At 31.5% G+C, this 57671-nt stretch carries 42 protein-coding genes and 4 tRNA genes (1 of these 46 running past the window's edge); 25 read left to right on the top strand and 21 right to left on the bottom strand.

All coding sequences use genetic code 11. The features are described 5' to 3' along the window. On the bottom strand, positions 1–799 hold the 5' portion of the coding sequence (locus tag GQS57_RS10285; protein WP_165732775.1) for a heparan-alpha-glucosaminide N-acetyltransferase domain-containing protein. 290 nt of this gene lie to the left of the window's left edge; 799 of the gene's 1089 nt are visible here — the first part of the coding sequence; it begins with the start codon at positions 797–799; its stop codon lies beyond the left edge, outside the window. A 75-nt stretch (positions 800–874) separates the two neighbouring features. Then, positions 875–1939 (bottom strand): chorismate synthase, encoded by a 1065-nt coding sequence (gene aroC, locus GQS57_RS10280; protein WP_165732774.1) that lies wholly within the window; start codon positions 1937–1939, stop codon positions 875–877. Between the two features lie 247 nt (positions 1940–2186). Here aroC and GQS57_RS10275 point away from each other — a divergent pair. From GQS57_RS10275 to GQS57_RS10240, 8 genes are all read left to right on the top strand, one after another. Continuing rightward, positions 2187–2274 (top strand) — tRNA-Ser (locus GQS57_RS10275). Between the two features lie 776 nt (positions 2275–3050). After that, positions 3051–3464: a hypothetical protein gene (locus GQS57_RS10270; RefSeq protein ID WP_240915463.1), complete on the top strand. Its 414-nt coding sequence runs from the start codon at positions 3051–3053 to the stop codon at positions 3462–3464. 108 nt (positions 3465–3572) lie between these two features. After that, entirely contained in the window at positions 3573–7391 is a 3819-nt protein-coding gene (locus GQS57_RS10265) for an efflux RND transporter permease subunit (protein WP_165732773.1), read from the top strand. A gap of 15 nt (positions 7392–7406) precedes the next feature. Further along, positions 7407–8648, top strand: coding sequence for a TolC family protein (locus GQS57_RS10260; protein WP_165732772.1), 1242 nt, complete (start codon positions 7407–7409; stop codon positions 8646–8648). Positions 8649–8650: 2 nt separating this feature from the next. Continuing rightward, positions 8651–9208: an AraC family transcriptional regulator gene (locus GQS57_RS10255; RefSeq protein WP_165732771.1), complete on the top strand. Its 558-nt coding sequence runs from the start codon at positions 8651–8653 to the stop codon at positions 9206–9208. A gap of 76 nt (positions 9209–9284) precedes the next feature. Then, entirely contained in the window at positions 9285–11783 is a 2499-nt protein-coding gene (locus GQS57_RS10250; RefSeq protein ID WP_165732770.1) for a heavy metal translocating P-type ATPase, read from the top strand. A 3-nt stretch (positions 11784–11786) separates the two neighbouring features. Beyond that, the gene (locus GQS57_RS10245) at positions 11787–13562 is read left to right on the top strand and encodes an efflux RND transporter periplasmic adaptor subunit (RefSeq protein WP_165732769.1); all 1776 of its coding nucleotides are present in this window, start codon (positions 11787–11789) and stop codon (positions 13560–13562) included. A 251-nt stretch (positions 13563–13813) separates the two neighbouring features. Continuing rightward, entirely contained in the window at positions 13814–14227 is a 414-nt protein-coding gene (locus GQS57_RS10240) for a heavy-metal-associated domain-containing protein (protein WP_165732768.1), read from the top strand. Positions 14228–14661: 434 nt separating this feature from the next. On the opposite strand, the gene GQS57_RS10235 is transcribed toward GQS57_RS10240, so the two are convergent. From GQS57_RS10235 to GQS57_RS10200, 8 genes are all read right to left on the bottom strand, one after another. Then, positions 14662–15252: an LUD domain-containing protein gene (locus GQS57_RS10235; RefSeq protein WP_165732767.1), complete on the bottom strand. Its 591-nt coding sequence runs from the start codon at positions 15250–15252 to the stop codon at positions 14662–14664. A gap of 3 nt (positions 15253–15255) precedes the next feature. Further along, a complete protein-coding gene (locus GQS57_RS10230; protein ID WP_165732766.1) occupies positions 15256–16629 on the bottom strand; it encodes a lactate utilization protein B in 1374 nt (457 codons plus the stop codon). An 11-nt stretch (positions 16630–16640) separates the two neighbouring features. Further along, positions 16641–17378, bottom strand: a complete 738-nt coding sequence (locus GQS57_RS10225) for a (Fe-S)-binding protein (protein WP_165732765.1) — start codon at positions 17376–17378, stop codon at positions 16641–16643. Positions 17379–17631: 253 nt separating this feature from the next. After that, positions 17632–18510, bottom strand: a complete 879-nt coding sequence (locus GQS57_RS10220) for an AraC family transcriptional regulator (protein WP_165732764.1) — start codon at positions 18508–18510, stop codon at positions 17632–17634. 121 nt (positions 18511–18631) lie between these two features. Further along, positions 18632–19780 (bottom strand): alpha-hydroxy acid oxidase, encoded by a 1149-nt coding sequence (locus GQS57_RS10215; RefSeq protein ID WP_165732763.1) that lies wholly within the window; start codon positions 19778–19780, stop codon positions 18632–18634. 4 nt (positions 19781–19784) lie between these two features. Further along, entirely contained in the window at positions 19785–21083 is a 1299-nt protein-coding gene (gene fucP, locus GQS57_RS10210; protein ID WP_165732762.1) for an L-fucose:H+ symporter permease, read from the bottom strand. A gap of 98 nt (positions 21084–21181) precedes the next feature. Next, complete coding sequence (aldA, locus tag GQS57_RS10205; protein ID WP_165732761.1) at positions 21182–22621, bottom strand: aldehyde dehydrogenase; 1440 nt, start codon at positions 22619–22621, stop codon at positions 21182–21184. A gap of 402 nt (positions 22622–23023) precedes the next feature. Beyond that, a complete protein-coding gene (locus tag GQS57_RS10200) occupies positions 23024–23902 on the bottom strand; it encodes a sugar phosphate nucleotidyltransferase (RefSeq protein ID WP_165732760.1) in 879 nt (292 codons plus the stop codon). 67 nt (positions 23903–23969) lie between these two features. Here GQS57_RS10200 and GQS57_RS10195 point away from each other — a divergent pair, with 67 nt between their 5' ends. Further along, on the top strand, positions 23970–24572 hold the full coding sequence (locus GQS57_RS10195) for an alpha-ketoglutarate-dependent dioxygenase AlkB (protein ID WP_165732759.1): 603 nt from the start codon (positions 23970–23972) through the stop codon (positions 24570–24572). Positions 24573–24574: 2 nt separating this feature from the next. Here the strand turns inward: GQS57_RS10195 and GQS57_RS10190 are convergent, their stop codons facing one another. From GQS57_RS10190 to GQS57_RS10180, 3 genes are all read right to left on the bottom strand, one after another. Further along, positions 24575–25282: a LytTR family DNA-binding domain-containing protein gene (locus GQS57_RS10190; RefSeq protein ID WP_165732758.1), complete on the bottom strand. Its 708-nt coding sequence runs from the start codon at positions 25280–25282 to the stop codon at positions 24575–24577. Positions 25283–25285: 3 nt separating this feature from the next. Then, a complete protein-coding gene (locus tag GQS57_RS10185; RefSeq protein ID WP_165732757.1) occupies positions 25286–26329 on the bottom strand; it encodes a sensor histidine kinase in 1044 nt (347 codons plus the stop codon). 149 nt (positions 26330–26478) lie between these two features. Then, the gene (locus GQS57_RS10180; RefSeq protein ID WP_165732756.1) at positions 26479–27492 is read right to left on the bottom strand and encodes a kelch repeat-containing protein; all 1014 of its coding nucleotides are present in this window, start codon (positions 27490–27492) and stop codon (positions 26479–26481) included. A 248-nt stretch (positions 27493–27740) separates the two neighbouring features. On the opposite strand from GQS57_RS10180, the gene GQS57_RS10175 reads away from it, so the two are divergent. From GQS57_RS10175 to GQS57_RS10145, 7 genes are all read left to right on the top strand, one after another. Further along, positions 27741–29060, top strand: coding sequence for a DUF4270 family protein (locus GQS57_RS10175; protein ID WP_165732755.1), 1320 nt, complete (start codon positions 27741–27743; stop codon positions 29058–29060). A gap of 1 nt (position 29061) precedes the next feature. Further along, the gene (locus GQS57_RS10170) at positions 29062–30306 is read left to right on the top strand and encodes a hypothetical protein (RefSeq protein WP_165732754.1); all 1245 of its coding nucleotides are present in this window, start codon (positions 29062–29064) and stop codon (positions 30304–30306) included. A gap of 77 nt (positions 30307–30383) precedes the next feature. Beyond that, positions 30384–31274 (top strand): 23S rRNA pseudouridine(2604) synthase RluF, encoded by an 891-nt coding sequence (gene rluF, locus GQS57_RS10165; RefSeq protein WP_165732753.1) that lies wholly within the window; start codon positions 30384–30386, stop codon positions 31272–31274. 319 nt (positions 31275–31593) lie between these two features. Beyond that, complete coding sequence (gene tgt, locus GQS57_RS10160) at positions 31594–32724, top strand: tRNA guanosine(34) transglycosylase Tgt (RefSeq protein WP_165732752.1); 1131 nt, start codon at positions 31594–31596, stop codon at positions 32722–32724. A 139-nt stretch (positions 32725–32863) separates the two neighbouring features. Then, positions 32864–33961, top strand: coding sequence for an LptF/LptG family permease (locus GQS57_RS10155; protein WP_165732751.1), 1098 nt, complete (start codon positions 32864–32866; stop codon positions 33959–33961). Continuing rightward, positions 33948–34862, top strand: coding sequence for a DMT family transporter (locus tag GQS57_RS10150; RefSeq protein ID WP_165732750.1), 915 nt, complete (start codon positions 33948–33950; stop codon positions 34860–34862). Before GQS57_RS10155 ends, GQS57_RS10150 begins: the two co-directional genes overlap by 14 nt. Before the next feature lie 74 nt (positions 34863–34936). After that, positions 34937–35890, top strand: coding sequence for an acetyl-CoA carboxylase carboxyltransferase subunit alpha (locus GQS57_RS10145; RefSeq protein WP_165732749.1), 954 nt, complete (start codon positions 34937–34939; stop codon positions 35888–35890). Between the two features lie 75 nt (positions 35891–35965). On the opposite strand, the gene GQS57_RS10140 is transcribed toward GQS57_RS10145, so the two are convergent. From GQS57_RS10140 to GQS57_RS10115, 6 genes are all read right to left on the bottom strand, one after another. Continuing rightward, positions 35966–36994, bottom strand: coding sequence for a TlpA disulfide reductase family protein (locus GQS57_RS10140; protein WP_165732748.1), 1029 nt, complete (start codon positions 36992–36994; stop codon positions 35966–35968). A gap of 340 nt (positions 36995–37334) precedes the next feature. Next, positions 37335–38072: an NYN domain-containing protein gene (locus tag GQS57_RS10135; protein WP_165732747.1), complete on the bottom strand. Its 738-nt coding sequence runs from the start codon at positions 38070–38072 to the stop codon at positions 37335–37337. A 147-nt stretch (positions 38073–38219) separates the two neighbouring features. Continuing rightward, entirely contained in the window at positions 38220–39380 is a 1161-nt protein-coding gene (locus GQS57_RS10130; protein WP_165732746.1) for a DUF3095 family protein, read from the bottom strand. A gap of 185 nt (positions 39381–39565) precedes the next feature. After that, a complete protein-coding gene (locus GQS57_RS10125) occupies positions 39566–40948 on the bottom strand; it encodes a M64 family metallopeptidase (protein ID WP_165732745.1) in 1383 nt (460 codons plus the stop codon). After that, positions 40945–41415, bottom strand: a complete 471-nt coding sequence (locus GQS57_RS10120) for a hypothetical protein (protein WP_165732744.1) — start codon at positions 41413–41415, stop codon at positions 40945–40947. The genes GQS57_RS10125 and GQS57_RS10120 overlap by 4 nt, the downstream gene beginning before the upstream one ends. A gap of 113 nt (positions 41416–41528) precedes the next feature. Then, positions 41529–44093: an ATP-dependent Clp protease ATP-binding subunit gene (locus tag GQS57_RS10115; RefSeq protein WP_165732743.1), complete on the bottom strand. Its 2565-nt coding sequence runs from the start codon at positions 44091–44093 to the stop codon at positions 41529–41531. A gap of 274 nt (positions 44094–44367) precedes the next feature. On the opposite strand from GQS57_RS10115, the gene gyrA reads away from it, so the two are divergent. After that, positions 44368–46899 (top strand): DNA gyrase subunit A, encoded by a 2532-nt coding sequence (gene gyrA / locus GQS57_RS10110; RefSeq protein WP_165732742.1) that lies wholly within the window; start codon positions 44368–44370, stop codon positions 46897–46899. Between the two features lie 22 nt (positions 46900–46921). Next, positions 46922–48166 carry a tetratricopeptide repeat protein gene (locus tag GQS57_RS10105; RefSeq protein WP_165732741.1) on the top strand — a complete coding sequence of 415 codons (1245 nt, stop codon included), beginning with the start codon at positions 46922–46924 and terminating at the stop codon, positions 48164–48166. Between the two features lie 54 nt (positions 48167–48220). Here GQS57_RS10105 and GQS57_RS10100 read toward each other — a convergent pair whose 3' ends face one another. After that, entirely contained in the window at positions 48221–48991 is a 771-nt protein-coding gene (locus tag GQS57_RS10100; protein WP_165732740.1) for a C40 family peptidase, read from the bottom strand. A 31-nt stretch (positions 48992–49022) separates the two neighbouring features. Then, entirely contained in the window at positions 49023–50201 is a 1179-nt protein-coding gene (locus GQS57_RS10095; RefSeq protein ID WP_165732739.1) for an acetyl-CoA C-acyltransferase, read from the bottom strand. A gap of 134 nt (positions 50202–50335) precedes the next feature. Between GQS57_RS10095 and GQS57_RS10090 the strand changes: the two genes are divergently transcribed. The 7 genes from GQS57_RS10090 (at position 50336) to GQS57_RS19135 (ending at position 57331) form a co-directional block, all read left to right on the top strand. After that, the gene (locus GQS57_RS10090; RefSeq protein ID WP_165732738.1) at positions 50336–52399 is read left to right on the top strand and encodes an HD family phosphohydrolase; all 2064 of its coding nucleotides are present in this window, start codon (positions 50336–50338) and stop codon (positions 52397–52399) included. 104 nt (positions 52400–52503) lie between these two features. Further along, positions 52504–52585: transfer RNA gene (locus GQS57_RS10085), tRNA-Ser, on the top strand. A gap of 15 nt (positions 52586–52600) precedes the next feature. Then, positions 52601–52675: transfer RNA gene (locus tag GQS57_RS10080), tRNA-Pro, on the top strand. 30 nt (positions 52676–52705) lie between these two features. Next, positions 52706–52779, top strand: a tRNA-Arg gene (locus tag GQS57_RS10075). A 203-nt stretch (positions 52780–52982) separates the two neighbouring features. Beyond that, positions 52983–55958: an ATP-binding protein gene (locus GQS57_RS10070; RefSeq protein WP_165732737.1), complete on the top strand. Its 2976-nt coding sequence runs from the start codon at positions 52983–52985 to the stop codon at positions 55956–55958. Between the two features lie 82 nt (positions 55959–56040). Then, positions 56041–56670, top strand: coding sequence for a porin family protein (locus GQS57_RS10065; protein WP_165732736.1), 630 nt, complete (start codon positions 56041–56043; stop codon positions 56668–56670). A gap of 526 nt (positions 56671–57196) precedes the next feature. After that, positions 57197–57331, top strand: a complete 135-nt coding sequence (locus GQS57_RS19135) for a hypothetical protein (RefSeq protein WP_262887628.1) — start codon at positions 57197–57199, stop codon at positions 57329–57331. The last annotated feature ends 340 nt before the right edge of the window (positions 57332–57671 follow it).

Raw genomic sequence — 57671 nt, 5'->3', positions numbered from 1 at the left:
ATAATACATTTCCAAATCTAGTAAATAGATAATTATAGCTTGCCGCATCCATTAATAGTTGAGATTGTAATAGTTTTGAGAAGAAAACGAGAATATTTGAAGAATAAAAAATTAGAATGAATCCAAAAAGGATAAATGAAGTAATTATTATTTTTTTAAAGCTTTTTTTGAATACGTTTTTATGAAATATTGTTGCTAAAAACGCACCAAAACAGACATAACCAGACCAAGGAATAATTGTAAATATAGATCCATTACTTTTAGAAATATAGTTGTTTAAAAAAAGAGGAATAGAGGCTAAGTTTAAATCTCTATACAGCGGTTCTATTATAAATATACTGGTACCAAAGAGTAATGTAATTATAGAAAAAAGGATTGTTTTTTTGCCACAGATAAAATAAAAACTAATAATTAATATTAAGCTTAAACCTATTATTTGAAGTACATCAATTACTAGAAAATAGGGGCTAAATATTCCTGCTAACCAACTAAAAACAGGAATTCTTAACGAATAACCAATACCTATTAAAAAGAAACCTCTTGTGATCCCTTTTGTCATTCTTTGGTTTTCTAATCCTTTCTCTTTTGCCTTTAGCAAAAGATAAGTAAAAATTAATCCCGAAATAGTAAAGAAAGTTGGGGCAGTTATACCTCTAAAATAATACCATAGACTAAAAGTAGGATCATTTAAATCTCTATACGAGTCAGCTAGTAATGTATCTATAAAGTGCCCTTGTAGCATCATTAAGATAGCAAAAGCCCTAATAATATCAATAAAATATAGTCGTTTAATATCCACAGAAAAAAAAGTTTTTCCGTTAAAGGTAAATAAATTTACAAGTATTCTATTTCAATCTTTTAAATAGTATGTAAATTATATCTGTCTCGTTTTATTTAGCAACCAAAAATCTGCTAATACTAAAGCAGTCATAGCCTCTACAATTGGTACAGCTCTTGGTACAACACAAGGATCATGTCTTCCTTTACCTGTAATTTCTGTAACTTCATATTCTGAGTTAATAGTTTGTTGAGAGCTCATAATGGTTGCAACAGGTTTGAAAGCAACTCTAAAGTAAATATCCATACCATTACTTATTCCACCTTGTATTCCTCCAGATAAATTAGATTGTGTAGAGCCGTCTGCATTAAAAACATCGTTATGATCTGAACCTTTCATTTTTGCACCACAAAAACCACTTCCAAATTCAAAACCTTTTACGGCATTTATAGATAACATTGCGCTACCTAATTGTGCGTGTAATTTCTGAAATATAGGCTCTCCTAATCCTACAGGTACATTTTGAGCAACACAAGTAACAGTTCCGCCAATAGTATCACCAGCTTTTCTAATTTCTTGTATTCTGTTGATCATTTTCTCAGCAGAAGCTTCATCCGGACAACGAACAATATTGCTTTCTGTTTTAGAAAAATCTAAATCTTGGTATGGTTTGTCTATAAAAATATCTCCTACAGAAGATGTAAATGCATTTATATTCATGCTTGCAATAAGCTGTTTTGCTAAAGCACCAGCAACTACCCAATTGGCAGTTTCACGGGCAGAACTTCTTCCGCCGCCTCTATAATCTCTGTTTCCAAATTTCTTATCATACGTAAAATCTGCATGAGAAGGTCTATATACATTGGTATTGTGGTTGTAGTCTTTAGATTTTTGATTGGTGTTTCTAATAACAAAACCAATAGAAGTTCCTGTTGTTTTTCCTTCAAAAATACCTGAAAGAAACTCTACAGTATCTGGTTCTTTACGCTGAGTAACAATTTTAGATTGCCCAGGTTTACGTCTATCTAACTCATTTTGAATGGCTTCAAAATCTACCTCTAATCCTGCAGGGAATCCATCTATGACGCCACCAATAGCAGTTCCATGAGATTCTCCATACGTTGTTACTTTTAATAAATTTCCAAAGGAATTAAATGACATAATTTTATAATTAAAATAATAAAGGCAAATATAATGAACTACTATACAAGAATTCTTTATTTAGACTTTTTTGTGACGATTTCTAAAAAAATAATAATAATTTAAAATACTTGATTTATAGATAGATATGTGGTTTCATGTATGATATTCAAAAAAAAAATAAAAATAAATCGTTTTTTGTTTTTGTAAACTAAAAAACCTTTCTATATTTGCAGCCGCAATCAGGGAATACTTGATGAGACGCACTGGAGAAATGGCAGAGCGGTCGAATGCGGCAGTCTTGAAAACTGTTGACTGTAACAGGTCCGGGGGTTCGAATCCCTCTTTCTCCGCCAAAAGCCTCACATATTATGTGAGGCTTTTTTTATACATTACATTCTAGGATGGTAAAATCTCTTAAACCTTTATAAACACTGAGTTCACCTGATAATTTATTAGAGTTAAGAATTTTTAGATCAAATAGATAATATCTTAATCTCCTTAAAAAGCATGTGACAGTTACCCTATGGGGTACCCTAGTTATTTTGAAACATAATGGAATAACGGAAATATTGTTAAAGCAAAAGATTGTGGAGTAAGCTTAAAACAAACAACTTTAAATATAGATAAACTTATTAGTAAGTAAAAATGGACGTTTATCAATAAATAAAGAAGTACATTTCGTTATAATTCTGAAATGAATTTTAAAAATGCAATTGATATAATTATCGAGGTGCTACTTTATAGGATTAAAGAAAAACAGGTTAAATATAAAAATTATTGTTTATCCCTGTCAAAAATACTTTTATCCGTTTAGAAGGACGTAAAATAATTTGAACTGTTTTTGTGCTAAATTTCAATTTTACGAAATTTACATTATTTCTTCAATCTATTTTTATTAAAGACATTTCGATTTAAATATACTGTCGCTGATTTTTTAACCTAGGTTGTGTGAGTTTTTTATGTTTGTAAATATATGGCTTGCTTTTTTACGCTAAACTCTCTAAATGAATGATGTCTGATTTTAAATAAAATATAGGGATACATTTATGAAAGTCAGTTGTCTTGTTTTCAGTTAAATTTTTCTTAACTAATATTTTGTTCTTTAATTTTGTATACCTTTGCGGCCAATATGAAGAAAGTTTCACATAAAATAATGTCAATTGCAATGGCTGTTGTAGTCCTATTCTCTACAATGTCATTGACTTTTAGTATGCATTATTGTGGTGATACTTTGGTAGAAACAGCTATGTTTCAAAAAGCAGAAGGTTGTGGTATGGAAATGCAAAAACCTTTATCTGAAGATTGTAATATTTCAAAAAAGAACTGCTGTAATGACGAACAAGTTGTTGTGGAAGGTCAAAATGAATTACAACATCATATTGATAGCATTTCTTTTGAGCAACAAGTATTCATTACTTCATTTATTTATTCTTACATCAACCTTTTTGAAGGTTTAGAAAATAATGTACCTTCATCTGGAGAGTACGAACCTCTGCTCGCTAACAGGCAAATATTTAAGTTAGACGAGACTTATTTAATTTAATTTTTAAACAAAAAGACTGTGTTATCCTGTGATTAATCTCATTGGGATAATTTCTTGTATTCGGTGTTTTTTTTAACACCAATGTCTAACTGTTTAATAATTAAACCAATGCTAAATAAAAGCATCAAATTCTTAATAGAGAATAAAATCGTAGCGGTTTTATTACTTGTCCTTTTTGTAGGATGGGGAACTGTAAACGCACCTTTTAATTGGAATACGGGTTTTTTACCAAGTGATCCTGTGGCTGTAGATGCCATACCAGATATTGGTGAAAATCAACAAATTGTATTCACAAAGTGGGATGGTCGCTCGCCACAAGATATAGAAGACCAAATTACCTATCCATTAACAACCTCTTTATTAGGTATTCCAGGAGTAAAAACCATTCGTAGTTCTTCTATGTTTGGCTTCTCTAGTATTTATATCATTTTTGAAGAAGACATCGAGTTTTATTGGAGCCGTAGTCGAATTTTAGAAAAATTAAATTCACTACCAAGCGGATTATTACCAGAAGGTGTTAATCCTGCTTTAGGACCAGATGCTACAGGATTAGGTCAGATTTATTGGTATACTCTAGAGGGTAGAGATAAAGACGGAAATGTTACTGGTGGATGGGATTTACAAGAATTACGAAGCATACAAGATTACTATGTAAAGTACGCGTTGTCTTCTGCAAGTGGCGTTTCAGAAGTAGCTTCTATTGGTGGTTATGTTCAGGAATATCAGGTAGATGTGAATCCAGAATTGATGCGTCAATACAATATTGGTTTAAGTGAAGTTGTTAAGGCTGTAAAAAGTAGTAATCAAGATATTGGTGCACAAACTTTAGAAATCAATCAAGCAGAATATTTAGTTCGTGGTTTAGGGTATATAAAATCGGTTGCAGATATTGAAAATGCTGTGGTAACTTCAAAAGATTTTACATCCATTAAAATTAAAGATATTGGTAAAGTTTCTTTAGGTCCTGCAGCACGACGTGGATTATTAGATAAAGAAGGCGCAGAAGTAGTTGGTGGTGTTGTAGTTGCTAGATATGGAGCAAATCCTATGGAAGTAATTACCAACGTAAAAGAAAAAATAGCGGAACTAAAAGGTGGTTTGCCTACGAAGGTATTAGCAGACGGACGAACATCTCAACTAACAGTGGTTCCTTTTTACGATCGTTCTGAATTAATTGTAGAAACCTTAGACACACTTACCGAAGCATTAACTTTAGAGATATTAATTACCATTTTGGTGATTATTATAATGGTTTTTAATTTAAGAGCTTCTATTTTAATTTCTGGTTTGTTACCTGTTGCTATTTTAATGGTTTTTGTGGCGATGAAACTATTTAATGTTGATGCAAATATTGTAGCACTTTCGGGTATTGCAATTGCCATTGGAACCATGGTAGATGTAGGCGTCATACTCGCCGAAAATATGATTCGTCATCTTGATGAGGAGAAAGTGAAGAGTGAAAATGTCCTTCCGACAGCGCAAGGCACGAGCGACGAGGAATCTCATCAAAACAACAAACTTTCCATAAACGAAATTATTTATAACGCTACCGCGGAAGTTTCCGGAGCCATATTAACTGCAGTTTTAACTACCATAATTAGTTTTGTACCTGTATTCACGATGGTGGGTGCAGAGGGAAAATTGTTTAGACCTTTAGCTTTTACAAAAACAATGGCATTATCTGCCTCTTTAGTAATTGCTTTGTTTATCATTCCGCCTTTAGCAGCTTTCTTATTCCGTAAAACAACGCTAAAAAAATCGTTTAAATACATTGTAAGTGGTGTTTTAATTCTTGCCGGACTTGTAATTGTAATAAGTGGATTTTGGTTAGGTTTTATAGTAGTTGCTTTCGGAATTTCGGGCGTATTAGGCATTTTAGGAAAACTAGATAGTAAAAAAGTAAACCTTGTTAATATCATTATATCGTCGGCAGCAATTGTGTTTCTATTGGCAGAATATTGGAGACCTTTAGGTTTTAATCGCAGTATTTTTATCAACTTGGTTTTTGTGGCTATTATTTGCTTCGGAATCTTAGGTTTGTTCTCTATTTTTAGAAAATATTACGGACAAATTTTACAATGGGCTTTAGCGAATAAGATGTTGTTTTTAATGGTTCCAATCACCGTTCTTGTTTCTGGATTTTGGATTATGAACAACACCGGAAAAGAATTTATGCCTTCATTAAATGAAGGATCTTTTCTACTGATGCCTACTTCCCTTCCGCATTCAGGAGTTGAAGAAAACAAACGTGTTTTGCAGCAATTAGATATGGCAGTTGCTACCATTCCAGAAATTGAAACTGTGGTAGGAAAAGCTGGTAGAACAGAGTCTGCTTTAGATCCTGCTCCTTTATCGATGTACGAAAACATGATTCAGTATAAATCAGAATACATGCGTAATTCCGAAGGAAAAAGACAACGTTATAAGGTAGATGCCGATGGTTTATTTAAATTGAAAACGAATGTCATTCCGACAGAACGAGGAACGAGCGACGAGGAATCTCATATAGACCATAATAACAACGCAAAACGTTTTGTTGCCGCAGGAACATCTGTAAAAGCAAACCAACTTATCGAAGACAACGATGGTGAGTTTTACCGCAACTGGCGACCAGAAATTAAGAATCCAGATGATATTTGGAAAGAAATTATCAAAGTCACCAAGTTACCAGGAGTTACTTCTGCACCTAAATTGCAACCTATAGAAACACGCTTAGTCATGCTTCAAACGGGTATGCGAGCACCAATGGGAATTAAAGTAAAAGGGCAAGATTTAAAGCAAATTGAGGCTTTTGGATTAGAGCTAGAAAGTCTTTTAAAACAAGCGGAAGGTGTTAAAGTAGAAGCTGTTTTTGCCGATAGAATTGTGGGTAAACCGTATTTATTGATTGATATTGATAGAGAAAAAATAGCACGATATGGAATTTCAATCGAAGATGTACAGAGTGTGCTAAAAGTCGCTATTGGAGGTATGTCCTTAACGCAAACTGTGGAAGGGCGAGAACGATATGGAGTTCGTGTGCGTTACCCAAGAGAATTACGTGGCAATCCAGAAGACATTAAAGACATTTATATTCCTGTAGAAAAAGGGAGTCCTGTGCCTTTAAGTGAATTGGCAACGATTCGTTACGAGCAAGGTCCGCAGGTAATAAAAAGTGAAGACACCTTTTTAGTCGGTTATGTATTGTTTGATAAAATAGACGGTTTTGCAGAAGTTGCTGTGGTAGAAAATGCGCAAGCGTTATTTCAGCAGAAAATAGATTCAGGAGAATTAATTGTTCCTAAAGGAATCAGTTACCAATTTACAGGAACGTATGAAAATCAATTACGTGCAGAAAAAACATTGGCTGTTGTGGTTCCTTTGGCGTTGGCAATTATCTTTTTAATTCTGTATTTTCAGTTTAAATCGATCACAACTTCATTAATGGTCTTTACAGGAATTGCCGTTGCATTTGCGGGTGGTTTTATTATGATTTGGTTATACGGTCAAGATTGGTTTTTTAATTTTAGTTTCTTTGGAGAGAATATGCGAGACCTTTTTAACATGAAAACCATAAATTTAAGTGTGGCTGTTTGGGTTGGTTTTATTGCCTTATTCGGAATTGCAACAGATGACGGTGTTGTAATGGCAACCTATCTTACACAAACTTTTGATCGTGAAAAACCTGCGGATAAAATGAGTATTAGAGCTTCGGCGTTAGAAGCTGCTAAAAAACGAATTCGTCCGTGTTTAATGACGACAGTTACTACCATTTTAGCGTTGTTACCCGTTTTAACATCCACAGGAAAAGGAAGCGATATTATGATTCCGATGGCAATTCCAATTTTTGGAGGAATGGTGATTGATATTACGTCTTACTTTATTGTTCCGGTTTTGTATAGTTGGAGAGAAGAGATAAAATTGAAGAGAATAGAGCTTAGAAAATAGACTAAAAAAGATACCATGAAAAAAAATAATAAACATATCGTACAGAAAGTAATCTTGCTTCTTGGTTCTTTATTCTTTGTTCTAAATATTCAAAGTCAAGAACTAGAACCCTATATTAAGGAAGCTTTAGAAAATAGTCCTGAAATTCAGAAATTTGAGTTGCAGTATCGTATTGCTACGGAAAAAGTAAACGAAGTAAACACATTACCAAATACCGAATTTAGTGCAGGTTATTTTGTGTTAGAACCAGAAACTAGAACAGGAACACAACGTTTTAAAGTATCAGCAAAACAAATGTTGCCTTGGTTTGGAACCATTACTTCTCGCGAAAATTATGCAAGTTCTTTGGCAGACACCAAATATGAAGACATTGTAATTGCCAAACGAAAATTAATGGTTTCCGTTTCTCAGTCTTATTACAAATTATACGTAAACAAAGCAAAACAAGCAATTTTAATTGAAAATAGCAAACTGCTTAAAACCTATGAAACGTTGGCTTTAAAATCGATTGAAATTGGTAAAGCTTCTGCAGTTGATGTTTTTAAATTGCAAATGCGTCAGAATGAATTAGAGCAATTAAGACAGGTTTTAGAGCAACAATATTTATCAGAACAAACGGTTTTTAATAATCTGTTGAATAGAGAAAAGGATATTCAAATTGAGGTTATTGATGCTTTGCTAATGCCCTCTAAAGATTTTGAAATTACTTCTAGTAATTTAGGATTGCATCCTGAATTATTAAAATATGACAAACTATTTCAATCCGTAGAACAATCCGAATTTCTGAATCAGAAAGAAAGTAACCCATCATTTGGTTTTGGGATCGATTATATTAATATTCAAGCAGGACCCGACATCACTTTTAGTGAAAAAGGAAAAGATATTTTTATGCCAACCGTATCGTTATCTATTCCTATATTCAATAAAAAATATAAATCGAAAACTAAACAAAACGAGTTGCAACAACAAGAAATTGAAGCTCAAAAACAAGAACGTTACAATACTTTAGAAACGCTTTTAGATAAGGCAATAAACGATCGGTCTTCTGCAAGAATTAGTTATAATACACAGGTTAAGAATCTACAACAAGCAAAAGATGCGGAAGATATTTTAATTAGAAGTTACGAAACTGGAACGATCGATTTTAATGATGTTTTAGACATTCAAGAACTACAATTAAAGTTTCAAATGAATCAAGTTGAAGCCATTTATAATTATTATATTCAAACAACGAGTATTCACTATTTAATTCAATAAAAATGGGACAAACATTAATTATAAAAAATATGGTTTGTGCTAGATGCAAATCGACAATTATAGAATTATTGACACGTAATGGTTTAGATATTGAATCGATAGAATTAGGAAAAGTTGTTGTAAAACAAAATTTAAACAGCAATTATGATACTATAAAAACAGCTCTTAAAGACCTGGGATTTGAGTTGATTGAAGATGAATCTAAAGTGTTGGTAGAACAAATTAAAGTACTTGTTATTCAGAGTATTTCAGAAAATGACTCAGAACCTATTATTTCGAAAATCACAAAAGAGATTGGTAAAAACGATTCGGCAATAAGTAAGCTTTTTAGTAAATCTGAAGGGATTACACTAGAGAAGTATATCATCAATTTAAAAATTGAAAAAGTAAAAGAATACATACAATTAAATCAATTAAACTTTTCTGAAATAGCATACAATCTCAATTATAACAATAGTAGTCATTTAGCAAAACAGTTTAAATCTGTAACAGGAATGTCTATGTCTGAGTATCGAAAATTACAAGATTGGGATCGGAAAGAATTAGACCAAATTGTATAAATTATAATCAGAATTAGAAAAACTTATTTTTTAAAACAGCGATACATTTGTTTGTAAATTATAAAGAACTAACAAAATGAAACATACATATCACATACACGGAATGACTTGTAACGGTTGTCGTGGACACGTAGAAGAAACACTTTCTAAAGTTAAAGGTGTTTCTAAAGCTACAGTTAATTTAGAAAAAGCAGAAGCTATTATAGAAATGGAATCTCATATTTCATTAGAAACTTTCCAAGAAGTCTTAAAAAATGATGGTGACCGATATAGTATTCATAAACCGGGAGAAAAGCATCATATTAAAGAAGTAAAAAAAGAACTTCCGAAAGGAAAAGGAACGGGTACCTTTTATTGTCCGATGCATTGTGAAGGCGATAAAACGTATGACAAAGCGGGAGATTGTCCTGTCTGTGGAATGGATTTAGTAGAAGAGCAAAACATATCTATTAACACCGCAGAACAGTGGACTTGCCCAATGCATCCTGAAGTTGTAAAAGGTGAAGCTGGCGACTGCCCTATTTGCGGAATGGATTTAGTACCTATGAAACCCGATCTTTCATCAGAAGAAAAAACATACAAAAAGATTGTAAAAAAGTTTTGGATTGCAGTAGCTTTTACCTTGCCAATATTTTTAATTGCCATGAGTGAAATGATTCCAAACAATCCATTATATACAATTTTGGAACAAAAAAAATGGAATTGGATTCAGTTTGCACTGTCTATTCCTGTGGTCTTTTATGCCACTTGGATGTTCTTTGAGCGTGCCTATAGAAGTATAAAAACATGGAATCTAAATATGTTTACACTTATAGGGATTGGTGCAGGTGTTTCTTGGCTATTTTCTGTTTTCGGGCTATTTTTTCCAGATGTTTTTCCTGCTCAGTTTAAAACGGAATCGGGTGCTGTACATGTTTATTTTGAAGCCGCAACCGTTATTTTAACATTGGTGCTTTTAGGTCAATTATTAGAAGCGCGTGCACATGGAAAAACGAATTCAGCCGTAAAAGAACTCTTAAAATTAGCACCTAATAAAGCTATAAAAATAGTAGATGGCGAGGATGTTGAGGTTTCTATTGATAAAATTGAATTACATGATATTTTAAAAGTAAAACCTGGTGATAAAATTCCTGTAGATGGTATTATAACTGAAGGAAATACAACGATTGATGAATCGATGATTTCTGGAGAACCGCTTCCGGTAGATCGATCTAAAGGCGATAAAGTAAGTGGCGGTACTATTAATGGCAATCAAGTTTTTTTAATGAAAGCAGAGAAAATTGGTAGCGATACACTACTCTCTCAAATTATTAAAATGGTAAATGATGCTAGTAGAAGTCGCGCTCCAATTCAGAATTTAGCAGACAAAGTTTCTGGTTATTTTGTGCCTGTTGTGGTGCTTATTTCTTTAATAACATTCGGTATTTGGGCAATTTATGGACCAGAACCTGTGTATGTGTATGCTTTTGTAAATGCTATAGCCGTATTAATTATTGCTTGTCCCTGTGCATTAGGTTTAGCAACGCCAATGTCTATAATGGTTGGTGTTGGTAAAGGAGCACAAAATGGTGTCTTGGTTAAAAATGCAGAAGCTTTAGAAAGAATGGCTAAAGTAGATACTTTAATTATTGATAAAACAGGAACTATTACCGAAGGAAAACCAACCGTAGAAAAAGCTGCTGCGTTTAATGCTATTTTAAGTGATGCAGAAGTGTTGCAATATATTGTGTCGTTAAATAGTAATAGTGAACATCCTTTAGCTGAGGCTACAGTGAAATATGGTAAAGAGCAAAACACGGAAGTTTTAAAATCGGAAGGATTTAGTGCAGTTACAGGAAAAGGTGTGGAAGCTAGAATTAACGGTAAAAAAGTAGCTTTAGGAAATCCTAAAATGATGAATTATGCCAATGCTGAAATCACTCCTAAAATGGAAGAAGAAGCTAAAACGTATCAGAAACAAGGGAAAACAGTTTCCTTTTTATCAGTAGATAAAAAAGTTGTTGGTTATGTTGTTATTGGTGATAAAATTAAAGCAACGAGTGCAAAAGCAATAAAAGCACTTCAAGATAGAGGCGTTTCGGTAATAATGTTGACTGGTGATAATTATGATACAGCGCAGGCTGTGGCTACCGAATTGAATCTTGCCGATTTTAAAGCAAGTATGTTACCCGAAAATAAATTGCAAGAAGTAACCAAATTACAAGAGCAAGGAAAAGTAGTTGCGATGGCAGGAGACGGAATTAATGACGCACCTGCATTGGCTAAAAGTGATGTTGGTATTGCTATGGGAACGGGTACAGATGTAGCAATTGAAAGTGCAATGATTACTTTGGTAAAAGGAGATTTACATGGTATTGTAAAAGCACAACATTTAAGTGAAGCTGTTATGAAAAACATTAAACAAAACTTGTTTTTCGCACTGTTTTATAACACATTAGGCATACCAATTGCAGCAGGAGTTTTGTTTCCTTTTTTCGGAATTTTGTTATCTCCTATGATTGCTGCTTTGGCAATGAGTTTTAGTTCGGTTACAGTAATTTCTAATGCATTGCGATTAAGAAGAGTTAAAATATAAATAATGAAAAAATATATAATTTACATAGCAATATTAGCTGTTGGACTACTTTTAGGCTGGGTGCTTTTTGGAGGGAATTCGAATACAGAAGAAATGCACAAGCACGATGCTGTAGCAGAAACAAACCAAATGTGGACCTGCTCTATGCACCCACAAATTATGCAACCAGAAGCGGGTGATTGTCCTATTTGCGGAATGGATTTAATTCCTGCAGCAAGCAGTGCAGAAGGATTGTCTGCCGATCAATTTAAGCTTTCAGAAAACGCGATGGCATTGGCCAACATACAAACATCAATTGTAGGAGAACATATTTCTGAAGCTGATACAGGTTTTGTTTTATCAGGAAAAATTACAGAAAATGAAGATGAAACCGCAACCATGCCCGCTCATTTTAATGGTAGGGTAGAAAAACTATTTGTAAATTCTTTGGGAGAACGTGTTGCAAAAGGGCAAGCAGTTGCTCAAATATATTCGCCAGAATTAATTGCCGCTCAACAAGAATTAATAACGGCTTATAAATTAAAGGCTTCTCAGCCACAACTATATAATGCTGTTAAAAATAAGTTTAAAAATTGGATGATTCATGGTGCGCAATTAGATGAGGTAGAGCAAACAGGAAAAGTGATAAATAGTTTTACCATTTACTCGCATGTATCTGGTGTAGTTACGGAAATTGCGATAAATGTAGGTTCGCATATTATGGACGGAAAACCGATTTTTAAAGTATCTAACTTAAACACTGTTTGGGCAAATTTTGATGTGTATGAAAATAAAATTAGTCAATTTAAAAAAGGTCAGGATGTTGTGGTAACCACAAATGCATATCCTAATAAAACGTTTAAAGGAAAGGTCAATTTTATAGATCCTATTTTAGATACGCAAACAAGAACTGTAAATTTAAGAGTAGTTTTAAATAATAAAAATGAGCTGTTTAAACCAGGTATGTTTGTAGAAGGAAAGATGAAAGGTATTGTTTCTGTGGATAAAAAACAAGTAATTACAATACCTGCTTCGGCTGTTTTATGGACAGGGAAACGATCTGTTGTGTATGTAAAAACGAATCCGAAAGAACCTGTTTTCGAAATGCGCGAAATTACTTTAGGCAATCAAATAAATAGTAATTACCAAGTTTTAGAAGGCCTAAATAATGGTAATGAAATTGTAACCAACGGAACTTTTACGGTAGATGCAGCAGCACAATTACAAGGCAAAAAATCGATGATGAATAAAGGTGGAGGTAAAGTAATGACGGGGCATGAAGGACACCTTGGTATGGAAATGAGTGGTTCTGTTGAAGGAAAAACTATAAATAAAAATGAAAGAATTAAAGTGTCTAAGGAATTTCAAAATCAATTAAAAGTGGTGTTTAATGATTATATAGATTTAAAAGATGCTTTGGTTTTAGAGAATTCTACAGAAGTGCTTACAGTTTCTAAAAATTTCTTAAGTAATTTAGAAAAAGTAGATATGAAGCAATTAAAAGCAGCAGAAGCCCATAAACATTGGATGGATATAGAAAAGCAGCTAAAAACAGCCACTACCTTAATTTTAGAGAATTCTGCTATTAAAGAACAGCGAAATCATTTTAAAATAGTTTCTACACAATTAACAAATGCCATTGAAGTATTTGGAGTCAATGAAAAAGTGTACCATCAATTTTGTCCGATGGCAAATAGTAATAAAGGTGCCTATTGGTTAAGTAGAGAAGAAAAAGTAGTGAATCCTTATTTTGGAGATGCAATGCTTACTTGTGGAGAAGTAAAACAAGTAATAAATTAAATAATTAATGTTCGATAAAAAACAAAAGAACGCTTCGCTTTTAGAACTAAGAGCCAAGACTTGATTGTTACGAACTAGAAAACAGATGTAATTAAAAATAGCTTTAAAAGCTGTTTAAGAATGATTCTGAAAAGTGAGGTTTCATTAAAAATAAAAACTGTGAAAATCTTTTTTTTAAAGGTTATATCAAACTCAACTATTTTTAATGGGACACCTAAAAAATTAAATAGTAACAATTAAATAGAAAAACAATGAAAAAAGTAATTTTAAGTCTAGCTATTATAGCTTCAGTAGGTTTTACAAGTTGTAAAAATGACGCCAAACAAAAAACAGAAACTACAGAAGTTTCTAATGAAATAGCAAATGCGTCTCTGTCTTTTGGAGTTAGAGGAAACTGTGGTATGTGCAAGCAGACGATAGAAAAAGCAGCAAATGCCGTAGAAGGCGTTGCAACCGCAACTTGGGATGTAAATAAAAAGAAAATAGATGTGTCTTTTAATGATGCTAAGACAGATGTTATGGCAATTCATACTGCAATTGCAGCTTCTGGATATGATACTGAAGAGGTTTCTAGTAGCAAAGATGCATACAGTGGTTTACCTGGTTGTTGTAAATATGATCATACAATGGCAATGAATCAGTCTGGTGAAACAGTAGCAGATTAATATTCTAATAGTTATTAATCTAAAAGATTTCTTTTAGGTTTTACTTCTAATATGGTCAGTTGTATATTAGAAAAATTGCACGCACTTTACTGTGCAATTTAAAACTACAGGATTAGACTTTTATCGTTTAATCCTGTTTTAGTTTTAAAAAAGAGTGTTACTTCTTTCTCTTTTTTGATAATTGTAAGCTTGATTTTTGATACTGGTTTTCGTTTTCTTTATAATATTGCTTCGTACTTCGCAATGACGAAGCGGATTTTCTGTATAATTAATTGTAAATGAATTAGTTTAAATTGTTCTTTTGCGTGAAGGGTAGAAGGTTTTCTACTTCGCTCAAGATAAACTCCAAGCCCACAGTGAGGTACTAACGAGGACTTGAAACGGATAGCCTGACCACGCTTTTTTTTGCGTGGGCACACTAAATAAATAATAAATTAATCTTTTAAAAATACGGTAAGGCTTAAGGCACCGTGAGCGCCAATAACCAATGATTGCTCTATATCTGCGGTTTTAGAAGGGCCTGCAATAAATACTCCAAAACCAGCATCTTTATTGGTTAGTTTCTCGTATGCTTGGTGCATATATGGTACAATGTCTTTTGCTGATATAACCAATATTAAGTGTTTGGTAATAAACGGTAATACGCGTACAGGTATCTCTATATCTGACACCCAAACGGATCCATTCTCTGCAACACCTAAGTTGCTTTCTAAAATTAAAATATCTAGATCTTCTAAATCGTGCGGATTCTGTAAAGTGGCTAATTCTATAGTGTTAAAAGAAGCGGTGTTGGGCAAATTAGAAAACTTGACTTTGGCATCTGTAAATGTGTTATTTATATGCTGAATAATTTCTTCATTAGAGCTTGCGGTAACAACGTTACCACCAACAACTTCTACTTTTTTAGTAAATTCTTTAAGAAGGTCTAAACCTTCATCAAAAAGAGAAATATTGATGTTCGGTAAATCTAAAAGTTCCGGTTTATTGGCTTTAATTCTGTCTAATATTTGATTTCTGCTTCCCATAATTTAACTTTTTTTCTCGTTCTCTCTGTCTTTAAACCATTGGTCGAAACTTTTTTCTGGTCCTAAGGGTAAATCTCTTGCTTTTCCCCAAGCATTTGGTTTGGTGTTAATCATTGCTTGTGGTAAGTTTCTTAAAGACCAACGTGCAATTTTACCAACAGTTTCAAAACGATTAGGATGTGCAAAAATGCTTCCCATAGCTTTCATGGCTTGTTTTTTAACAAACGGCTGAGGTGTTTCTTTAGTAATTATTTGTCGCCATTTGTACAACTGCGTGTGAATGTCAATTTTTACAGGACACACATCAGAACAAGAGCCACATAATGTGGATGCAAATGGTAGTGTACTGTGTTTATTTAAGTCTTTTCCTGGTGATAAAATAGAACCAATTGGTCCTGGAATGGTAGCATCGTAACTATGACCGCCACTTCTTCTGTAAATAGGGCAGGTGTTCATACAAGCGCCACAGCGAATACAGTGTAAAGAGGCTCTAAAATCGGGTCTACTTAATTGTTCAGATCGTCCGTTGTCTACAATTACAATGTGCATTTTTGCACCTTTTCTAGGTTTTTTAAAGTGCGATGAATAGGTGGTTATTGGTTGTCCGGTTGCAGATCTTGCCAATAGTCTTAAAAATACACCTAAGTGTTCTTGTTTTGGAATTATTTTTTCTACACCCATACAGGCAATATGAACAGGAGCTAAATGTGCGCCCATATCGGCATTTCCTTCGTTGGTACAAACTACAAATCCACCAGTTTCTGCAACGGCAAAATTTACGCCTGTAAGAGCTGCATCTGCTTGAATAAATTTGGTTCGTAAGTGTTTTCTTGCTTCACCAGTTAAATATTGTGGATCTCCATCACAAGGTTTTGTACCTAAATGTTCTTGAAACAATTCGTCTACTTCATGTCTGTTTTTATGAATGGCAGGCAATACAATATGACTTGGTGTTTCTTTTGCTAATTGAACGATGCGTTCTCCTAAATCGGTGTCTATTACCTCAATTCCATCTGCTTCCAAAGCTGGGTTTAGATGACATTCTTCGGTTAACATCGATTTACTTTTTACTATTTTTTTAGCGTTATTATCTTTAAGAATTTGAAGTACTATTTTATTGTGTTCTTCTGCATCTGCAGCCCAATGAACTTCTATACCGTTGCTTTTGGCATTTTCTTCAAACTGAATTAAATAGTTGTCTAAGTTAGACAACATGTGAGCTTTAATTCCGTGACCAAGGTTTCTTAGTTCTTCCCAACCTTTTACGTTGTGTACAGATAGATCTCTTTTATGACGGACAAACCATAGGGCTTTGTCGTGCCAATCAACCCTTTTTTCGTCTTTATTAAAAATACTTGCTAGTTTAGAATGACTCATGTTTTAGTATTTTATAGGTTGCTATTTAAAATTTCTGCGATATGCAAAACTTTTAAAGGCTGTTTGTTTCTATTAATTAATCCTTCTAAATGCATTAAGCAAGAAGTGTCTGTAGCAGTAATTACTTCTGCACCACTTTCTAAATGATCTTGAATTTTGTCTTTTCCCATTTTAACAGAAACGGCTTCTTCTGTAACAGCAAACGTACCTCCAAAACCACAACATTCGTCACTTCTTTTTAAAGTGACTAATTCTGCTCCTCTTACCTCTTGCAGCAATTCTTCTATATAAGAATATTTTGGGCCAACAACTTCTGAGCAAGAACCTAAACGTAGTCCTCTTAGTCCGTGGCAACTTTTATGAACTCCAATTTTGTGAGAAAAAGTAGCACCCACATCTTTTATTTTTAAGATGTTTAAAATAAAATCGCACAATTCATATACATTATCTCTCACTTTTGTTACTTCAGTTGTCTGTGGAATAATGTTGTAATGTTTTTTTACATGATACGCGCAACTTCCAGAAGGAGTAACAATATAATCGAACTCCTTAAAATTGTCTACAAAGTTATTACAAGCACCAACAGATTCATATTCATAACCCGAGTTTGCCATGGGTTGACCACAACAGGTTTGCCCTGACGGATACCCAACATCAACATTTAATTTTTCTAAAAGTTCTAAGGTAGCAATACCAACTTGTGGGTATAACTGATTGATGTAACAGGGTATAAATAGACCTACTTTCATGCGGAAATGATATTAATATTTATAGATACAATAGTACAAAAACTGATTATTGGAGTCTTCCTAAATTTTGACCATTAGTAATACTTATTTTGCCTTATTATTTAGATTGATATTAAATAAAGCAAATAAAAGCATAAATATTTAAGTTTTTATCTAGAGTTAACTAGTTAAAAAGAGGGTGTTTTACTTTTTAAATTAAATGTATAGCAGAATACATTGTAAAAGCTAATAAAATAACGTTAGCACTAATTAATTACTGCTCGGAAATTTTGGTTTTATATTTTTTTAAATAGTTAGAAGGAGTAGAGTTCATCACTATTTTAAATTGACGATTAAAATTAGATATATTTTTAAAGCCAGATTCATAACAAATTCCGGCAATATTAAATTTGTCTTCCATTAACATTTTACAAGCATATCCTATTCTTATTTCAGTAACGTATCTAGAGAACGTTTTTTTATTTACACGTTTAAAATAGCGACTAAAAGCAGCGGTATTCATGTTAGCAATAGAGGCAGCGGTTTCTAAATTAATTTCTTTATTAAAGTTTTTAAATATGTAAGCTTGTACTTTGTCTTGTATATCACTTTTGTTAGATTTAAAGGAATTAACAAATCCATCACTCGCTAATTTTTTTGTAGATGTGTGTTTTGCGAGTTTATTTAATATAATTAAAAATGAGATTGTTTTATTAAATCCTTCTAAATCTAGCATTTTTTTAATCTCATTGATAAGGCTAGTATCTACGTTTAAGAATTTTACACCATATTTAGCTCTTTCAAAAAGTGCTAATATATGTTTCATTTCTGAAGCTTCAAAAAACGAATCTCCTAAATAGTTTTGCTTAAAATGAATCGCAATTGCCTTTACTAATTCGGTAGCATTTTGATTAAAATAATCTTCACTATTCACCCACATGTGAGGTAGGTTTTTACCAATTAGGATTACATCTCCAACATTAAATTTTTCAATACTATCGCCAATGAAACAAGTGCCTTCACTTTTTAAGATCACCACTAATTCTAACTCAGCATGATAATGCCATATTTTTAAAAAATAAGGGTATTCATTTACCTTTGTAGTTAAAGAGCTATTACTAATACTGCTTCTATCTAAGCGGTGTAATTTCATGAAAAATAATATTTTGTAAAAAAAAAAACAGAAATTTAATACCATAATAAAGGTACTAAATTTCTGTTATAATTAAAAAATTAAAATATTAGTCTAAGAAAAATATAGTAATTATTGTTTGCTATTTTATCAAATGGTTCGGCAAGTCTTTAACATGCTCGCAGCATAATTGCTCCATAACTTGCTGAAATTCTCGTTTCATTAAAGAAATGGTATGGTTACCACCTTCTTTACCTAATGCGCCAACACCGTACATAAAACTACGTCCCATAAATGTAAATTCTGCTCCGTTAGCCATTGCTCTAGCAATATCTGGCCCACCACGTAAACCAGAGTCTACCATGATTTTTATGTCATTCTTAAACTTTTTAGCCAAATGAGTCATAGGTACAATAGAAGATTGACCTGCGTCTAATTGTCTTCCTCCATGATTAGATACAATTAATCCATCTACACCTAAATTAATGGCTTTTTGTGCATCCATTTCATTTACAACACCTTTTATGACTAATTTACCTTTCCATTGGTCTCTTATAGAAGCAATTCTATCTTCATTTAATCGACCTGAAAAAGTTACATCCATAAATTCACCTAATTTTTTTAGATTCAATCCTTTAGGCATATACTTTTCCATTGTTTTAAAAGCAGGTTGCCCATGAATTAAAGTTTGGATAGCCCAATCTGGCTTTTTAAATACTTCAAGAATATTTTTTACACTCATAGATGGAGGCATTGCTAAGCCGTTTCTAACATCTCTTGGTCTATAACCAAATGTAGGTACATCTGCTAAAATAACTAAGACATCTGTTCCTGCATTTGCAGCTCTATCTAACAAATCTCTTTTAACACTTTCTTCTGCAGGATGATATAATTGAAACCATGATTTTCCTTCTGTTAATTCTGCTACACGTTCTATACTAGAAGTAGTAACAGTACTTAAGATAAAAGGCACATTATGATCAAAGGCTGCTTTCGCTAAAATTTCTGGAGAATTTGGCCACATAAGCCCTTGAAGTCCAACTGGTGAAATTCCAAAAGGAGCATCGTATTCATGACCAAATAATTCTGTTTTTAAATTAGATTTATCAAACTTTGATAAATATTGAGGCATTAACTCTATTTTCTGAAGGTCAGTACGATTTTTATCTAAATTAATATCTTCGTTACATCCACCATCTAAATACTCAAAAGCAAATTTTGGCATTTTAACCATTGCTCTTTTTCTTAAATCTGTTACAGAGGGATATTTAGGGTTTATTTTTATTTCCATTTTTTTATTTATAAATTTTAAAAGCCCTGTATCCGTAAAGAGCAATAAAGCAAAAGCAAATAAAAGGTAAAATAAATGAAAAGTTGACTCCTGTAAACGGACCAATTTTTTCCATATCTATCATTGAACCTTGTAATATTGGCATTAAAGCACCACCTACAATTGCCATAACCAAACCTGCAGCTCCTAGAGCCGAATCTTCTTCACTTAATCCGTCTAAGGCTATTCCGTAAATTGTAGGGAACATTAAAGACATAAATGCTGAGGTTGCAACTAGTAAGTATAAACCAGCCATTCCTTCAATTAAAATTACTCCAGCAGTGGTAACCATCGCACCAATTGCGAAAATCATTAATAGTTTTTTTGCGTTGATGTATTTCATCATAAAAGTACTGATAAAACGACTTCCTAAGAAAATAGACATGGCAACAATATTAAAGTTTTGCGCTGTCGATTTTGGTATTCCTAAATTTCCTGCATATTGAATAATAAATGTCCAACACATAATTTGTGCTGCTACATAAAACATTTGTGCTAAAACACCTTCTTTGTATTTTCCGTTTGCAAATAATCTTTTAAAAGAATCTGCTGCACTAGAATATTTTTTAGTAGTATCTCTTTTCGGCATTTTAGTTACCGAAATTAACACCAACATTGCTATTACTACAAAACCAAGTATTACGTAAGGATCTCTAATAATTGCTAAATCGTGTGTTCTTATTACTGCTTTTTGAGCTTCGTCTAATGTGTTAAAAATAAGTTCTCCTGCTTCATTTCTTTTATCAGAATCTAGGGCGACTAATATAAATTTTGAAGCGACAAACATTCCGAATAAAGACCCAATAGGATTAAAGGCTTGTGCTAAATTTAAACGTTGTGTAGCTGTTCTTTCATCTCCCATAGAAAGAATAAAAGGGTTTGCTGTAGTTTCTAAAAACGCTAATCCGAAGGTTAAAATATAAAGCGATCCTAAAAAGAAACCGAAGACTTCAAATTCCGCTGCCGGAAAAAATAATAAAGCTCCAATAGCGTATAATGTTAAACCTAAAAGAATTCCTTTCTTATAGCTATATTTTCTTACAAATAAAGCAGCAGGAATTGCCATTGTTGCGTATCCACCATAAAAAGCAAGTTGTACTAAAGCAGCTTTTGCAGTAGATATTTCCATGACGGTACCAAAAGCAGCAACCATGGGATTTGTAATATCATTGGCAAAACCCCAGAGTGAAAATAAAGAGGTAATGATGATAAAAGGAATTAAAACTTCCTTGGAAACTACGGGGATTTTTTTTGACTCAGCCATAATAAAGTTTTGTTGTGTGTATAAAAAAAGCACTTTCAAAAGATCTATATTGGGGGGAGATCCTTAAATTAAAAGTGCTTCTATAATATTAAGAAATATTATCTATATTGTGCATAGATAACTTTTGTTTGTAAATATTCTTCCATTCCATGTTTACCATCTGCACCACCTAAACCAGATTTTTTCCAACCTGCGTGGAAACCTTGAATTGCTTCAAAATGCTCTCTGTTAATGTAGGTTTCACCATATTGTAATTCTTCTGCAGCATACATTACTTTGTTAAAGTTTTCTGAGAATATAGATGATGTTAATCCAAATTCACAGTCATTTGCTAAAGCAATTGCTTCGTCAAGAGTACTAAATTTCATCACAGGTAAAACTGGTCCAAAAACTTCTTCTTGAATAATTTGCATGTTTTGAGTTACATTAGTTAATAAAGTTGGTTGATAAAAATATCCTTTATCAAATCCTGGAGTTCTAGTTCCTCCAACAACAACTTCTGCTCCTTCTTTTTTAGCAAATTCTACCATTTCAGAAACCTTATCTAATTGCGCTTTAGAAACCAAAGCACTCATATCTGGATTGTTTTCAGAAAAAGCATCTTCTACTTTTAGAGTTTTCATTTTTGCTGCAACCATGTCTAAAAATTTATCGTGTATAGATTCTTCTACATATAAACGTTCTGCACAGTTACATACTTGTCCGCTAAACGTAATTCTAGAAGTAACAACCGCATTTACAGCCAATTCTAAATTAGCATCTGCACATACAATTGCTGGAGCTTTACCACCTAACTCTAAAGAAACTTTAGTAATGTTTTTAGAGGCGGCTTCCATAACCATTTGACCAGCACCAACACTACCTGTTAAGCTAATAATACCAGTAATAGGACTTTTAGAAAGTGCATTACCAACAATACTACCTTTACCACAAACATAGTTTAATACACCAGCCGGAAGTTTTATTGCTTCTATTAATTTAGCAAATGCCATTACCGTATTTGGTGCAATAGAACTTGGGTTTATTACACATGTATTTCCGGTAATTAAAGAACCAGCAACTTTTCTAGCCATTACAAAGAATGGAAAGTTCCAAGGTAAAATACCTACAGCAACACCAATAGGTGCTTTGTGTAAAAAGATGTGCTCTTTAGTACGGTCACTTTGTATAATTTCTCCTTCTATTCTTCTTGCAAAACCTGCATAATAGTCAAAGTAATCTGCGGTAACATCAATTTCTACTTGTGCTAACCCCATTACTTTTGCTTGCTCTGCTGCTAACGTTTTTGCTAAGAAAATTCTATTCTCACGAATAACATCGGCCATTTTATTTAAATAGTTAGCTCTTTGAATTGCAGGAAGAGATTTCCATGCATGTTGAGAAGCTTGTGCTGCTTCTAAAGCTAATTGAGCATCCTTAACGCTTCCAATAGGCATTAAAGATAACACTTCTTCTGTACAAGGATTTAAAATTTCAATTACTTCTGTAGAGGTCGATTTTACAAATTTTCCGTTGATATACTGTTCAAATTGCTGCATAAAATATTTTTTAATTAATTGTTTTTATATTAAATGAAGTCAAAAAAATAAGATAATTTTTAAGCTTCTTCTGCTACTAACATATTGGTCATAAAAGACATTAAGCAAACTTATAAATATAACTGAGTAAAATTTTATCCATAATATGCAATAATATGTATAATTTAAACATAAGTGTATTTAAAAAGGTATAACAACCCTCTAATAATTACTTGTAGAGATGTTTTTTTGTGAATATTATAAAGTTGGGTTTGTGTATGTTCTATAAATGTTTTGTCTGAATTGTGTTTTTAGTTTCAATTAATATGTTACAATGTAATCTAATTTATATATTGATGATATTTATTAGAATTGAGAGCCTACTGTTAAAATATTTAATTGTTTAGTAACTATCAATTTTTCTTAAATAGAATTCCAATCTAAGCTTGCATAATGTTTTTTTAGATATGCTTTTACAATAACAATATCATCTTTAGAAGATAAGTCTGGTACGTGTTCCGAAAGCGGAATTCCGACAACTTTATTAGTCGTTTCTGTAATGTAATTTAAAAGAGAGCTTTGCATTTCCTTTTCATTTCTAATAGGGTGTACAGGACAATTTTTTAAAAATGGATAAAACTCTTTACCATTAAATTTAAAAATATTCATACTCACTCTTAGCTTTCCGTCTCTGTCATAAAAATTAGGCACCTCTTCTTCTGAAGGTTTTTCAAGAATGTTGATGAGGTTATTTTGATCATCTAATTTTGTCAATGCAAATTTAGAAATTCGTTCTAACGGAAATTCTAAGGTGTCTCTATTATAACTGATAAAAGCATTCTTGTGTTCAGTTTTTCTTAGTGTATAAAGTGCTTCTGTAGAGTATAGATTATCGCTATTGCAAACCGTATAAAATTGATTGTTCAATTCGGGAAATTGTTCTACAGCTTGTAAAAGAGCGTCTGCAGTTCCAAAAGGTTTTACTCTGTCTTTTGGAATATATTGTATGGGAAAAGAAATATTTAATCCTTTAAAATCGTTATTTTTATCCTTACTTCCGTAGAACTCTTTAAACAAACCACCTTCTTCATTGATAACTATATAGATGTTTTTATAACCTGCTTTTTTTGCATTGTACAATAGATAATCTAACACAGGTCTCCCTGTTTTATCTAAACTAATTAAACTTTTACTTCTGTTGTTTGCTTGTGCAGTTTCATTAGAATCTATGGTTTTAGAAGTTGCTGGTTTCTTCATTCTAGAAGAGGCTCCACCAGCTAATATGATCAAGTTATTGTGCATGTAAATTATTGGTTTTTTTTGACTTTTTAAAAGTAATCAATTCAAGTTAAAATTGTATTTTTATTTCATGGATTTATTTTCTTCAGAAACAATACAAAATATTTTACCCTTTGATGGAGTTACAAATTATCACGGAATAATTCTAAATAAAAAGCAGTGTGCGTTTTATTATCAAAAATTAATGGAAACCATCAACTTTAAAAATGATGAAGCAATTATTTTTGGTAAAAAGATATTGACCAAGAGAAAAGTAGCTTGGTACGGAGAGTCAGAATATTCCTATACTTATTCTAAGATAACAAAAACCGCCAATATTTTTACCAAAGAATTGTTAGCTCTTAAAGAAATCGTAGAGCAGGAGAGTGGTGAAACGTATAATTCTTGTTTGTTAAATTTATACCATTCTGGTGATGAAGGAATGGCGTATCATTCCGATGGAGAAAAAATGCTAAAGGAAAACGGAGCTATTGCTTCTTTATCTTTAGGAGCAGATCGTAAGTTTTCTTTTAAACATAAAGAGAACAAACAAAGAGTAGACATTATTTTAGAAAAAGGGAGTTTGTTGGTTATGAAAAAAGGGACACAAACCAATTGGTTGCACAGATTACCGCCAACTAAAAAGGTGAATTCACCTAGAATTAATTTAACTTTTAGAACAATAGAATTGTAATGTTAATTATCAATTTTTTTGATAAAATCGTCTCTATAATTTAACCCAATAGGTATCCAATTATTATCAATAATAATTCTATTTCTTTGCACAGAATAAATATGTTTTATAGAAACAATGTAGGATTTATGCACACGGATAAAATTTAATCTCCCTAATTTTTCTTCAAAACTCTTAAGACTGCTAAGTGTTAAAATAGGTTTTTCTCTATGGGTATGAATTTTAATATAATCTTTTAAAGACTCTATATATTTTATATCTGCTAAGTTTATTTTTAGATTCTCATATTCAGATTTTACAAAAATAAACTCAGGTGTTGTTTCTAAGTTTGTAACAGGTGTTTCTTCTTCTGTTTTAGACTTCAATAAACTTTGTGCTCTTGTTGCCGCTTTTAAAAAGCGATGAAAAGGAATTGGTTTTACTAGGTAGTCGATGGCATTTAAGTTAAAACCTTCTACGGCATAATGAGAGTATGCAGTTGTAAAAATAAATAGTGGTTTGTTGTCTAAAGATTTTATAAAATCGATTCCAGAAAAATCTGGCATTTCTATATCAGTAAAAATTAAATCTATTTTTTGTGCTTGTAAAATGGTTGTTGCTTCAAATCCATTAGAGCAAGAACCTACTAATTCTAAAAACGGAACTTTAGAAATAAAGTCTTCTAATAATTCTAATGCTAGCGGTTCGTCATCAATAATTATACACTTCATTTTTTATTTTTTTAAGTTGATTTTTAGATTTACTTCAAATGATTTTTTAGTATTCGTAATCTCTAAAGTATGCGCGTTTGGGTACAATAAATTTAATCTGTTTTGTATGTTTTCTAAACCAATACCAGAGTCTTTATTTAAAGCATTTTGTAGTGATGATAAATTGTAAACAGCTAAATGTAATTGATCTTCATTTGTAGATATTTTAATAGTAATATCTGTTTTACCTTTATAATCTGTTCCGTATTTAAAGGCATTTTCTATAAAAGAAATAAGAAGCAGAGGTTCTATTTTATAGTTTAAATTTCCATGAACATTTATTTTTACACCACTAGAATCCTTTAATCTTAATAACTGTAAAGAGATGTAATTTTTTATGTATTCTATTTCTTTTTCTAAACAAATATAATCTTCATTGGCCTCGTAAATCATATATCGCATGAGTTCGGATAAGGTAACAATGGCAACGGTAGTATCATCAGATTTTTTATTCGCTAAAGAATAAATACTGTTTAATGTATTAAATAAAAAATGAGGGTTTAACTGTGCTTTTAAAAATGATAATTCAGAATTTACTTTTTGAGAAGCAGCAATAGTTCGTTCTTTTTCAGATTTATACCATTCTGCAACTAGCTTTACACAAGTGCTTAAAGCAAAAAATATCAGCAGTAAAATAGGAGGTCTTAAATTGAAGTTGTTTTCTCTAGGTCCTCTAAAATTGGGATTAAATTGACCTTCGGGAAAAGGCGGTCTTAAAGAAATTTTTAAAGAATATTTCATTATAAAAGTTATAGAAAATATAATTCCTAATGAAATTAAAAGGTATAAAATAATTTTTTTATTCAGTAAAAAATGGGGGATTAGCACTAAATAATTTAAATAAAAAACAGCAATAAAAGTGAAGTTTAAAATATAAAACTCATTCGGAATTGTGCTTAATCTAGCATAAGACTGAATGGCAGTTATCACCAAAAAGAAAATCCATATAAGACAATGGACAATTATTATGGTGTTATTTTTTTTAAATAAAGTACTCAATGTTTTCATTATTTAACAAATGCAAAATTATATGAGACGTTTCTTAAAACTCTCCCAATAAACTGTTGTTTTTATCACAAAAAAGGTTGAAAATTAAGTTACTAGAAATAAGTAGCTTAATTTTCAACCTTAAATATATCTTTTAAGAGTAAGACGTATTAATCATCTTCATTTTCTAATTCATAAGGTCTAAATTCCCAAACATCATCAAAATAATAATTACCGCTTCTACCCATTAATACAAATGCTTTTGTATCAAAAGTAAAAGTAGATGCATTTTGTCTTGCAGAACCTTCAAATACTGGTAACTCTTCCCAAGTATCTGTAGCAGGGCTATATTCCCAAGCATTGGTATTTATAGAACCAGCAATACCCGTAGTTACATATCCTTTTCCGTCTAAAGAAAAAGCTGCACCACTGCTTAAAAGAATACTATAATCGTCATCATCATCTTCATCGTCATCTAAGTCTGTTAAACGTGTCCAAGTGTTACCATTAAAAGCATAAAAATCTTCTTCGTAAGCATTATTATGGATTCCTAAGCCAATATAAGCAACATCATCAATAGTGAAAACAGAAGCATCTTTACGTTTTTGTCCACTAAAACCAACAGATTGTTCCCATGTGTTTGAAGCAACATCATATTTCCAGAAATCTTTTTGTTCGCTACCATCATAACCTGTACCAATATAACCATCGTTACCAATAGAAAAACCAATAGCAGCATATCTTGCAGTTCCTCCAAAATCTGCTTTTTGAGTCCAAGTGTCTGTAGTTGGGTCATATTCCCAAAAATCTTTTAATTCTTCTTCATCAAGTTCGCTATTAAAACCAGTACCTAAATACCCTTTACCATTAATAGAAAAACCTACAGCACTACTTCTTGCAACTCCAGGGAAATCAGCTTTCTTTATCCAGTAATTTTCACTAGAATTATATTCCCAAGTATCAGCTAAAAAATCATCACCATCATAACCTGTAACAAGGTATCCTTTATCACCAATAGTAAAACTTACAGAGTTTGCTCTAGAATCTCCATTAAAAGCAGAACTCTCTACCCAGTTTCCATATTCATCATCGTCATCATCACTACATCCTACAAAAAATAGAGACATTAATAATGTTGCTAAAAAGAGAATACTACTCTTCTTTATTAAATTTGTTTTTCTCATTAGATTTAATTTATTCATTTGCTTAATTATTGGGCAAACTTAAAAGCTAATAAATAGGTAACATTACAAAATAGACAAACAAGGGTATTTTATAGATAAACATGTAAACCAAATGTTAATTTTCTTAAAAGGTGTTAATTATAAGGTTTAGCGGTGTTTTTTATGGGTAAGTCTATAAAAAGAGTCTGTTTATATATTTTATGATTTTTGATGAGAGCTGTCCTAATATTTTTGCTTGAAAAAGTAAAATGAGGTATTTGATTTTTGGTATTATAGGTATTGTCTTTTTAGCATCTTGTGCTACAGATGATACTACTTATGAAGTAGGAAGTGATTTTATTGATAACAATATTCAAGTTAGAATTTTAGATACATTTTCTATAAAAACAGGAACTTTTAAATTAGATTCTTTAATTACGTCTGGTACTAACAGAATTTTAGTGGGTAATGTAGAAGATGGGCATTTAGGTACTTTAACTGCAAAATCTTATCTTCAGTTAATAACCTCTAATTTTTCTATAAGTACAGATGCGGTGTATGATTCTATAGGGATGATTTTAAATTATGATAATTACTATTATGGAGATACTACAAAAGTACAAACCTATACATTACATAGAATTACAGAAACAGTAGAGCCAGAAGACGATGCTACTAGTTTTTACAATACATCTTCCTTAGAATACGATGCTGCAATTTTAGGGCAACTTTCATTTACGCCAAGACCTAATAGACCTACAGATTCTTTATTTGTTAAAATGGATGACCTTTTAGGAGAAGAAATTTTTGATAAAATTGTAGACAATGATATTAATAACACAGACGATTTTTTACAATATTTTAAAGGATTGGTAATTGCGCCAGATACGTCTGTAAGTAGCCATGTTTTAGGTTTTAATGCACAAACTACAACAGGTGTAGGGAATTCTATGATGCGATTGTATTATTCTATAAATGATGATGACAGTGAAGATAATGATTATTACATAGATTTTGTAATTTCTTCAGCAGGGCAACAGTTTAATGAAATAAAATCGGATTTGTCTAGTACCGTTTTAGGCGATTTTGAAGATGGTGAAGAAATAAAATTAAGTACAACCACAGATAATTTATTGTTTGCACAATCTGGAACAGGAATTTCAGCGAGAATAGAAATGCCTTCTATTAAAAGACTTTCTGAGTTGTATGAAAATGCTGCTACTTTAAGTGCCGAATTAACCTTTAGTCCCTTAAAGGGGAGTTATAGTGATGATAATCCGCTGCCAGAATACTTGTCGGTTTATATTGTAGATCATAAGAATAGAATTATACAACAACTTACGGATATAGATGGTAATACAGCTTCTGCAATTTTAATAGAAGATACAGATGAATTTAATGAAGATACTTATTACTACGTTAATTTAAGTGGATTTGTAGAGCAAATTTTATACTCAGATACCGATTTAAATTATGCCTTAATGATTCAGTCGGGAAACTTCTCTAAAGAAGTAAATAATGTAGTTATAGAAAATAACGCAAGTACTAATAGAGAAGTAAAATTATCAGTAAAATATTTAAACTATTAAGATGAGAAAAAAGATATTATTACTAGTATTAGTAGTTTCAGGACACGCTTTGTTTGCTCAAAGTAATACAAATACACCCTATTCTTTATTTGGTTTAGGTGTAGAAAATAAAACAGCCACAGGAGGTTTAACCGGTTTAGGAAACACAGGTATTGCACAAGCTAATCCGTTTGAAATAAATTTATTTAACCCAGCGAGTTTAAGTAGTATTTTACCAAAGTCTTTTTTATATGAATTTGGTTTAAACGGTACATATTCTACCTTACAAACAAGCAGTGTTAGTGAAAGTACTAGCAATGGAAACATCTCTCATCTAGCAATTGCGTTTCCTATAAAACAAGGTTGGGGTATGAGTATTGGTTTGCTTCCGTATACAAAAACGGGATACAATATAGATGTAGAAAATGCCATTGAAGGTTCTGCAGACACCTATATTACAAGAATAACAGGAGAAGGAGGTTTAAATAAATTTTATTTATCTACCGGTTTTAAAGTGATTAAAAATTTATCTTTTGGTGTAGATGTGTCTTTTCTTTTTGGATCTATCAATCAAGAAAGTATAGTGTATACAGGTTCTTTAGTTTCTATCAGTGATCAAAATCATTACGGAGGCGTAAAGTTAAAAACAGGATTGCAATATAAATTACCATCAATTAAAGGTTTCGAAAACACTATTGGCGCTACGTTAGAATCGCCTTCATCTTTAGGAGGATCGCAAACCAGAACTTCTTACAAAACATCATCAAGCGGAACATCAATAAGTATAGAAGAGGATGTAGAAAATGATTTAGAGAATTTCGAATTGCCATTTTCCTACGGAGTAGGACTTACTTCTGTAATCAATAAAAAAATTACTACAAGTTTAGATTACCGAAAATTACTTTGGAGCGACACTGCACAACCGCAAAATAACGAAAGTTATGCAGACCAATCTATCTATGCTTTTGGTGTAGAATATGTATCTACATCAAAAAAATATAATTATTGGTCTAATATAAAATATAGAGCAGGTTTTAATTATAATACAGGTTTTTTAAAGATTTCTAACCAACAAATAGATAGTTATTTTATATCTTTTGGGGTAGGTTTACCAATGAAAAAGTATAGTAATGATAATTTTAATATTTCTTATTCTTACGGTAGAGAAGGTACTTTAGATAGCAACTTGATTCAAGAAAACTTTCATAAAATTACTTTAAACCTAAACTTTGTTGGTCAATGGTTTAATAAAAAGAAAATAGATTAAACAAATAGCTTTGTAATTTAAAATAAGTGCGGTAATCCCTTTAAATAATTTGTATTTTTGCACAAAATTATTTTCTTTTGGATACTACAAATCAAAAATCGACAAACCTTAATAAATATATCAGCTCATCTGGTATGTGCTCTCGTAGAGAAGCAGAAAAATTTATAAATGAAGGTAGAGTTACCATCAACGGTAAACCAACGCAATTAGGAAACAGAGTTGCTAAAAAAGATGTTGTAAAGTTAGACGGACGATTAGTAGAACCTAAAAATGTTACGCTATATATTGCCTTAAATAAGCCGGTAGGTATAGTTTCTACTACCGATGATAGAGAGCCAAATAACATTGTAAAACACGTAAATTATCCAGAAAGACTATTTCCTATTGGACGTTTAGATAAACCGTCTGAAGGATTAATTTTTTTAACAAATGATGGAGATATCGTTAACAAGATTCTACGTGCGGGTAACAACCACGAGAAAGAATATTTTGTTTCTGTAGACAAATCTATTACAGATGATTTTATTGATAAAATGGGGAGTGGAATTCCTATTTTAGGTACTATGACAAAAAAATGTTTGGTAGAAAAAGTAAGCGATAAAATTTTCAAAATTATTTTAACGCAAGGATTAAACCGCCAAATTCGTAGAATGTGCGAATACTTAGATTACGAAGTAACTAAGTTAAAACGTACTAGAATAATGAATGTTGAGCTTGGTTATCTACAATCTGGAGATTGGCGAGAATTAACAGATGAAGAGATGAAAGAAATTAATAAAATGATTTCTAGTTCATCAAAAACTCAAGAAGCATCTGCAGTTAAAGAGAAGCCTAAAAAGCAAGTTTCTAAGAAAAAGGCAGCGCCAACTAAAAACGATTTCAATAAAAAAAGTGCTTCTTTTAGAAAATCATCTCCAAAAAGTAAAAGAAATAACGCTGGTGCTTCCTCTAAAAAGAAACGCTGGTAATCTTTTTTGGGCGTTACCTTGCAGGTCAGGCTTTACGCTATATCTTTTTTTATAATTTTATGCAAAAGCATTAAAATTATAAAAAAAGGATGCCGCTTCAATCCTTAACGCACATTTTAGCCAACCAAAATAAAGCCATAATTTTTTGCCTTTTTTATAACAGTTCATTTTATTTATCAATTCTTAAATAATAGTATCTTTGCAGGCAATGAAACGGAATTTATTTTAAAAAATAAATAAATGAGAGGACCAGATAATTATATCGGTTCTAAAGTTTTGTAATTAATTATAGTTACAAAAATCATCAAAAATTAAACGATTGAAATTCGACTTAAAAATTACCGACCCAAAAAGTAAGGCAAGAGCAGGAGTAATAACTACTGATCACGGAGTAATAGAAACTCCTATCTTTATGCCTGTGGGAACTGTTGGAACCGTAAAAGGAGTACATCAAACAGAATTAAAAAACGACATAAATCCTGATATTATTTTAGGAAACACGTATCACTTATATTTACGTCCTGGTTTAGATATTTTAGAAAAAGCAGGTGGTTTGCACAAATTTATGAATTGGGATAGAAATATTCTTACAGATTCTGGTGGTTACCAAGTATATTCTCTTTCTGGAAGAAGAAAAATTAACGAAGAAGGGGTAAAGTTTAAAAGTCATATAGATGGTTCTACGCATCATTTTACACCAGAAAATGTAATGGAAACCCAAAGAACTATTGGTGCAGACATTATTATGGCGTTTGATGAGTGTACACCATATCCTTGTGATTATAATTATGCAAAAAGATCTATGCATATGACACATAGATGGTTGACTAGATGTATCAATCATTTAGATAAATTACCTTATAAATACGGTTTCGAGCAAACTTTTATGCCAATTGTACAAGGTAGTACGTATAAAGATTTACGTAGACAATCTGCAGAATATATTGCAAATTCAGGTCAGCAAGCAAATGCAATTGGAGGTCTTTCAGTTGGGGAACCAGCAGAAGAAATGTATGCAATGACAGAAGTTGTTACAGAAATTTTACCAGAAGACAAACCAAGATATTTAATGGGAGTTGGTACGCCAATTAACATTTTAGAAAACATTGCTTTGGGTATAGATATGTTCGATTGTGTAATGCCAACAAGAAATGCTAGAAACGGTATGTTGTTTACAGCACACGGTTCTATCAATATAAAAAATAAAAAGTGGGCAGAAGATTTTAGTCCAATAGACGATATGGGAATTACAGGAGTAGACACCATGTATTCTAAAGCCTATTTACGCCATTTATTTGCAGCAAAAGAAATGTTAGGAAAACAGATTGCCTCAATTCATAATTTAGGTTTTTATGTTTGGTTAACACGTGAAGCAAGAAAACATATCATAGCAGGAGACTTTAGAGAGTGGAAAGATATGATGGTAAAACAAATGGATAAACGTCTTTAAAAAGTAAGCACTGAGCAGTCTCAGTTTACAGTTAGAATAGTAACGTTTTAAGAAAGAATTAGAATAAAAAATAATATAATAAGTAAAAAAAATCACTTCGTAAAAGTCCTTCCCTTCGGGAAGGATTTAGGATGGGCTTATGAAAATAATAGACTGGTACATATTAAAACGATTTTTGGTAACTTTCTTGTTCACCTTATTAATCTTGATTCCTATTGCTATTGCCATAGATATATCAGAAAAGATTGATAACTTTTTAGAGCATGCAGATTTAGGATTGTACCAAATTATAGATGAATATTACAAGAATTTTATCATCTATTATGCCAATACATTTATGCCTTTGGCATTATTTATTGCTGTAATTTTATTTACTTCTAAACTATCTAATAATACAGAAATTATTGCCATTACAAATGCAAGAGTTTCATTCACACGTTTTTTATATCCTTATTTTGTTGGAGCTACCTTAGTTACAATTATTTCTTTAGGGATGAATCATTTTGTGGTACCTAATAGTAGTAAGGAACGGAAAAAGTTTGAAAGAGAGTATATTAAAAGTAGCAGGCAAAAGCACGAGTTAAAATATGTAAGAGAATTTAGTTTGCAACTTACTGATAGCACTTACATCTTTATACGTAGTTTTGATACAGAATCTAATTCAGGTTATGATTTTACATCAGAAGTATATGATGGTATAGAAATGAAATCGAAACTAGTTGCTGATAGAATAAGTTATAAAAAAACCGATTCTACTTCTATTTTTACCTTATCTAATTGGAAATTACGTAAAATTTTTAACGATAGAGACAGTATTTTTTCTGGATCTAAAATAGATACTGTTTTTAACTTTACTCCAAGAGATTTAATTTATAAATCTGCTTTAGCTCAAGAAATGCCTTCTGGAGAATTACAAGAATTTATTGGAGTTTCTAAAAAGAGAGGTGTTAAAAATTTAAATGCATATCTGGTGGAGTTTTATAAAAGAACAAGCTTACCAATAGCTTCTTATATTTTAACTATTATTGCCGTTGCTTTGGCTTTTAGAAAAAGAAGAGGTGGTACTGGAGTCAATTTGGCTATAGGAATTGGATTAATGTTTATGTATGTTTTCTTAATGAAAATAGCTGAGGTTTTAGGTGCTGTTGCGGGGGTTAACTCGCTACTGTATGTTTGGCTTCCAAATATTGTTTTTGGCTGTGTAGCTATTTATCTCTACTATAATGCAAGAAAATAAGTTAAACAATTATTTACAGTTACACCTTATTGTTTTTATTTGGGGGTTTACTGCAATTTTAGGCGCATTAATTAGTTTAGATGCCATTCCGTTAGTTTGGTACAGAATGTCTTTAGCAGTAGTTTTTATTGTACTTTATTTTATTATCAAAAAGAAATCATTTAAAGTTGACAAAAAAGGACTTGCAAAGTTCTTTGTAACAGGAGTTATCATTGCGCTGCATTGGATTTTTTTCTTTAAAGCCATAAAGGTTTCTAATGTTTCTGTTGCGCTAGTAACTATAAGTACCGGTGCATTTTTTGCCGCTTTAATAGAACCTATTTTCTATAAAAGAAGAATTAATCCATTAGAAATGGTGTTGGGCTTAATTGTTATTTTTGGGCTTTATATCATCTTTAATTTTGAGAGTCAATATAAATTAGGAATCATCTATGCGTTAATTGCATCTTTTTTAAGTGCATTGTTTTCTGTGTTTAATGGCCTTTTTATTAAAGAGTATGCTGCAAATACAATATCATTATATCAATTAGTTTTTGGGGTGCTTTTTATAACTGTTTATCTTTTAGTTACAAATGGTTTCTCGGTCTCTTTTTTTATAATTCCAACTTCAGATTGGATATACCTTTTAATTTTAAGTAGTATTTGTACGGCGTATGCGTTTATAGCTTCTGTTAAAATAATGAAATACATATCTCCATATACGGTAATGCTAACCATTAATTTAGAACCTATTTATGCAATTGTTTTAGCGTTATTTATATTTGGTGAAAAAGAAAAAATGAATCCAGAATTTTATTTTGGAGCATTTATAGTACTCTTTGTAGTTTTATTAAACGGAATTATAAAGAATAAAACGGTGATAAGAAATAAGATTAAAGCAAAGACTGTTAGAAAAAAGTAACTTCTTTTTAAAAAAAACAACTAATTTTATAGTATGTTTGTCTATTCAAACAACTAAAATCAAATAATTACAATATGGAATATTTAGATTTTGAAATGCCTATTAAAGAGCTTTTAGATCAATTAGATAAGTGTGAAATTATCGGTAAAGAAAGTGATGTAGATGTAAGTGCTACTTGTAAGAAAATCGAAAAGAAATTAGATAAAGCTAAGAAAGATATATATAAGAACTTAACCCCTTGGCAAAGAGTTCAATTATCTAGGCACCCTAATAGACCTTATACTTTAGATTATATTAAAGCTATTTGCGGAAATACCTTTATGGAGCTCCATGGAGATAGAAATGTAAAGGATGATAAAGCCATGATTGGTGGTTTAGGTAAAATTGGAGATCAGTCTTTTATGTTTATTGGTCAACAAAAAGGATACAACACAAAAACGCGTCAGTATAGAAACTTTGGGATGGCAAATCCTGAAGGTTACAGAAAAGCATTGCGTTTAATGAAAATGGCAGAGAAATTTGGTATTCCTGTGGTTACTTTATTAGATACACCTGGTGCATATCCTGGTTTAGAAGCAGAAGAGCGTGGACAAGGAGAAGCTATTGCTAGAAATATTCTAGAAATGACTCGTTTAAAAACACCAATTATTACGGTTGTTATTGGTGAAGGAGCATCTGGTGGTGCTGTAGGTATTGGAGTAGGAGATAGAGTTTATATGATGGAAAATACTTGGTATACTGTTATTTCTCCAGAATCTTGTTCTTCTATTTTATGGAGAAGTTGGGAGTATAAAGAACAAGCTGCTGCTGCATTAAAGTTAACAGGTACAGATATGAAGAAGTTAAAATTAATTGACGGAATTATAGCGGAACCAATAGGTGGAGCACATACCGATAGAGAAGGAGCTTTTAAAGCGGTACAAGAACAAATTCTTACTGCATTTGATGAGTTAAAAGATTTAAATGATACAGATTTAGTTTCTCAAAGAATGGATAAATATGCTGCAATGGGAGTTTACAAAGAGTAACCTCTTATTACTAAGCACAAAAAAAGGCGAAATCTACATGTAGATTTCGCCTTTTTTTTATGAATTTATATTTAATTATATGTCTAAAGACTCTAATAAAGATTTTAATCTAGGATCTGAAGGTCTTGGAGCATTTGCTTCTACAATGTTTCCTTGTGGATCAATTAAAATAAATCTTGGAATACCAGATATTTGGTATGCTTGCTGAAAACTAAAATCTTGCCCTGCCCAAAGTTGAACACCACTTAAATCTTTTTCTTTTACAAAGTCTCTCCATTTTTTTTCTGCAGCTTCCCAAGAACCACCACTTCTTCTAGATTCATCAGTAGAAATACTAATAAATTCTATATTTTTATTATGAAATTCTTTTTCTATACTTTTTAAAGAAGGTATTTCTCTAATACAAGGTCCGCACCAAGTAGCCCAAACATCTATATATACATATTTTCCTTTAAAAGAATCCAAAGATTTTTTTCCACCTTTAACATCTACATAGTCTTCAAATTTAGGAGAAGCATTTCCTTTTCCCATACTTTTGTTTGATATATACGTTTTTTCAAAGTACTCAAACATTTGTGTATTTTGTTTAGTAGCCATATCTACTAAAGAACTATCTAAATCATTATAAGAAGATAGAATACTATCAAAATCTTTTTTTAATGAGGTCATTTTAGTATCAAAAGCTTCTTGGTCTAAAGCAAAAAGGTCTGCAGGATTTCCTATGTTTTCACTTTGTTCTAATTGTGCAATGATAAAATTAGAGTTAGAAGATCCAGCTCCTGAATACTTGAAGCTTTTCATGAATTCTTCAGAATCACCTTTTACTGTAATGTCAAACCCATTTTTTAAATATAATGGAGCTCTTTTTTGAGCACTAGTTTGAAATGTATAAACATCTACTTTTGGCACTTTTAATGTATCTTTAAAAGAACCGTCTTTATTAATTGTAATTGTTTTAAGGATACCTGTTCTACTAGAAATTGTTAGAATAGAATCTGTGTTATTTTCTAATTTACCAGATAAAGAAACGTATTCTTTAGAATGTTCTTTTGTACAAGAAGCAATTGCTAATAGTGTAAAAAGTGCAAGTGTTAATTTTTTCATTTTTTTTATGCTTAAATTTAATTACAAATATATGGTATATGTGTAAATAAAATAGTTAAATAATTTACAAGAATGCAATCGAGATTACTTTTAAAATATCAATTTAAAAAATTAGGAGCCTTTTTATTTATATTCTCTTCCATTAGATTTCACTAAAATTAAAGAATTTTTCTTCGGATAAAAAAGTAAGCACTTTTGAATACTTGAATGAAAAAAATAAAAAAACTCTAGGTCTTATTTAGTTGATAAGATCTAGAGTTTTATAGTAGAAGAAAACGATGTTTTACAATATGATATTATTGCAACTTCAGAATTTATTGATTTAAGCTAATTGCTTAAATTATTTATTTTTCACAAAAATTAATTTATGTCTGCTCTTTGAGTTCTCTCTTTGGTCTAAATCAAATTTACCAATAGACTTAATAAGCGGAGTTAATTTGTCAAAACCATAATTTCTTGAGTCGAAATTGGGTTGTTTTTTCTGAAGTAAACTACCTACATCACCAAGAAAAGCCCAACCTTCTTCATCAGATAAATCTGAAATTGTTGAAGAGATTAGTTTAATTACTTTTGTTGTTATTTTATCAACACTATCTTTTTCATTGTCTTTGGTACTAATACTTTCTTTCTTTTCAGTTTGCTTTCTTAGAATTTCTATATAAATAAATTTATCACAAGCAACAATAAAAGGTGTGGGTGTTTTTTTCTCTCCAATACCAATAACTTGCTGTCCTGCTTCTCTTAATCTAGTGGCTAATTTTGTAAAATCGCTATCGCTAGAAACTAAGCAAAAACCATTTACTTTTTCTGAATATAGAATATCCATTGCATCAATAATCATTGCGGAATCAGTAGCATTTTTTCCTGTAGTATATGCGTATTGCTGTATAGGTGTAATAGCATTTTGTAATAGTAAATTTTTCCATTTAGACAAATGCGGACTCGTCCAATCTCCATAAATTCTTTTAATAGTTGGGTTGCCATATTTTGCAATTTCTTCCATCATTTCCTTAACGTGAGCAGACGGTATGTTGTCTCCGTCTATAAGTACTGCTAAATTTATATTGTTTTGGGCCATTTTATTGTTTTGTAATTGTAGCGAATAGAAGTATGTTCGGTGTCTTCAATTCTATTAATTATAATTTAAAAAGTAAAGTTAGTTTTTTGGTTTCATAAAATCAACAAGTACTAAATATTTGTTTTTTATGAAAATAGAACAATCAAACTAATTTAAAGCCTTCATTTTTATTTTAAACATTTTGGCAGCAGATGTGTAACCTCCTTCTGTACCGTCTACAAAGTGTGCGTGTTTTGTTTTTCTGTCTAATACGTAACAAGACATTACGGAGGCGTGTGTTACATGAATGCCGTAAACAATTTTATTTTCTTTTTCTAGTTGATTCAGGTAGATTATAAATAAGTCTGTTTTAGGTTGTTCTGCTGTAAATATTGTATTAATCATACCGTCTAACATAAATGTATGTGATAATTGACCAATTTGATTTAAGTATTGCTTTCCGTCTTCAGACATATTAAAATACCATTTACCAATTAAAGTTTTAAACCAATTTTTTAATAAATATTTTAAGTTCTTATTGGCGAGTGTCACTTTCATTTCTTCCCATATTTTAGAAATGCTAAAATTTAATTTTAAGTTTTTCGATTTTATAGGTTGCCTGTTGTTAAAGGTGCCAAAAATAGTGTCCATTTTTGTAAGTACATCTCTATAAATAGCTCTTTGATCATTTTCGTTTACCGTGTCTAACAATAAACAAATCACTTTTTTTTGGGTTTGTCTTGGGTTTATTTCTTTCCATCTACATTCCATCCCTTCTAGGTTTAAAAGGTCTTTTTTAAAATCAATATCTTCTATTTTTGTAAAAGTACTTTTAATGATTTCTTCTGCTTTTTTTAAACCGTTTCCTAAAATAATAGGAATTGCTAATTGATCTGTTAGTTGGTGTTTTACTATTTTTAAATTAGCTTTTTTTTCTGATAATTCTGCTATAGAAATATGCCCAACCCTAAGTGTTAAATCGATGTTTTTTTTAATATGAAGACTGTAGTTTTCTAAAACCAAGGTAATTTTATTTAGAAGTAACGCTGGTATAATAAAAGTAGCGCCATCTCCTCCAAAAAAATAAGGAATTTCTATGTTTTTTTTCTCTTTTCTGATGGTGTTTAATACAGAGATTATGGCTCCGGTTGCTGTTAAGTTTATTTGATGATGTTTGCCTTCGTCAACAGCTTTCGTAGAATTTTTAACATCAACAACTACTACATGCCAAGTATTTGGTAATTCTGAGAAATCAGATTCATCTGCTAATAAATCGACTAGTGTTTTACTTGAGCTTTTTAATTGGGTGTAGTATTTTATATTTTCCATTAGTGTAAATACAGATTAATGAGATATATGTGTCGTCTGCTAAGTTAGTTTTTTTTTAAATAAATAAGAAGTTAAATAGGATGTGGGTTTATTAATAAAATGAAAGGGTTCAAACAAAAAAATCTCAAAATATACATTTTGAGATTTTTTGAAACTGATTTTTATGTTTTAATAAAGGATTCTTTTTATTCTTTAACTATTTTCTTAGAGACCTTTAATCCATTTTCAAATGTAAAGTTGATAAAATAGACTCCAGAAGGCAGTGTACCTATTCGTATATTTTGATTTTCGTCTACTTTATTCATTTTTTTCTGAATCAATTGCTTTCCAGAAATATCACTAATAAACACGTTATAGTCTTCATTATTGTTGGTTACCTCAAAATATAAAATATCCTGAGTCGGGTTTGGAAATAGTTTTATGTCAAATGTGTTTGTCGATATATCATCGATACTTAAAGTGCTAGAGTTGATGTTCCAAAGTGTCGTTGCAAAATGTACCGTTTCATGATTGTCTACTTTAAGTAATGTAGTTTTATCTTCAATAGTTGCTAGTAGTTGATTATTTCCACTCGCTAAATCTTCTTTTGAAATAGAGATCGTATAATCTTCACTATTAATTACGGTTCCGTTTAAAGTCCATGAGATATCTAAGGTGTTTGGAAGCGGATTTATAGTGTTTATTGTAAAATCTAAAACTGTAGATAAATCTATAGAACCTGTGTTTTGTGGAGAATAGTTTTCTATTACCGAAGTTAAAGAGTGTATTTGTTCTATAGTTCCCTCTGTACAAACTGAACAAAAAGGACTATTTAAAGATTCCATTTTACAATTTTGATGCGGTTTATACCAGCTAGCAGCCGTTCCGGATGTGCCATGCGGATAAATACCAACTCCATTTTGGTTCATCCAATTTTTCCATTTCACATTTGTTGGGTTTGTCTCTTGGGTCATGTTTATGCCTTCTCTTACATAAATATCTCCAGGGTAATACTCATCAATAAGATTTGCAAAAGAGTGTCCTAACTCATGAATGGCAATTTGGTTAGCTGATGCATGCAATGATGCTACGGCAATTTCACCACCACTACCACCATAATAAGGGCTGTTTACTAAAACTAAAACAATGTCGTAATTAGGAAAATTATTTGCTAAAACAGTGTTTACTATAGCGTTGTTAGCTACTAAAAGTCTATGAACATCATATGCATCAAAAGTCGATTCAAAATAATTATCTACAGTAGCTGCAGGTTGATTGTTAGAAGTATTTTCATCTGATGCTGTACGTGGATGTTTTGCTCCACTTTCATTAGATGGTACTTTTATAGCATGGACATTAAAGTAATTTTTATACTCTTTATAAGGTGTTTCTGAAAATAGAGCATTTGAAAAATTAGTGGCATCCGTTATAAATTGATTCAGCTCTGTACTTTGATATCCATCTGATAGAATTACAACATTAATTCTACTATCATTAGAACCAGACTGTGTAATTGTGGTTACATCAAAAGTTTGTGCGGTAACAGATGCGCACAAAAATAGAATAGATAAGAGTAGTGTTTTTTTCATAATTGTATTTTTAAAAGACTGTTATTGGTTTCACTTAGTAATTTAAGTGTTATAAATTTTGTTTGTGGTTTTAAATCCATTCGAATAGATAGGGTAGTGCTGTCTAATTCAATTGTTTTTCGACTTAATTTACCAAAATCATCTATGTATTCGAAGTTTTTTATTAATGGATTTTCTATCTGAATACTATCAATAGCTACAGAATTTACATCTTGTTGAATGCATATTAAATCTCCTGCATTACTGTCTGTTCTTTTTTGGAAATTCTTTTTAAGACTTCCTTCTGTAATTATTTTATCAATAAAAGTAAGTTCTATATTTTTATCCTTAGAAACTTTATAATTTAAGAAAATAATTTGAGAAGCTATCGGTTTAGTTTCTTCAATGGTAGAATTGTTGGTTGTATTCTTTTTTAAAGAAGTACAACTTGCTAAGGCTAGAAATAAAAGTAAGTAAATAAATTTCATTTTAATTATAAATAAGCAAAGTTAGCCTATTTCAATTAAAAGACAATAGTGGGTAAATTGTTCTTTGATAGAAAAAAGAAATCCCAAACTTTCGTTTGGGATTTTTATAATTTTTAAGATTCCTTTTCGGTCTCTGTCCTTGTTTCAGGTTTCTTTTCACCTTTTTCAATGGTAATGGTGAGTTTATTTTCTTTCTCATCCAAATCCATATGTATAGTGTCACCTTCATAGAGTTTAGAGTTTACAATTTCTTCTGCTAAAGCATCTTCAATGTATTTCTGTATGGCTCTTTTAAGTGGTCTTGCTCCATATTTTTTATCAAAACCTTTGTCTGCAATGTAATCTTTTGCTTTTTCGCTTAAGTTTAAAGTGTAGCCTAAATCTGATATTCTATGTAATAATTTATTTAACTCGATATCTATAATTTTATGAATATCGTCTCTTTCTAGAGCGTTAAATACAATTACATCATCTATTCTATTTAAAAACTCCGGAGCAAAAGATTTCTTTAAAGCACCTTCTAGTACCGATTTAGCATGTTCATCTGCTTGTGCTGCTTTAGTAGCTGTACCAAAACCTACACCACCACCAAAGTCTTTTAATTGACGTGCACCAATATTAGAAGTCATAATAATTATGGTATTTCTAAAATCGATTTTTCTACCTAAACTATCGGTAATGTGACCGTCATCTAAAATTTGTAGCAACATATTAAACACATCTGGATGCGCTTTTTCTATCTCATCTAACAAGACTACAGAATATGGTTTTCTTCTCACCTTCTCAGTTAACTGTCCACCTTCTTCATAACCAACATATCCTGGAGGCGCTCCAATTAAACGAGAGATAGCAAACTTCTCCATGTATTCACTCATGTCAATTCTAATTAAAGAATCGTCAGAATCAAATAACTCACGAGCTAGAACTTTAGCTAGTTGCGTTTTACCAACACCCGTTTGTCCTAAGAAAATAAAAGAACCAATTGGTTTGTTAGGGTCTTTTAACCCAACTCTATTACGTTGTATTGCTTTTACCACTTTTGTAACCGCTTCATTTTGTCCAATTACTTTTCCTTTAATTAAGGCAGGTAATTCGTGTAATCTATTGGTTTCTGCTTCTGCAACCCGGTTTACAGGAATTCCAGTCATCATAGAAACTACTTCTGCAACATTATCTTCAGTTACAATTTCTCTATTTAATTTAGAATCTTCTTCCCATTGGTTTTGAGCAGAATTTAAAGCAGCTTCCATGTTTTTTTCATCGTCGCGTAACTTAGCAGCTTCTTCATATTTCTGTCCGTTTACAGCTTTAGTTTTTTGATCTCGAATAATTTCTAACTTAGATTCTAGTTCTAAAACTTGTTGCGGAACAACAATGTTTGTGATATGAATTCTAGAACCCGCTTCATCTAAAGCATCAATCGCTTTGTCTGGTAGGTATCTATCGGTCATGTACCTGTTTGTTAATTTTACACAAGCTTCAATAGCATCATCTGTATAATTTACATGGTGATGTTCTTCGTATTTATTTTTTATGTTTTGTAAAATCTGTATCGTTTCATCTACTGAAGTTGGGTCTACAATTACCTTTTGAAAACGACGTTCTAAGGCGCCATCTTTTTCGATATTTGTTCTAAATTCATCCAACGTAGTTGCACCAATACATTGTATTTCTCCTCTTGCTAAAGCAGGTTTAAGCATGTTAGAAGCATCTAAAGAACCGGTTGCTCCACCAGCACCAACAATGGTGTGAATTTCATCTATAAAAAGAATGATATCATCATTTTTTTCAAGTTCATTCATTAAGGCTTTCATACGCTCTTCAAACTGACCGCGATATTTTGTGCCAGCAACTAAGCTTGCTAAATCTAAAGAAACAATACGTTTGTCAAATAAAATTCTTGACACTTTTCTTTCAATAATTCGCAAAGCTAAACCTTCTGCAATGGCAGATTTACCAACACCTGGTTCTCCAATTAACATTGGATTGTTTTTCTTTCTACGACTTAAAATTTGAGAAACTCGTTCTATTTCTTTTTGTCTACCAACAACTGGATCTAATTTTCCTTTTTCTGCTAAATCTGTTAAATCTCTACCGAAATTATCTAATACCGGAGTCTTCGATTTTTTTACAGTTTTTCCCTTTTGAGGTTGGTCAAAAGGATTCGATCTTTCTGAAGCAAATTCATCATCAGAAGGTGTTTCTGCAATAGGGTTTATAGGCAGTTCTATATCATCTACATGTAGTTGTTTATAAAGCGTTTTAGCTTCATCATAATTTACATGATATTTGTGAATTAACTTTGTAGTTGGGTCGTTTTCATTTCTTAAAATACAAAGTAATAAATGTGCCGTATCTATAGATTCGCTCTGATATAATTTAGCTTCTAAAAAAGTTGTTTTTAAGGCTTTTTCAGCTTGTCTTGTTAATCGTAAACTCGGCTTATCTGTACTTTCTGTAAACGTTGGAGTTACAGGGTTTAATTGTTCTAATTTTTTACGCAATAAAACAAAATCAACATCAAATGCTGTTAATATTTCTATTGCTTTTCCTTCTCCTTGTCTTATTAAACCTAGTAAAAGATGTTCTGTTCCAATAAATTCTTGCCCTAAACGTAGCGCTTCTTCTTTACTGAAAGTAATTACATCTCTAACCTTTGGTGAAAAATTATCGTCCATATTTCTATCTGTCTATTATTGATGTGTTGTAAATTTAGTCCTTTTTTTTTGTAGATAATTACAAAAAAGATGCCAATGCTAAAAAACTGACAGTTTGACTAAGATACCAAGGTAGAAAACTCTTGTAAATCAAGCAAATAAATTCTTGTTAAAAATTATGAAGTAATGTTGATAACTCTACTGAATTACAAGTGCTAAAACCTTTGTAAAAACAAGTAAAAATAGTAACTTGCCTTGTTTTAAAAAAATGACGTAAAATTAATCAAATATAAATATGGCAGACGGAGAAAAGTTAATTCCGATTAACATTGAAGAACAGATGAAAGCTGCGTACATCGATTACTCGATGTCAGTAATTGTTTCAAGAGCATTACCAGATGTAAGAGATGGTTTAAAGCCAGTTCATAGAAGGGTTTTGTTTGGTATGCATGAGTTAGGGATTAAAGCTACAGGTTCGTATAAAAAATCCGCAAGAATTGTTGGGGAAGTTTTAGGTAAGTATCACCCACACGGAGATACTTCTGTATACGATTCTATGGTACGTATGGCACAAAGCTGGAGTGTACGTTATATGATGGTTGATGGTCAAGGGAACTTTGGTTCTGTAGATGGAGATTCGCCAGCAGCAATGCGTTATACTGAGGTTAGAATGCAAAAAATATCAGAAGACATGTTGGCTGATATTGAAAAAGAAACTGTAGATCATCGATTAAATTTTGATGATACTTTGCAAGAACCAACCGTTTTACCAACTCGTATTCCTAATTTATTAGTAAACGGAGCTTCTGGTATTGCAGTAGGTATGGCAACAAACATGGCACCACATAACTTAACTGAAGTTATAAATGGTACCATGGCATATATTGATAATAGAGATATTGAGATTGATGAATTAATGCAACACATTACGGCACCAGATTTTCCTACAGGAGGAATTATTTATGGCTATGATGGTGTAAGAGATGCTTTTCATACAGGTCGTGGACGTATTGTAATGCGTGCTAAAGCTGTTATTGAAGAGGTGAAGGGACGTGAGTGTATTATTGTTACGGAAATTCCTTACCAAGTGAATAAAGCAGAAATGATTAAAAAAACTGCTGATCTTGTTAATGAGAAAAAAATATCTGGTATTGCGAATATTCGTGATGAGTCTGATAGAAACGGAATGCGTATTGTGTACATTTTAAAACGTGATGCAATACCTAACATCGTTTTAAATAAATTATTTAAGTACACACAATTACAAACTTCTTTTAGTGTAAATAATATTGCTTTGGTAAATGGAAGACCAGAACAATTAAACCTAAAAGAATTAATTCATTATTTTGTAGAACATAGACATGAAGTAATTGTTCGTAGAACTGAGTTTTTACTTAAAAAGGCAGAAGCTAGAGCACATATTTTAGAAGGATTAATTATTGCTTCGGATAATATTGATGAAGTAATTAAAATTATTAGAGCTTCTAATAATGCTGATGAAGCTAGAGAAAGTTTAATTAAGCGTTTTGAGTTATCTGAAATTCAAGCGAAGGCAATTGTAGAAATGCGTTTGCGTCAATTAACAGGACTAGAGCAAGATAAATTACGTGCTGAGTATGATGAAATTATGTTAACCATCACTGATTTAAAAGATATTTTAGCAAACGAACCAAGACGATACGATATTATAAAAGAAGAATTAGCGCTTATTAAAGATAAATATGGTGATGAGCGTAGATCTGTAATAGAGTTTGCTGGTGGAGATATGCGAATAGAAGATATGATACCTGATACGAAAGTTGTGGTTACTATTTCTAACGCAGGATATTTGAAACGTACAAATTTAGAAGAGTATAAGGTTCAGAATAGAGGAGGTAGAGGTCAAAAAGGAGCAACTACAAGAAATGAAGATTTCTTAGAGCACTTATTTGTAGGTACAAACCACCAATATATGATGTTCTTTACGCAAAAAGGAAAAGTATTCTGGATGCGCGTATATGAAATTCCTGAAGGTGGTAAAAACACCAAAGGTAGAGCAATGCAAAACCTTATTAATATAGAACAAGATGATAGTGTAAAGGCATTTTTAGTAACTCAAGATTTAAAAGATGAAGAGTATGTAAATAACCATTATGTTATTATGGCAACAAAGAAAGGTCAGGTTAAAAAGACTTCTTTAGAGCAATATTCTAGACCAAGAACAAATGGTATTAATGCAATTACTATTAAGGATGGAGATGAGTTATTAGAAGCGAAGTTAACAACTGGAGACAGTCAAGTTATGTTAGCCTTGGCATCTGGTAAATCTATTCGTTTCGAAGAAGCAAAAACGCGCCCAATGGGTAGAACTGCTTCTGGAGTAAGAGGTATTACTTTACAGCATGAAAATGATGAAGTAATAGGTATGGTTGCTGTAAATGATATGGAGAGCAATATACTTGTAGTTTCTGAAAAAGGATACGGTAAACGTTCTAAATTAGAAGATTACAGAGTTACTAATAGAGGAGGTAAAGGTGTTAAAACTTTAAATATTTCTGAAAAAACAGGTAATTTAGTAGCTATTAAAAATGTAGATGATTCTAACGATTTAATGATTATCAATAAATCTGGATTAACGATTAGAATGGCTGTAGAAGATTTAAGAGTAATGGGGCGTGCAACACAAGGAGTTCGTTTAATTAATATTAAAGATTCAGATAGTATTGCTGCAGTTGCTAAAGTTGCTCATGAAGAAGAGGTTGTAGAAGAGCTTGAAGGAGATGAGATTGAAGGCGAAACAGAGAATGGCACGGAAATTGAAAATGATTCAAATGAAAATCAAGAATAACAATAAATTAATAATTAGTAAAATGAAAAATCAAATATTAGCGTTAACAGTTGGTTTCTTATCAATAGCTTCTTTTGCGCAAAAAGATGAAATTAAAGCTGCTGAAAAGGCAATAAAAAAAGGTCAATTTAAAGAAGCAAAAGCAGCATTGGCTGGTTTAGAGGCTACAGAAGATTCAATGGATTCAAAATATAAAGCAAAATATTTCTTTTTAAAGGGATCTGCTTATGGTAAATCGAATGCAGAGAAAGCAGCAGAAGCTTATAATAAATTAATTGCTTACGAAAAGGAAATAGGGAAACAAAAATACACTAAAGAAGCAGAGCCTAAGTTAAATGAATTGGTTCAATTTGTTTCTAAAAATGCAATTGAAGCATACAACAAGCAAGACTATAAAAATGCAACAAGTGATTTTTATTTAACATATAAATTAAGCCCTAAAGATACTTCTTTCTTATACAATGCAGCTTTAAGTTCTTCTTTAGCTAAGGATTATGATGGATCTTTAAAGTATTATAAAGAGTTACAAGATATTAATTATACAGGTATTTCAACTCAATATATTGCTGTTAATAAAGAAACAGGTGAAGAGGAAGATTTAGGAACTAAGGCTAATAGAGATGCAATGGTTAAGTTTGGTAAATACACAAAACCAAGTGAAAAAACGACAGCATCTAAACAAGCAGAAATTACTAAAAATATTGGTTACATTTATGTAAATCAAGGGAAACCAGAATTAGCAATTGCTGCCTTAGAAGAAGCTAGAAAGTCGAATCCTAAAGACATCAATTTATTATTAAACCAAGCTCAAATGTACATTGAACTTGAAAAAATGGATAAATTTGGAGAGTTAATGAAAGAGGCTGTAGAAATTGATCCTACAAACCCAACGTTGTTTTTTAACTTAGGTGTTGTAAATGCTCAAGAAAACCATATTGAAGAAGCAATTGGATTTTATGAAAAAGCGATTGAATTAGATCCAGAATACGGAGATGCTTATTTAAATTTAGGAGTTACTATTTTAAATAAAAGAATAGCTGTTATTAATGAGATGAATGAAAATTTATCGAATGAAAAGAAATATACAGAATTAGAAGGTGAGTTAAAAGTTATCTGTAAAGAAGCTTTACCTTATATTATTAAAGCAGATAAGCTTGAGAGAACAGAGGGAACTGTAAGTTCTTTATTAAATATTTATGATACCTTAGAGATGACTGCTGAAGCAGATTCTTTAAGACCAGTTTATAAAGAGATGAGAGGTCAATAATTAAGACTTTCAATTTTATAAAAAAACCGAAACTAATTTTAGTTTCGGTTTTTTTTATATCATTTTTTTTATGATTCTTAACTTGTGTGTATGTTTTTGAAGTTCGGCATTAAAAATACCACTATGATCTAAAGTGTCTATTCTTACTTTACCATGGGCGTGTATAATATGGTAGTCGCTTAAAATGATCCCAACATGAATAATTTCTCCTTCTTCATTATCAAAAAAAGCCAAATCACCAGCTTCACTTTCTTCTATAAAACTTAAAACTTCACCTTGTGTAGCTTGTTGATTAGCGTCTCTTAAAAGCTGGTGTCCACAAAGTTTATAAACCATTTGTGTAAAACCAGAACAATCAATACCAAAAGGTGTTTTTCCTCCCCATAAAAAAGGGGTGTTTAGATAATTAAAAGCAGTTTGTGCAATTTTATGTTTAGATTCTTCTTCTGATAAAATAGCACCTTCATATGTATATGATTCTAAGTTTATTTGAAGCTTCCCTGCATTATAAAAAGGCAAATTAGACCCTAAAGGAATGGTGGTTAACTCATTTTTACTATTGGTAATAAAATCAATCATTTCCCCTGAAAAATATTGCTTTTCAGTTTTTAGTTTTGAATAGAAATCAGCAGAGATTTCTGTATACTGTTTATTATCTATAAATCCTTCATAGTTATCAAAAGTCAAACGGATTTTACTCCATTCTTTCTGTTTTTCAATCACTTCAAAATCTTCACCAAATAAAACCTGGCTCGTCATTTCTGATTGGTTAGATTCTTCAGCTCTTAAAGGAACAATGCTTAAATTACAAATGCCGTATAACAAGTTATAAGTTTTAAATGTTGAATTAAATCTATTACGAAATTCTTTCTATAACAAATGCACTTGCTCCACCGCCACCATTGCAAATTGCAGCAGCGCCAATTTTAGCGTTATTTTGTTTTAATATAGAGGTTAAAGCAATTACTATTCTTGCTCCAGAAACTCCTAATGGATGCCCTAAAGAAACAGCACCACCATTTACATTTACTTTATCATCTGTAATGCCTAAAATTTTCATGTTTGCCAAACCAACAATAGAAAAAGCTTCGTTTAATTCAAAGTAATCTACATCATCAATAGAAATATTTGCTTTTGCTAAGGCTTTTGGTAATGCTTTTGCGGGTGCAGTTGTAAACCATTCTGGCTCATGAGCAGCATCTGCATAACTGATTACTTTTGCTAAAGGCTTAATGTTTAATTCTTTTGCTTTTTCTGTAGACATTAATACCAACGCAGCGCCACCATCATTAATTGTAGAGGCGTTTGCAGCAGTAACAGTTCCATCTTTTGTAAAGGCAGCTCTTAATGTAGGAATTTTATCCATTCTTACATTCTTGTATTCTTCATCTTCAGAAAATATAATTGGTTCTCCACGTCTTTGAGGAATTTCAACAGATACAATTTCATCAGCATATTTTCCATCACTCCAAGCTTTTGCAGAGCGATTATAAGACTGTACAGCAAATGCATCTTGATCTTCTCTAGAAAAACCATATTCAGTAGCACAAGTATCTGCACAAACACCCATTGCAACATTATCATAAGCATCTACTAAACCATCCTTTTGAAGTCCATCTTCCATGGTTATAGCTCCAAACTTAGATCCTTTTCTTGCATGTTGATAGTGCGGAATAGAACTCATGTTTTCCATACCACCTGCAACAACAATATCAGCATCACCTAAAGCAATGGTTTGTGCTGCTAACATAATAGATTTCATACCAGAAGCACATACTTTATTTACGGTAGTACAAGGCACTGTATTAGGTATTCCTGCAAAAATGGCTGCTTGTCTTGCTGGCGCCTGACCTAAGCCAGCAGAAACGACATTACCCATAAAAACTTCTTCAACCAAATTAGGGTTTAAGTTTATTTTTTCTAAGGCTCCTTTTATAGCAATTGCTCCTAGTTTGGGAGCAGGAATGGTAGATAAACTTCCCATAAAGCTTCCAATTGGAGTTCTAGCTACAGATACAATTACGACTTCTTTCATAAATATAGTGTTTATTTTGAGTAAGATTTGTTGTGCTAAATTAACTATTTTTAATCAATTTAAGTTTTATTATTCAACTTGAATTTTTGAGCTTAACTTTTTTATGGTAAGTTTGTAGTAAGAAGATATGTTCTATGAGTAATATAGTTAATAAACTGTACCAAAACAATGCCATTATTTATAAGGTAATTTTGTTTTTAGTTGCCACTATTGCAATTGTTTATTTGTTTCCAAAAGGCGGGCAATTTAAATATGATTTTAATAATGGGCAACTTTGGAAATATGATAATTTATATGCGCCTTTTGATTTTTCTATTCAAAAAACTGCAGAAGAAATTACATTAGAAAAGAAACAAATTTCAGAGAACTCAAAAGTTTATTTTTTACAAGATTTTGATGTTGAAAAGGATGTGAAATCAAATTATAAAAGAAGGATTTCGCTATTAAAACAATCAGATTCTTTAAGTTCAGATGAGATTGTGAACATATCTAAAATTGGTCAAAAAGTTATAGATAATATCTATGAACGAGGTTTTTTAGAGGTGGTAAGTCAAGAAAGGGTATCAAATAAAAATGAAATAGTTGCGCTTAGAAAAGGGAATGAGGTAGAAGATATCTTGTTTAAAAACCTGCTAACATCTAAAGAGGTTTTAGAAATAATTAGAAGTAATTTAGAAGCAGAAAGATCTTTTTATGGTAAAAAAATATTATTAGATTTATTATCAGAAATTATAAAACCCAATATCTATTTTGATACAATTTATACTGATAAAGTAATTGAAAATGCTATAAAAAATATTTCTTATACAAAAGGAATTGTAGAAGCGGGTAAATTAATTATCTTAAAAGGAGATATTGTAGAGGGGAAAAAACTAGCGATATTAAATTCTTTAAAAACTGAATCTGAATCTCAGGTTTGGACGGACTCAAATTATAATTGGATTATTTTAGGATATACCATTTTAGTTTCTCTAGCTTTATTGATGCTTTTGTTATTCTTAAAAAAGTATCGAGTAGAAATATATGACAATAATAACCAGGTAACCTTTATTTTTTTCAATGTTTTTTTAATGATTTTTATACAAACATTGGTTATTAAATACAATGCAGATTATTTGTATGTTGTTCCTTTAAGTGTACTTCCCATAGTTTTAAAAGCTTTTTTTGATGCGCGTTTAGGCTTGTTTACACACGTTTTAACAGTATTGCTTTTAGGGTATATTGTGCCAAATAGTTTTGAGTTTATCTACTTACATATCATTGCGGGTATGGTAACCATACTTACCGTTTCTGAGCTCTATAAAAGAGGTAACTTGTTTATCTCTGTAGCGCAAATTACACTTATCTATATGATAACTTATTTTGCCTTTTCAATTATTAGAGAAGGAAACGCTTCTCAAATAAACTGGAATTACTTTATGCTTTTTGCAGCCAATGGTTTGTTATCCTTTTTATCAATAATTATTATATATATGTATGAAAAGGTTTTTGGTTTGGTTTCTGATATTACTTTATTAGAGCTTTCTAATACAAATGCGAAGCTTTTAAGAGAGTTAAATGAAAAAGCTCCAGGTACGTTTCAGCACTCCATGCAAGTCGCTAATTTAGCAGAAGCTGCGGCCAATGAAATAGGAGCGAACTCTATGTTGGTTAGAACAGGTGCTTTGTATCATGATATTGGTAAAATATTAAATCCAATGTATTTTACAGAGAATCAATCTACAGGGGTTAACCCTCACAACGATTTATCAGCAAGAGATAGTTCTAAAATAATTACAGATCATGTTATAAAAGGGGTGGAGCTAGCTAAAAAATATAAATTACCAGATAGAATAATCGATTTTATAAGAACGCATCATGGTACAAGTTCTACCTATTATTTTTATAAGAAGGAACAAGAACTGAATCCCGATACAAAAGTAGATATAAAGAATTTTCAGTACCAAGGACCTATTCCTTTTTCAAAAGAGACAGCTATCTTAATGATGTGTGATGCTTCTGAAGCTGCGTCTAAGAGTTTAACAAAACCTACAGCTTTATCTATTAGTAATTTAATTGATAAGATTATAAGTAAACAAATGGCTGATAATCAGTTCTTGAATTCTAATATTACCTTTAGGGAGATAGAGATTATTAAGAAAGTGATCAAGAAAAAGCTGATGAATATCTATCATTTAAGGGTAGAATATCCAGAATAAATAAAATAATTTAAAAAAAAATCAAAAAAGACTTGTGTAATCCTTTTAATGTCTTAAATTTGCACTCGCAATTTCAAGGTTATGTTTTTAATGTAACGCCGAAAGGAGAGATGGCAGAGTGGTAATGCAGCAGATTGCTAATCTGTCGACCTTAGGGTCGCCAGGGTTCGAGTCCCTGTCTCTCCGCTAAGAAATTGCACTCGGGGTGTAGCGTAGCCCGGTCATCGCGCCTCGTTTGGGACGAGGAGGTCGCAGGTTCGAATCCTGCCACCCCGACACAGTTGGTCGTAACAACTTAAAAATTACGGGCTCTTAGCTCAGCTGGATAGAGCACCTCCCTTCTAAGGAGGCGGTCGCAGGTTCGAATCCTGCAGGGCTCACTTAAACCTTACTAGAAATAGTAAGGTTTTTTGTTTTATATAGGTTTTGTTTATTTGTTAATTGTTTGTTGCTCAGTTATTAAATAATTCAACTCTTTTATTTATAGAATTAAGGCTTGTGTTTCAATAAAAACAATCAACGAAAAGTATATATTCGCACTCCATTTTTTTAATTTACTAACCTAAGAATTCTAATTACATACATGAGCAACGTAAAAAACTGGTTAAATTATTATAAAAACAGTTTAACAGACAGTGAAAACTTAGCAGTAGACATTTCTAGAATTAAAAACTTATTTCATCAAAATTATTGCGATTTAAGCAAAGCAACCATTAGTGCTAAAAATGCTGCAGAAATGCTTGATGTAGAAGAGAAAAGAATTAATAGGTTAAAAGGAGTTGCTAAAAAAGATAGCGATAATTGGCATCAAGTATTTGATGCCGAAATTATTATAGCACCTTTTCAGTTAGATTTTCAAACAGACGATCCTAATTTCAAACAAAAAACAATTCACCCCTTTTGGATTACGGCAAGAGTAAACCGTTTAGGTCAATTATCTGCCCCAAGAGAAATATTTCCATTAATAGTTCGTAATTATTTAGATCCAATAGCAGAGGTTGGTAACGATTTTATTTTTTCATCTATAGAAACAATAGCAGAAGCTAGAGATTTAGAAGAACCAGAAGTAGAGGAGGAGGAAGAATTAGATTGGGCTTCTTATTGGGAGTATATTAGTTTAGTTTTTTCAGAAATTACGGGTATCGGTATAGAGGATTATAGAGCAGAAGGATATAAAACCAATAACAAAGTCACTTATTTTGCACGAAGTTCTAAAATATCAGCAGCAAAAAGCATTCTGTTTCTGTATGAGAATTTAATAAATGAAACAGAAGAACTTCCGTTAATTTCAAAAATAATAAACCCAAGAAACAGAGAGCGAAGAGATCCTATTACCGATAAAGGTTTTTTAGATTACAATCATTTGCATTTAGGGCAAATGTCTAACGAATTTCCGCTTTCTATTAGTCAGCGTAAAACCTTATTGTCTTATTTAACAGCAGAAGAAAATGGAATTACGGCCGTAAATGGACCTCCAGGAACCGGAAAAACTACTTTATTGCAAAGTTTGGTGGCTACAGAAGTGGTGCGCGCGGCGATTAATGGAGAAGAAGCTCCTGTTATTTTGGCCTGTTCAACAAACAACCAGGCGGTAACCAACATTATAGATAGTTTTATAAATTCTAAAAGTACTATGGGGAATTTAGCCGAACGCTGGATTCCTGGTTTTAATGGCTATGCTACGTATTTACCATCAAGCTCTAAAAGTGAAAAATCTTTAAAAGATATCAATTATCTAAAAGGGAATATGTTTGGTAATGAAGGTACTTTGTGTGATTTAGAAAATGAGAATTATATACACGACGCCAAGAATTTCTTTTATAGTAGATATCTAGATTATTTTGGTTTCGGTGCAAACTCATTAGAAGATATCTGTAATCACTTGCAAGAAGAAATTTCTGTGATAGAAGATAACTTAATGGAGGGCGTTCAAATTTCTCAAGATTATTTATCCTCTATAGAAAAGGTGAATAATTTATTGCTAGACAAGGAAAACCACATTAAGAAAAATGTAATTAAAATATCAAAATTGCAAGAGTGGAGAGATATCATCGTCAAGATAAAAGCGCTGGCTAAAGAAGGTAATTTTATCAACGAAATAAAACGTTATTTCAAAGTTGATTCAGAAGAAAACACTAATAATTCAGAACACCTTTTTATTGTAAGTAGAGAAACTCTTACAGATGATAAAACAGCACTGGCCTTTATAAAAAAATGTATTGCAGATTTTAATTTAGCATTGTCATCAAACTTAAGGTTAAAAAACTGGAAACATTTAAATGAGATTACAGGCTATCCTTTTATTTCAGAAGAACAAATGTGGGAGTTCGAATATGAAAAAATGGAGTCTACAGATAAAACACATCGATTTTTTTATGATGAAATAGATTTAAGCCTACGACATAAAGCCTTTTTATTAGCAACCCATTATTGGGAGGCAAGGTGGATTCTAGAAACAGAAGATGTTTTAGAAAATGAAACAGAAAAGGGAACTGGAGAAAAAACAGTCATTGCAAAATGGAAACGAAGAGCAATGCTAACACCTTGTTTTGTGGCAACCTTATATACAGCTCCAACTCATTTTTTATTCAGCCAATTTCAAGGAGAGAATGAAAACGGAAAACCAATTTTCGAATACTTGCCGCTATTTAATTTTTTAGATTTATTAATTATTGATGAAGCTGGTCAAGTAACGCCAGAAGTCAGCATTCCAATATTTTCATTAGCTCAAAAAGCAATTGTAGTAGGAGATTTAAAGCAAATAGAACCAATTTGGTCTATTCCTCCAAAAATCGATTACGGAAATTTAACCAATCAAAATATTGTTACAGATCTAGCGCAAAAAGAATATCTAAATAACATTGGGTTTTTAGCATCAAGCGGAAGTATCATGAAAATGGCTCAAAATGCCTGTGAATATGAAACCCCATTGGTTACCACCAAAGAAAATGGCTTATTATTATTAGAGCATAGAAGGTGTAATGATGAAATAATAGGATTTTGCAATGAACTAGCCTACGATGGTATTTTAAAACCCATGAAAGGGAAAGCGCATGAGGATCAAATTTTTGCGTCCATGATGGCGTATCATGTAGAAGGTTATAGTGAGCGCAAGTTTAACAGTCGCCATAACATGAATGAGGTAAAAGCCATCATTTTATGGATAAATAGACACAAAGAAGATATACAGAAAGCGTATAATGTAGATAAAATAGAAAGTGTTTTAGGAATCATTACGCCCTTTGCTAGTCAGAAAACAGAACTTTCAAAAGCATTAATAGAATCTGGTTTTAAGGTAAACGAGATAAAATTAGGCACTGTGCATGCTTTGCAAGGAGCAGAGCGAAATATTGTTTTATTTAGTTCAGTATATACTAATGAAGACGAAGGTGTTCTATTTTTCGATAGAGACAATAAACCAAACATGTTAAATGTTGCGGTATCAAGAGCGAGAGATAGTTTTATTCTTTTTGGAGATACCAGAATTTTTGATGAAACGAAAAGTACGCCATCCGGAATTTTAAAAAAGCATTTAAATATGTTCGAAATGCCGACTTAAATCAATATTGAATTACTTTTGTAGGGTAAGATAGGTCACCACAGAAAAATAGTAAGTTTTTAGTATTATAAAAATATTTAGAATGAAAAAAGGAGTTGCAATTCTGTTTATACTTTTAATGACTAGTTCATCTAATTTCGGACAATCTTCAATGAAATATTTTGTCAAAGGAGGATTAAATCTTTCCAACACAAACTTTAAAGTGATAGAAAGAGGAGTGTCCTCAAGTAGAGAATTCGATAACCGAAAATCTTTTTATGTTGCAGCGGGTATTAACTTTCCATTGACAGAAGTAAAAGACAATATTTTATTACAAGTCCAATTGGTTTATTCAGAACAGGGATGGGTATATAATTATACAGAACCAGGAGATTTTACTGCGCACGAAATCAATCAAATTAATTTACCTATTTATTTAAAAACGAGAGTTCTTCATAATTTTTATCTTAATATCGGAACTTATTTAGGATATGTTGTACATTCAAAAGAGAAAACCAGCGATAACCCAAATAGATTTGAAATAGAAGGCTATAAGAATTTTGATTCGGGTTTACTGGCGGGTTTTGAATATCATTTTAATTTTGGATTATTTTTAGAAACTAAATATATGTTTGGTTTATCAGATATCTCTAAGGTCGCCTATCCTACTTCGTTTATAGAGCATTCATATAAAAATAGGGTACTACAAATTGGTTTAGGTTACACGTTTTAAATTTTCAATATTACATTTTAAAGATGATTTTTCACGGGTGTTCCCACGCCGAAAAAAGCGTGGTCGGGCTTTCCTCTATATCTTTTTGTATGCTTATTTCTGCTGTCGCTACAATAATCATATAAAAAGGATGACGTTTCAATCCCTAACACAGCTAATTTGCCGAATGAAGTTCTTTTTGAAGAATTCTTCTTTATTTAAGTACTGACTTAATGCGCAAGAAACATTATAGATTATTTCTACAATATTTAGGACAATACCATTACCAAGACCTCACAGGTTTTTAAAACCTGTGAGGTCTATTAGTTTTAATGGATTGATAATAAGTGTTTTATTTTTAAGTGCTATTTGTTTTCATATAGACTGCATATAAGCCTCAACCAAATACATCTTAATTCCATACTATATTATCCAAACAAAACCCCAGAACTAATGTTTCTATTTGTCAAAAAAACTTGTTTCATCAGTTTTTTAGAGTAGTAATTTGTAAAGCACCCAATTCGTCGAACTCATCCTATTTATAAATATGCACCTATATATAAGAGCTTATATTATTCCGGTTTTAAGAATTACTTTATGGAAATTCTCATTTCAAATACCTCCAGAGTTGTCAGCACAAGTACTTTTTTTACAAAAAGAATCATATAAAGAACAGGTTTAGCACTTAAATAAGTGTTTTCTTCAATAAGTAAAACGTATTTCAACCATACTATTTCATAGAACACCCCATATTTCAACAAACCTCAAACAATAAAAATGTCTATTTCCACTAAAACACAACCTCCAATCAACCTATGATTTCTATGTTCCTATGTGTTTAAAACAAGCATCCACTTCCAAAACCACCCCAAAACCTAAAACCCTCAAAAAACCCTCAAAAAAACTTCCTTTATAACCCCTTAAAAACAAGCCTCTTAAAACGTGATGTAAAATTAAATTAAAATAAAGGTAAAAAAATAGTTGTTAGATTAAAAATGAGTTGTAAGTTTGCACCCGCTAAC

This window comes from Polaribacter sp. 20A6, from assembly GCF_011378915.1.
Classification (GTDB): domain Bacteria; phylum Bacteroidota; class Bacteroidia; order Flavobacteriales; family Flavobacteriaceae; genus Polaribacter; species Polaribacter sejongensis.
The sequence above is the reverse complement of the archived record's forward strand: the minus strand, read 5'-3'. Positions and strand labels throughout refer to the sequence as shown.

Coding starts and splice junctions, on each gene's coding strand:
- aroC (WP_165732774.1), bottom strand. CDS start 1,939: ATGTCATTTAATTCCTTTGGAAATTTATTAAAAGTAACAACGTATGGA.
- GQS57_RS10270 (WP_240915463.1), top strand. CDS start 3,051: ATGAAGAAAGTTTCACATAAAATAATGTCAATTGCAATGGCTGTTGTA.
- GQS57_RS10265 (WP_165732773.1), top strand. CDS start 3,573: ATGCTAAATAAAAGCATCAAATTCTTAATAGAGAATAAAATCGTAGCG.
- GQS57_RS10260 (WP_165732772.1), top strand. CDS start 7,407: ATGAAAAAAAATAATAAACATATCGTACAGAAAGTAATCTTGCTTCTT.
- GQS57_RS10255 (WP_165732771.1), top strand. CDS start 8,651: ATGGGACAAACATTAATTATAAAAAATATGGTTTGTGCTAGATGCAAA.
- GQS57_RS10250 (WP_165732770.1), top strand. CDS start 9,285: ATGAAACATACATATCACATACACGGAATGACTTGTAACGGTTGTCGT.
- GQS57_RS10245 (WP_165732769.1), top strand. CDS start 11,787: ATGAAAAAATATATAATTTACATAGCAATATTAGCTGTTGGACTACTT.
- GQS57_RS10240 (WP_165732768.1), top strand. CDS start 13,814: ATGAAAAAAGTAATTTTAAGTCTAGCTATTATAGCTTCAGTAGGTTTT.
- GQS57_RS10235 (WP_165732767.1), bottom strand. CDS start 15,252: ATGGGAAGCAGAAATCAAATATTAGACAGAATTAAAGCCAATAAACCG.
- GQS57_RS10230 (WP_165732766.1), bottom strand. CDS start 16,629: ATGAGTCATTCTAAACTAGCAAGTATTTTTAATAAAGACGAAAAAAGG.
- GQS57_RS10225 (WP_165732765.1), bottom strand. CDS start 17,378: ATGAAAGTAGGTCTATTTATACCCTGTTACATCAATCAGTTATACCCA.
- GQS57_RS10220 (WP_165732764.1), bottom strand. CDS start 18,510: ATGAAATTACACCGCTTAGATAGAAGCAGTATTAGTAATAGCTCTTTA.
- GQS57_RS10215 (WP_165732763.1), bottom strand. CDS start 19,780: ATGGAAATAAAAATAAACCCTAAATATCCCTCTGTAACAGATTTAAGA.
- fucP (WP_165732762.1), bottom strand. CDS start 21,083: ATGGCTGAGTCAAAAAAAATCCCCGTAGTTTCCAAGGAAGTTTTAATT.
- aldA (WP_165732761.1), bottom strand. CDS start 22,621: ATGCAGCAATTTGAACAGTATATCAACGGAAAATTTGTAAAATCGACC.
- GQS57_RS10200 (WP_165732760.1), bottom strand. CDS start 23,902: ATGCACAATAACTTGATCATATTAGCTGGTGGAGCCTCTTCTAGAATG.
- GQS57_RS10195 (WP_165732759.1), top strand. CDS start 23,970: ATGGATTTATTTTCTTCAGAAACAATACAAAATATTTTACCCTTTGAT.
- GQS57_RS10190 (WP_165732758.1), bottom strand. CDS start 25,282: ATGAAGTGTATAATTATTGATGACGAACCGCTAGCATTAGAATTATTA.
- GQS57_RS10185 (WP_165732757.1), bottom strand. CDS start 26,329: ATGAAAACATTGAGTACTTTATTTAAAAAAAATAACACCATAATAATT.
- GQS57_RS10180 (WP_165732756.1), bottom strand. CDS start 27,492: ATGAGAAAAACAAATTTAATAAAGAAGAGTAGTATTCTCTTTTTAGCA.
- GQS57_RS10175 (WP_165732755.1), top strand. CDS start 27,741: ATGAGGTATTTGATTTTTGGTATTATAGGTATTGTCTTTTTAGCATCT.
- GQS57_RS10170 (WP_165732754.1), top strand. CDS start 29,062: ATGAGAAAAAAGATATTATTACTAGTATTAGTAGTTTCAGGACACGCT.
- GQS57_RS10155 (WP_165732751.1), top strand. CDS start 32,864: ATGAAAATAATAGACTGGTACATATTAAAACGATTTTTGGTAACTTTC.
- GQS57_RS10150 (WP_165732750.1), top strand. CDS start 33,948: ATGCAAGAAAATAAGTTAAACAATTATTTACAGTTACACCTTATTGTT.
- GQS57_RS10145 (WP_165732749.1), top strand. CDS start 34,937: ATGGAATATTTAGATTTTGAAATGCCTATTAAAGAGCTTTTAGATCAA.
- GQS57_RS10140 (WP_165732748.1), bottom strand. CDS start 36,994: ATGAAAAAATTAACACTTGCACTTTTTACACTATTAGCAATTGCTTCT.
- GQS57_RS10135 (WP_165732747.1), bottom strand. CDS start 38,072: ATGGCCCAAAACAATATAAATTTAGCAGTACTTATAGACGGAGACAAC.
- GQS57_RS10130 (WP_165732746.1), bottom strand. CDS start 39,380: ATGGAAAATATAAAATACTACACCCAATTAAAAAGCTCAAGTAAAACA.
- GQS57_RS10125 (WP_165732745.1), bottom strand. CDS start 40,948: ATGAAAAAAACACTACTCTTATCTATTCTATTTTTGTGCGCATCTGTT.
- GQS57_RS10120 (WP_165732744.1), bottom strand. CDS start 41,415: ATGAAATTTATTTACTTACTTTTATTTCTAGCCTTAGCAAGTTGTACT.
- GQS57_RS10115 (WP_165732743.1), bottom strand. CDS start 44,093: ATGGACGATAATTTTTCACCAAAGGTTAGAGATGTAATTACTTTCAGT.
- gyrA (WP_165732742.1), top strand. CDS start 44,368: ATGGCAGACGGAGAAAAGTTAATTCCGATTAACATTGAAGAACAGATG.
- GQS57_RS10105 (WP_165732741.1), top strand. CDS start 46,922: ATGAAAAATCAAATATTAGCGTTAACAGTTGGTTTCTTATCAATAGCT.
- GQS57_RS10095 (WP_165732739.1), bottom strand. CDS start 50,201: ATGAAAGAAGTCGTAATTGTATCTGTAGCTAGAACTCCAATTGGAAGC.
- GQS57_RS10090 (WP_165732738.1), top strand. CDS start 50,336: ATGAGTAATATAGTTAATAAACTGTACCAAAACAATGCCATTATTTAT.
- GQS57_RS10070 (WP_165732737.1), top strand. CDS start 52,983: ATGAGCAACGTAAAAAACTGGTTAAATTATTATAAAAACAGTTTAACA.
- GQS57_RS10065 (WP_165732736.1), top strand. CDS start 56,041: ATGAAAAAAGGAGTTGCAATTCTGTTTATACTTTTAATGACTAGTTCA.
- GQS57_RS19135 (WP_262887628.1), top strand. CDS start 57,197: ATGCACCTATATATAAGAGCTTATATTATTCCGGTTTTAAGAATTACT.